Consider the following 55859-nt stretch of genomic DNA (forward strand, 5'->3'; position numbering starts at 1 on the left):
CGACGTCGAGGCCTGGATCGGCGCCTGGAACGACGACCCCAAACCCTTCGTCTGGACCAAAACCGCCGACCAGATCCTCGACACCCTCGCCGCATACTGCCAACGAATTAACGACTCAGGACACTAGAGGTCGAGCACCAGCCGCGGTGAGCACGAGCGGGAGACGCAGATCATCAGCACGTCTCCCGCACGCTGTTCCGCCTCGGTCAGCACCGAGTCGCGGTGGTCCGGTGTCCCGCCGAGGACGCCGGTCTCGCACGTGCCGCACGTGCCTTCCCGGCACGACGACAGCACGGGGAGCCCGGCTTCCTCGGCCACGTCGAGGATCGAGCGGTCCGCGGGCACCGGCAGCACGCGGCCAGAACCGGCCAGCTCGACCTCGAACGCGCTCTGCGGACTGCCGGCCGCCTTCGGGGCGAACCGTTCGACGTGCAGGGCGTCCGACGGCCACGAGGCGCAGTGCGCTTCCACCGCCGCCAGCAGCGGTTCCGGGCCGCAGCAGTAGACCGCGGTGTCCGGGCGCGGCTCGGCCAGCACCGACGGCAGGTCGAGCAGTCCGTGCTCGTCCTGCGGCCGGAGCGTCACCCGGTCGTCCTGGCTCAGGAGGTCGGTGAAGGCCATCGACGAGCGCGTCCGGCCGCCGTACACCAGCTGCCAGTCGCGGCCGGCCGCGGCGACGTGGCTGATCATCGGCAGGAGCGGCGTGATGCCGATGCCGCCGGCGAGGAACAGGTAGCGTTCGGCGTCCACCAGCGCGAAGTGGTTGCGTGGCCCGTCGACGCGGAGGCGTTGTCCCACCACGAGTTCGTGCACCCGGGCGGACCCGCCGCGGCCGCCGGGCTCGCGCAGCACCGCGACCTGGTACGCCGAGGTGTCCTCGGGGCGGCCGCACAGCGAGTACTGGCGGACGACGTCGCCGGGCAGCACGAGGTCGACGTGCGCGCCGGGCTCCCACGGCGGCAGCGGTGTTCCGTCCGGTGCGCGGAGGGTGAGCCGGACGACGTCGTCGGCGAGCTTTTCCTTGTGCGCCAGCACCAGTTCGAGTGTCATGCGTCGTGTCCTTCGGGGTGGGCCAGCAGCCATTCCCACAGCCGCACCGGATCCTCGAACTCGCGCTCGGCCGCGCAGTGGCAGACCGCGCGGAGCCGGTCGGTGCCGAGCACCCAGTGGATCCGGTAGACGCGGTCGCCGGCGAGCATCGGCCGGTTCACGACGTGACCAGGCGCTGCAACAGCCGGCGCGCGGCGAGCCCGCCGGTGTCGATGTTGATCGACAGCTCCTGGTAGCCGTCCGGTTCCGCGGCGAGCACCCGCTCGAGGACGTCGAGTGCTTCGACGTCCTGCAGCACGACGGTCCGGTTGTTCTCGGCGAGGAAGGCCGACACGCCGTCGTCGTCGAGGGCGAAGTCCCGGGCCACGGCCCAGAAGTCGTGCGTCGAGTGCTCGGTCTCGGGGGTGATCGCGTAGACGACCTCGACGTGGAAGGCGTCCGGGTCGCTGCCGTCGGGGTTCGGCGCCGACCCGACCGGCGCGATGCGGCTGTGCAGCTTGTACAGGCACGGCGGCGTGTACTCGATGTCCTGCCAGCGCGTGATGCGGCCCTGGAGGCCGGTGGACTTGGCGTAGAACGGCGGGCAGGCCGCGTCGGCCATGTGCCGGGACACGTAGACGACGCCGGCTTCGTCGTCGACCTCGGTCGTGATCGGCGTTTCGGCCACCTCCGGCGTGCCGATGTAGCCACCGTGCAGGTAGGTCTCGTGGGACAGGTCCAGCAGGTTGTCGACGAGCAGCGAATACCGGGCCCGCAGCGGTTCCATCCCGGCGACCGTCGTGTAGCCGGGGGAGTCGAGGTAGGGCGCGCGCGGAATGCTCGCGGTGTCGGCCTTTTCGGGGTCGCCGATGAACACCCAGACGAAGGAGTCCTGTTCCACCAAGGGGTACTGCCGCAGCCGCGCGGTCCGCGGCACCCGGGTCTGGCCGGGCACGGCGACGCACTTGCCGTCGACGCCGTAGGTGAACCCGTGGTAACCGCAGACGACCTGGTCGTCGACCAGCCGGGACGGCGCCTGCGAAAGCGGGAACCGCCGGTGCGCGCACCGGTCGGCCATGGCCGTGACGGTGCCTTCGCGCGTGCGCCAGAACAGGATCGGCTCACCGCAGATGGTGCGGCTGAACAGCTCCGTGCCGATTTCGGAGCCGTAGGCGGCGACGTACCACTGGTCGCGGGGGATCGCGCTCATCGTGTTCGTCCTTTCGTGGCGGGGTGCCCAGCGTGCGACAGCGTGACGGCCGCCACGAAGGGCGATTCCATAAGATGGAAAGCTCAGCCGAGCGCGCGCGAGATCGCCCGGGCGCTGGTCATCACCAGCGGGGCGAGTGCGTGCGGTGCGGCGCTGCCGTGCCGGACCACCAGTGACACGGCGGCGACGACCTGGCCGTGCGCGTCGTGGATCGGCGCCCCGACCGAAAGGCTGTCGAGTGTCACTTGGCGCTCGCTGATCGAGAAGCCGTGGGTGCGCACGTCGGCCAGCATGTGCCGCAGGCGGTCCGGGTCGGTGACCGTCTCCGGCGTGTACCGCTCGATCGGGTTGCGCAGGACGTCTTCCTGCACTTCGGCGGGGGCGTGCGCGAGCAGGACGAGCCCGACGCCGGTGGCCGTCAGCGCGAACCGGCCGCCGACGCGGGTCAGCACCGGCACCGCGCCGGTGCCGGCGATCCGCTCGATGTAGACCACTTCGGCGCCCTCGCGGACGGCGAGCTGGACGTTCTCGCGGGTGATCTGGGAGAGGTCTTCGAGGAACGGAAGGGCCCGCTCCCGCAGGCCCAGCCCGCGCGGGGCCAGCGAGCCGAGCTCCCACAGCCGCAACCCGACGCGGTAGACGCCCGACTCGTCGCGTTCGAGCGCGCCCCACTCGCAGAACTCGCGCAGCACCCGGTGCGCGGTGGCGGCGGGCATCCCGGCGCGGCGGGCGATCTCGCTCAGCCGCAGCGCCGGCCGGTCCGGGGAGAACGCCCCGAGCACCCGCAGCGCGCGGCCGAGGACCGGGCCGGTGGCCCCGGGAACCCGACCTCGATGCGGCACGGGCCCGAGCCTAAGGCACCTGGCCGAGCACGCAGGCCACCGGCGGGTCGAGGTTCAGCAGCTCGGTGCGCAGGGGCCCGAACCCGGCGGCGGTGAGGAGACCGGCCAGCTCCTCGGCGGCCGCGGCGGACGTCGCCGCCGAGGCGCCGGGGCAGCGGGGCTGGGAAACCAGGGCGATCCGGCCGCCGGGACGCAGCACCCCGGCGATCTCACGCAGCCGCTCGGCCGGCTCCGGCCACATCCCGACCGTGTTGACCGCCAGAGCGGCGTCGAAGGGACCGGCGGGCAGCCGCGAGACCGGCGCGTGGACCAGGCGCACCCGGCCGGCCCGGACGGCGGCCCGGTTGCGGCGGCGGGCCTGGCGGATCATCACCGGCGAGTGGTCCACGCCGACCACCAGCGCCGCCCGGCCGGCGAGGGCGGCGAGCGCCACGCCCGGGCCGCAGCCGAGCTCGAGGACGCGTTCGCCCGGCCGGACGTCGAGCAGCCCGGCCGCCCAGCGGTTGCGTGCGACGTTCGACCCTCGCCGGCCCATGATCCAGCCGGCGAGGTGGCCCGCCGGGCCGGTCGGGCGGTGGAACTGGGCGATCCCGCCGTGCCGGCCCCACCACTTCAGGATGCGCTCCGTGCTGTCCATGCGGCGAGCAAAGCACTTCGAGTAGCCTCGAAGTCAATGACCGCCACCGAGGCTTTGCTGTCGATCGGCGAGCTCGCCGGGCGCACCGGCGTGCCCGCGACGACGTTGCGGTACTACGACGAGCTCGGCTTGGTGCGCCCGGAAGCCCGCGAGGGCGGGCGAAGGCGCTATGCGGCTTCGGCGGTCCGGGACGTCGGGGTGGTCGTCTTCCTGCGGGAGATCGGCTTCTCCCTCACCGAGATCGGCCGGTTCGTCGCGGGCGAGCTCGACGGCCGCCACGAGCTGATCGACCGGAAGCTGGCGGAGCTGGCCGAGCGGCAGCACCGGATCGAGGTGGCCCGCCAGGCCCTCGAACACGGTCGCCGCTGCCCGGCCGAGGAACCGCTGAAGTGCGACCGCTTCTGGACGGTCATCGAGGGCCGGATCCAGGGGCTTTCCCTGGAAGAGAGTCACGAACGGGCGCATCGGCACTGACTGCGCGGGTGCGGCGCAGGCTGGCGACCACCGCCGTCGCCAGGATCAAGCCGACCACCGCCAGCGACAGCCCCGTCGGGATCTTGTAGACCTCCAGCAGCAGCATCTTCACCCCGACCCAGACGAGGACCAGCGCCAGGCCGATCTTCAGGTACACGAACCGGTGCATCAGGTCGGCCAGCAGGAAGTACAGCGCCCGCAGGCCGAGGATCGCGAACGCGTTGGAGGTGAAGACCAGGAACGGTTCCTGGGTCACCGCGAAGATCGCCGGGATCGAGTCGACCGCGAAGACGACGTCGGTGACCTCGATCAGCACCAGCACCGCCAGCAGCGGCGTCGCGACCCAGCGGCCGGCCTCGCGGACGAGGAACTTCTTGCCGTGGTGGACGTCGGTCGACGGCACCAGCCGGCGGAACGCGCGCAGGACGACGTTCCGTTCGTAGTCGACCGTCTCCGAGCGGTGCAGGGCCATCCGGATCCCGGTGAGGACGAGGAAAGCGCCGAACACGTAAAGGATCCAGGCGAAGCTGGCGAGCAGCGCCGAGCCGGCGGCGATGAACACCGCCCGGAACACCAGGGCGCCGAGCACGCCGTAGAAGAGGATCCGGTGCTGGTGTTCGCGTGGCACGGCGAAGTAACCGAAGATGATCGCGAACACGAAGACGTTGTCGACCGCGAGGGACTTCTCGATCACGTAACCGGCGAAGTACTGGCCGGCTAGCTCCGCGCCCCAGACCCACCAGACGACGGCGCCGAACGCGACGCCCAGCGTGACCCACACCCCCGACCACGCCAGCGCTTCGCGGACGCCGACGACGTGGGCCTTGCGGTGGGCGAACAGGTCGACCGCGAGCATCAGCAGGATGACGCCGAGCACGGCGGCCCACGCCCAGATCGGGACGGTCACAGCACACTCCTCCGGTTCGGTGGCGAACCGGAGGTCTCCCCAGCCACGAAAGACCGTGACGCCGGCACCGGGTCTGCTTCGAAGCAGCCGTAATGACGATGCCGGACCGGGTGGGTACTCCCCTCCGTCCCTTCCAGAATGACGAACTGCGCTTCGTCTGTCAAGTGTGGACGGCTAGGCTGACCCGATGCCTTCGTGGACGTTCTTGAGCAACCACGCGCACGTCCTGCTGTGCCTGGCCGCGGACCCGGACCACCGCCTGCACGACATCGCCGAGCGCGTCGGCATCACCGAACGCGGGGTGCAGCTCATTCTCGCCGACCTGATCGAGGGTGGGTACGTCGAGCGCGAGCGCGTCGGCCGGCGCAACCACTACACGGTCCACCCCGAGGGCCGGCTGCGGCACGCGCTGGAAGCGCACCACCGCGTGGCCGACCTGGTCGCCGCTTTCGGGCTGGAGAAGTGACTAGGCGAAGCGGTCGATCATCGCGCGCAGCTCGGCGGCGCTGACGTTCGCGCCGAACGTCTCCGCGCCGGGCTCGAGGCGGACGCCGTCGGCCAGGGAACCGGCGAGCACCGGGTCGAAACCGAGTTCGTCGACCAGGTTCGCGACGCTCGCGACGTCGGCCGGGTCGTCGCCGGCGACGGCGATCGCCTTGCGGCCCGGCGTGCCCGCGGGGCGGGCTTCGTCTTCGAGGTCGTGGTAACCCATGTGGTTGAAGGCTTTCACGACGCGGGCGTCGGGCAGGTGCGCCTGCACCGTCCGGCTGGTCGAGGAACGCAGGTCGTCGCGGTGGCCGTCGACCTCCCACCAGTAGTTCATCGCGTCGATGACGAGCTTGCCCGCCAGCGCCGGGATCGTGCGGTACTTGCCCAGCGGCAGAGCCAGGATGACGACGTCGGACTTGGCGGCCACCTCCTCGGCCGTCGCGGCGACCGCGCCCGGGGTGAGGACCCGCACGGTCAGCGCGATCTTCGCGGGCGCGCCCGAACCCGCGACGAGCACCTCGTGCCCGGCGGCCAGCGCGAGCCGGGCCAGCACGGTGCCGACCTTGCCCGCGCCGAGGATGCCGATGATCATTTCGTCTCCGAGAGGATGTCGCGGACCATGGGGATCACCTTGCTGCCGTAGAGCTCGACGGCGCGCAGGCGGGCACTCGCCGGTTGTGAGCCGCTCGAGTAGATCAGGTCGAAGCGCCCGACACCGAGGTCCCTGACGGCGCCGGCGATCTTGCGGGCGACGGTGTCGGGGGAGCCGATGTACAGCGAGCCGTGCTCGATGTCGTGGTCGTACTCCTCGCGGCGGATCGGCGGCCAGCCGCGCAGCTTGCCGATCCGGTCGCGGATCACGCGGTAGCGCGGCCAGAAGATCTCGCGGGCCTGCTCGTCGGTGTCGGCGACGAACCCCGGCGAGTGCATGCCGACCGGGTGCGCGGTCGTGCCGAACTGCGCGGCGGCCTCGCGGTAGAGGTCGAGGTAGGGCGCGAACCGCCGCGGGGGCCCGCCGATGATGGCGAGCATCAGCGGGAGGCCGTGGCGGGCGGTGCGGACGACCGACTGCGGCGAGCCGCCGACACCGACCCAGGTGCTCAGCCGGCCGGAGTCGGTCTTCGGGTAGACGTCGGCGTTGTCCAGCGGCGGTCGCAGCGTGCCCCGCCAGGTCACCGGTTTCTCGTCGAGCAGCCGGACGAACAGGTCGAGCTTCTCCTCGAACAGCGTGTCGTAGTCGCTCAGGTCGTAGCCGAACAGCGGGAACGACTCGGTGAACGAACCCCGGCCGAGGATGACTTCGGCGCGGCCGTTCGAAAGCGCGTCGACGGTCGCGAACCGCTGGAACACGCGGACGGGGTCGTCGGAGCTCAGCACGGTGACGCCGGAGGACAGCCGGATCCGCGAGGTGCGGGTGGCGATGCCGGCCAGCACCGTCTCGGGCGAGGAGACGGAGTACTCGGGGCGGTGGTGCTCGCCGAGGGCGATGACGTCGACGCCGAGCTCGTCGGCCAGGACGGCCTCGTCGAGCACCTGCCGGATGGCGGCGGCGTGCGACAGCTTGCGGCCTTCGTCGTCCTCGGGGACGTCGCCGAAGGTGTCGAGACCGAACTCCAGGTCGGACATGCGCTGGCTCCTTTGATTGACACGTCAATCATGCGCCCGATATGATTGACGTGTCAACTAGGAGGCACGGTGACCCGACCCGCGAAGCGGCGACTGCCGACCACCGAGGAACTGCGCGTTTGGCGCGGGTTCATCGAGACTGCCGAAGCGCTGCGTGCCGAGCTGGGCTCGCGGTTGCAGGCGGACTGTGGGCTGTCGCCGGGGGACTACTCGGTGCTGCTCGCGCTCAGCGAGGCTGACGGGCAACGGCTGCGTTCGTCGCAGCTCGCCGAGGGTGTCGGGTGGGAACGCAGCCGGCTCTCGCACCACCTCGGCCGGATGGAGCGGCGGGGTCTCGTCCGGCGGGAAGAGTGCCTGACGGACAACCGGGGCGCCGAGGTCGTGCTCACGGCCGAGGGGGCGACGGCGTTCCGTGGCGCCACGGTCCCGCACCTGACGGCGGTGCGTGAGCTGTTCGTCGACGCGTTGACCCCGGAGCAGCTCGCCGCGGCGGGTGAGATCGCGGCAGCGCTGCGCGCCCAGCTGAAATGAAACGTAACAACACGGTATTGACCGGCTGGTTAGCTGAGTAGTAGCGTCACCGCACTGGGTTTTGAAACCTTTTAACGCGCGGAGGGCGTGCATGAAAGTCGCCGTGCTCGTCACCTGCGTCAACGACTCGCTCTTCCCCGACACCGGCAAGGCGGTCTTCCGGCTGCTGCGCCGCCTCGGCGTCGACGCGGACTTCCCGCAGGCCCAGACCTGCTGCGGCCAGCCGATGGTGAACACCGGCTACCTCGACGAAGCCGTCCCGGTGGTGCGCGCGTTCGCCGACGCGTTCGCGGGCTACGACCACGTCGTCACGCCGTCCGGCTCGTGCGCGGGTTCGGCCCGCCACCAGCACGGCATCGTCGCGCGCCGGGCCGGTGAGCCGCGGCTGGCCGAGACCGGGCCCAAGGTCCACGAGCTGAGCGAGTTCCTCGTCGACGTGCTCGGCGTGACCGACGTCGGCGCCTACTTCCCGCACCGCGTCACCTACCACCCGACCTGCCATTCGCTGCGCATGCTCGGCGTCGCCGACAAGCCGCTGCGGCTGCTGCGCGCGGTCCGCGGGCTCGACCTCGTCGAGCTGCCCGCCGCCGAGGAGTGCTGCGGCTTCGGCGGCACCTTCGCGGTGAAGAACGCCGAGACGTCGACCGCGATGGGCGCGGACAAGGCGCGGCACGTCCGGGAAACCGGCGCGGAGGTGCTGGTCGCGGGCGACAACTCGTGCCTGCTGCACGTCGGCGGCCTGTTGTCGCGGCAGCGGGCCGGCGTCCGCGTGCTGCACCTGGCCGACGTGCTGGCCTCGACCGAGGAGGACGCGTGAGCGCGACGTTCGTCGGCATGCCGGCGTTTCCGGCCGCGGCGCGGGAAGCGCTCGCCGACACCCAGCTGCGCCGCAACCTCGCCCACGCCACCGGCACGATCCGCGCCAAGCGCGCGGCCGTCGTCGGGGAAGTGGCCGAGTGGGAGGAGCTGAGGCTCGCCGGCGCCGCCATCAAGGACAACGCGCTGCGGCGCCTCGACGAGCACCTGCTGACGCTGGAAGCCGCGCTCGAGGCGCGGGGGGCGACCGTGCACTGGGCGCGGGACGCGCGCGAGGCCTGCGAGATCGTCGCCAGGATCGCGAAGGACCACGACGTCGACGAGGTCGTCAAGGTCAAGTCGATGGTGACGCAGGAGATCGGCCTCAACGAGGCGCTCGCCGAACACGGCGTCACGGCCTGGGAAACCGACCTCGCCGAGCTCATCGTGCAGCTCGGCGACGACCTGCCGAGCCACATCCTGGTGCCGGCGATCCACCGCAACCGCGCGGAGATCCGGGAGCTCTTCCGCCGGGCGATGAGCGGGGCGCCCGCGGACCTGACCGACGACCCGGCCGAGCTCGCCTCCGCCGCCCGCGAGCACCTGCGGGAGAAGTTCCTGCGCGCGAAGATGGCCGTCTCGGGCGCGAACTTCGCCGTCGCCGAGAGCGGCACCCTCGTGGTCGTCGAGTCCGAGGGCAACGGCCGCATGTGCCTGACCCTGCCCGAGGTGCTCGTTTCCGTGGTGGGCATCGAAAAGGTCGTGCCGGCCTGGGCCGACCTCGACGTCTTCCTGCAGCTCCTGCCGCGCTCCAGCACGGGGGAGCGGATGAACCCGTACACCTCGACGTGGTCGGGTGTCACCCCCGGCGACGGGCCTCAGGAGATGCACGTCGTCCTGCTCGACAACGGCCGCACCCGCGCGCTCGCCGACGAGGTCGGCCGCCAGGCGCTGCGCTGCATCCGCTGCTCGGCGTGCCTCAACGTCTGCCCGGTCTACGAGCGGACCGGCGGCCACGCCTACGGTTCCGTGTACCCGGGACCGATCGGCGCGATCCTCAACCCGCTGCTCAAGGGCGTCGGCGTCGACGAGCAGACCGACTCGCTGCCCTACGCCTCGAGCCTGTGCGGCGCCTGCTTCGAGGCGTGCCCGGTGCGCATCGACATCCCCGACGTGCTGGTGCACCTGCGTGCCCAGGTGGTCGACGCGCACCGCGGCGGCCCGCCGAAACCCGAGGCGGTGGCGATGAAAACGGCGTCCTGGGTGCTGTCGGACGCCCGTCGGCTCGGCCTCGCCGAACGCGGCCTGGGCCTCGCGCACCGGCTCGGCCGCCGCGTGCTGCCCGGCGGCCGGCGCGGGCTGTCCCGGCTGCCGTGGCCCGGTTCACTGTGGACGAACGCGCGAGACCTGCCGGCCCCGCCACGCGAGTCGTTCCGCGCCTGGTGGCGGCGGCGATGACGGCCCGCGAGGAGATCCTGGCGGCGGTCCGCGGCGCACTGCGGGACGCGGACCGCGCGGAGGCGGAGGTCGCCCGTGGGTACCGCGCCGCCGCGGTGGGCGACGTCGAGCTGTTCGCCGAGCGCGTGGTCGACTACCGCGCCTCGCTCACCCGCTGCACGGCCGCCGAGACGCCGGCGGCGATCCGGTCGGCACTGGGCCCGGCCCGGAACGTCCTGGTGCCCGAAGGGTTCCCGTACGACATCGGCGTGGCTCCCTCGCCGGCCGACCCGACGGAGTTCGACGCGGTCGTCACCACGGCCGCGCTGGGCATCGCGACGACCGGCACCCTGGTCCTCGACCACGGCCCCGGCCAGGGACGGCGCGCGCTGAGCCTGGTCCCGGACGTGCACGTGTGCGTGCTGCGCGAAGACCGCGTCGTGGCCGGTGTGCCGGAGGCGGTGGCCGCGCTCGACCCGGCGCGGCCGCAGACATGGATCAGCGGGCCGAGCGCCACCAGCGACATCGAGCTGACCCGGGTGGAAGGCGTGCACGGGCCGCGGACCCTGCACGTCGTGGTGGTCGCGGACTCACCCGATGTGAAGGTGGGCTAGGCCGCTCAGCCGGCCGCGGGCCCGCTCGGCGTCGGCGGCGCGGTGCTGGGCCAGGTACAGCGCGAGCGCCTGGCGCCACATCGCGCGGGCCTGCCGGTGGTGGCCGAAAGCCACGTATGAGGACGCGAGGTCGTCCAGGGTGGTGGCTTCCTCGTCGGCGTTGCCGATGGCGCGGAACAGGGTGAGGGCGAGCTGGTAGAAGGTGATCGCGTCGGCGGGCCGGCCGCTCTGGTGGGCGACGTGGCCCAGGCTGTGCAGGGCGACCGCCTCGCCTTCGCGGTCGTGGTGCTCCCGGTGCAGGGCGAGCGCGGCCTCGCAGTGGGTCCGGCCCGCGTCGTGGTCGCCGAGCAGTGACGAGTACCAGCCCACCTGGTTGTGCGCGTCGGCCGCGCCCGCCGGGTTTCCCAGGCCCTTCAACAGGTTCAGCGCGTGGACGGCGTGGTAACGCGCCCGCCGGAGGTCGCCGGTCTTCGCCCACACCTGGGCCAGGTTGCGGTGGGTGTGGGCCTGCTCGTGGCCGTCGCGGGTGCGTTCGGTCAGCGCCAGCGCCTGGTGCAGGTGGCCGAGCGCCTCGGCGGGCCGGTCCAGCCAGATGCAGGTGCGCCCGGCGTTGCGGTAGGCCTGGGCCTGGGCGGCGGTGTCCCCGAGCCGGTCGGCCGCGGTCTTCGCCAGCTGCCAGGCTTCGAAGTCGTCGTCGAAGAGGCCGCGCCGGGTGTGGAACGTCGTCAGCGTCCAGGCCAGCTGCCAGGTCGCCGCGTGCCACCCCCGCGCGCTCGCGGCCCGCTGGATCGCCAGCAGACAGCGGTGTTCGCCGTCGAACCAGGCCAGCGCGTCCGGGTACCCGGTGAGCGGGCGGAGCGCGTGCCCGGGCGCCGGGGCGGTGAGCTCGATCGGCGGGCGCTGCGGGTACAGCAGCCGCTCGGCGGCGTAGGCGGTGTGCAGTGCGAAGCCGACGAGCCGGCGCAGCGCGGCCACCCGCTCGGCGTCGGCCAGGTCTGCCTCGGCGCACGCGGCGGCGTACCGGCGGACGAGGTCGTGCATGCGGTAGCGGCCGTGCTGGTCGCGGGTCACGAGCGACGCCTGTTCGAGGCTCCGCAGCACGGCGCGCGCCTGCCGCGGCGGCAATCCGGTGAGGCCGGCCGCGGCCTCGGCGCCGATGTCCGGGCCGGGTGCGATGCCCAGCAGGGCGAACACCCGCGCCTCCTCCTTGTCGAGGCCGCGGTAGGACCACGACAGGACCGCGGACAGGTCCGCCGCCGGGTCGCCGTCGGTCAGCGCGGCCAGCCCCGCCTCGCGCAGCTCGGCGGCCGGCCGGGCCAGCGGGAGGTCCGGGTCGGCGAGCGCGCGCCCGGCGACGATGCTCAGCGCCAGCGGGAACCCACCGCAGCGGGCCAGCAGTTCCGCCACCGCCTCGGGCTCGGCCGCGACGCGCTCGGCGCCGAGCCGGGCGACGAGCAGCGCGCGGGCTTCGGCGTCGGTGATCACGCCGAGCGCCAGCGGGTGCGCGCCGTGCCCGGCGATCAGGCCGGTCAGCCGCCGTCGGCTGGTCACCAGCACGGTGCAGCCGGGGCTGCCCGGCAGCAGCGGCGCGACCTGCTCGGTGTCGGCGGCGTTGTCGAGCACGATCAGCAAGCGCTTTCCCGCGGCCAGGCTGCGCAGCAGGGCGCTCTGGGCGTGCGGCTCGACCGGGATGTCCGGCGGCGCGACGCCGAACGCGTCGATCAGGCCGCGGACGGCGGCGCCGGCGGGCAGCGGCCGACCGGCCGGGCTGAAGCCGCGCAGGTCCACGAACAGCTGCCCGTCGGGGAAGCGGTCGAGGTGCTCGTGCGCCCAGTGCAGGGCGAGCCAGGTCTTGCCGATGCCGCCCGGTCCGGCCAGCGCCGCGATGGCCACCCCGGCGCCCGCGTCGAGGACGTCGGTGAGGGTTTCGAGGTCGCGTGCCCGGCCGGTGAACAGCGGTGGCGGCGCCGGCAGCTGCCGGGGCCGGGGCGCCACCCGGGCGGCCGGACGGGCCGGACCCGGTTCCGCGCCGAGGATCCGCTGGTGCACCTCCCGCAGCTGCGGGCCGGGTTCCGCGCCGAGCTCCTCGACCAGCCGGGTGCGGACGCGCCGGTAGTGCTCGAGGGCGTCGGCGGGGCGCCCGGCCGCGGCCAGGCTCAGCAGGTACTGGCCGGCGACCCGCTCGTCGAGCGGGTGTTCGGCGACCCGCGCGGCGAGGTCGGCCACCAGGCTTTCGCCGCGGCCGAGCCGCAGCAGGACCTCGGTGAGGTCGCAGTCCGCGCTCAGCCGGTCCAGGCGCAGGCGGTCGCGTTCGGCCGTGGCCCAAGGGCCGTCGACGCCGGTCAGCGCGTCGCCGCGCCACAACCCGAGCGCCTGCTCGAGGAGCTCGGTCGCCTGGCGGTCGCCGGTGGCCGGGAGCCGGGCCCGCTCGCGCAGGTCGTGGAAGCGGTGGAGGTCGATCGCGTCGCCGGGCGCGGTCAGGCAGTAGCCGCCCGGACGGCGGTCGATGCCCGCGGATTCCGTGGCCGGCAGCACCTTGCGCAGCCGCGAAAGGTAGTTCAGCAGGGTCTGGCGGGCGCGAAGCGGAAACCGGTCGCCCCAGACCCGTTCGGTCAGCCGGTCGATCGAGACGACGCGGTTGGCGTCGAGGGCCAGCGCGGCCAGCACGCACCGCTGCCGGGCCGGGCCCAGCTCGACCGCCCGCCCGTCGACGAGCACGGAAACTTCCCCCAGCAAACGGATTTCCAGCACTTCGCCACCCCCTGTGACGTCCCCTGGTGAGCATCAATACCCCGGACGAACGGGTGGTGGGGCGATTTGTGCGGATTTCACACGATCGGCGGCGCGCGACCGTCCCCTGTGGACACGGCCGGGCGCGGGCTACAGATGTCGTCCCGGCCGGCCCGGATCCGCGACGCCGGTCGGCTGCGCCCGCCCGGGCGTCGCGCCGACACTGGAGCCCGCGCAAGGTTCGCTCGAGGAAGGGCACAGCATGGGTACGGACGTGGTCGTGATCGGCGCCGGGGTGATCGGGGCGTCGATCGCGCTCGAGCTCGCGCGGGCGGGGCGCCGGGTGGTCGTGCTCGAGCGCGCGCCCGGGGCCGGGCAGGGGTCGACGTCGGCGTCGAGCGCGGTGGTGCGGTTCAACTTCTCGACCACCGCCGGGGTGGCGACGGCCTGGGAGGCGCACTTCGGCTGGCTCGACTGGGCCGGCCACCTCGGCCACGACGTCGGCGACCTCGCCGTGTTCCGCAAGAGCGGCCTGGTCATGCTCGACGTCGACGCGGCGCCGCGGGCGTCGTGGCTGCCGCTGTTCGACGAAATCGGCGTCCCGTACGAGGAATGGGACGCCACGACGCTGGCGGAGCGCGTGCCGGGCATCGACGTCGGCCGCTACTGGCCGCCGAAGCGGCTCGACGACGAGGAGTTCTGGGCGGACGCCCGCCGCCGGCTCGGCGGGGTGTACACGCCGGACGCGGGGTACGTGTCGGATCCGGGCCTCGCGGCGGTGAACCTGGCGGCCGCCGCGGCCGCGCACGGGGCGGAGCTCCGGTTCCGCAGCACGGTGACGGCGGTGGAGAAGTCCGGCGGCCACGTGACGGTGGTGCGCCTGGCCGACGGCTCGCGGATCCCGTGCGGCGCGGTCGTGAACGCGGCGGGCCCGTGGTCGGGCGCGCTGAACCGGCTGGCGGGGGTGGGGTCGGACTTCACGGTGGGCGTCCGCCCGATGCGGCAGGAGGTCGCGCACGTGCCGGTGCGCGGCGGTTATGCGGGACCGGCGGTGGCGGACATGGACCTCGGCACGTACTTCCGCGGCGAAGTCGGCGGCGACCTGCTGGTGGGCGGCACGGAACCGGCGTGCGACCCCGTGGAGTGGACGGAGGACCCGGACACGGTGGACATCCACCCGACGGCGGCGGTCTTCGAAGCCCAGGTGACGCGCGCGGCCCGGCGCCTCCCGGACCTCGAGGTGCCGAACCGAGCCCGCGGGGTGGTGGGGGTGTACGACGTGGCCGACGACTGGACCCCGATCTACGACCGGACGGATCTGGGCGGTTTCTACGTGGCGATCGGCACGAGCGGCAACCAGTTCAAGAACGCCCCGGTGGTGGGCCGGCTGATGGCGGAACTGATCGCCCGGGTGGAGAGCGGGGTGGATCATGACGCTTCGCCGGTGCGGTTCCGGGCGCCGCGGACGGGGTTGGAGATCGATCTGGGCGCGTTTTCCCGGAAGCGGCCGCGGAATGCGGCCAGCTCGGGGACGGTGATGGGCTGAGCGGTCCGTCAGCGGGCCAGGTGCTTCCGGACATCGTCGGCGACGGTGGTGCGGCTGCTCATCTCGTACTTCGCCAGGATGTTGCGGACGTGCGTTTTCACCGTGTGCAGGCTGATGCCCAGCTCGCGGCCGATCCGCTCGTTCGGCAAGTTGCTGCTCAGCAGCACCGCGACCCCCTGCTCGGCCGCCGTCAGGGAACGGAAGCGTTCCTCCGGTCCGTTGTCGATGTTCAGCGTCAGCTCCACCAGGTCCGACTGGAGCTGCTGGCAGTCGGTGACGATGCGCTGCAGTGCCTCGCGCAGGGCGGGTGCGTCCGGCAGCTCGAGCGCCGCCTGGGCGCGCTGGCGGACGTCGGCCACCCGGGACGACAGGAGCTCGACGATGTGGTCCGCCGTGACCAGCTGGGGTGCGTCCTCGACGTCGGCCGGGAGGCGGCGCAGGGCGTCGACGTCGTCCGCTTCCGTCGTGAGCACGCGGGACACCAGGTCGGCCAGCCATTCGAACGCGCGCACCGAATTGTCGTCGAACGTGTCCGGGCGGTAGCTCTGCATGGACATCATCCCGAACACGCGGCCGCGGCGGAACAGCGGCGTGGTGACCGCGTCCGCCGACGCGCGGCTCGTGTCGCCCGAGGCCACGCCCGCGTTGAGGGCCGCGCCGTTGTCGTACTGCATGCGGTACGTCTGGCGGTGCTTCAGCAGCCACGCCGCCTGGCCGTGCGGCCCGTAGATGTGGGACGCCGGGTCGGTGTACATGCCGCCGTCGTAGCCGTACGGGTAGCGGACCCGGTTCGCGCCGTGGAAGAAGCCGATGTAGAAGTGGTCCAGCGGCACGATCTTGCTCATCACCGCGCGGGCGTAGTCGTAGAGGCCGTAGTGGTCGCCGCGGTAGTTGGCGTCGATCTTGTGGAACGCCTCGCGCAGGATCAGCGTCGTCTCGGCGTCGACCCGAAGCCGGGCCGGCTTGTCCGTCTCTTCCGCGGCCACGCGGCCATCATCCGGGGCTGAGGCCGCTGGGGCAATCGGGTCGCTCCGGGAGCGATGGAGCCGCCGCCACCGTGCTGCCACGGTGGACGGCGGAGGGAGGCGTTCCGATGGAAACCCACGCCTAAACCAGCTGCTTGACCGGTTCCCGGGCCCCGGTGCGTTCCGCGCCGACCCCGGCGGCGACGACGAACAGCACGCCCGCCACCGCGCCGGGGTTCGGGACCTGGTGCAGCACCAGGAACCCGATCGTCAGGGCGATCGCCGGCTCCAGGCTCATCAGCGTGCCGAACGCCGAGGTGTTCAGCCGCCGCAGTGCGAGCATCTCCAGGCTGAACGGGATCACCGGCAGCAGCACCGCCAGCCCGAGCCCGGCGAGCAGCAGCTCCCACGTCAGGTGCCCGAACACCGCCGGCCCGGAGACGAGCGTCGCCACGATGCCCGCCACCGGCATCGACACCGCGAGCCCGCGCACGCCCGCCACCTCGTCGCCGACCCGCTGGGTCAGCAGGATGTAGCACGCCCAGCACACCGCGGACGCCAGCGCGTAGCCGACGCCCACCAGGTCGGCGCCGCCGCGCCACGGCTCGGTCAGCAGCACCACGCCGACCGCGGCCAGCACGGGCCACAGCCGCTTGCCGCCGCGCCCGCGGGTGACCGCCACGGTCAGCGGCCCGAGGAACTCCAACGCGCTCGCCGTGCCGAGCGGCAGGCGCTCGACCGCCGCCATGAACAGCATGGTCATCCCCGCGGTGACCACGCCGAGCCCGCAGCAGGCGAGGAACGTGGCCCGCCGGAACGACGACGGCCGCGGCCGGACCAGGACCAGCAGCAGCACCCCGGCCCACGCCAGGCGCAGCCAGGCCGCGCCTTCGGGACCGACGCGGTCGAACAGGCCAACGGACACGGCGAGGCCGAGCTGGACGCAGAGCATGGCGGCGACCGCGAAGGCCGCTCCGGTACGGGTCGAGGAGAGCACGACGCCAGGAAAACCCATCGAGACCGTTCGTGTCCACGTGCTGATCGTGGATGTACCGTTCGGGATTTATGGACACTCGCCGGCTTCGGTTCCTTCTCGAGCTGTCCCGCCACGGCTCGATGCGGGCCGTCGCGGACGTGCTCGGCACCACGACTTCGACGGTGTCGCAGCAGATGGCGGTGCTGGCGAGGGAGGCGGGCGCGCCGCTGCTCGAACCGGACGGCCGCCGCGTGCGGCTCACCCCCGCGGGCCGCCGCCTGGCCGAGCACGCTGTGACGATTCTCGCGGCCGTGGAGGCCGCTCGCGCCGACCTCGACCCGCACGCCGAGCCGGCCGGCACCGTGCGCGTCGCCGGGTTCGCCACGGCCGTGCGGCGCTCGGTGCTCCCGGCGGCGGCCCGGCTCGCCGTGGAGCACCCGCAGGTCGAACTGCGGATCAGCGAGTACGAGCCGCACGAGGCGTTCGCGGCGCTGCTGGCCGACGACGTCGACCTGGCCCTCACCTACGACTACGACTTCGCGCCGGCCAACGCCGACCCGGCGGTCACCATGAGTCCATTGTGGACATCCCGGTGGAGCCTCGCCGTCCCGGCGGCCGACGCCGCCGCCGAGCGCGGTGAGGACACCTTGGCCGTGTTCGCGGCCTTCCACGACCACGGCTGGATCGTCAACTCCCGCAACAGCGCCGACGAGGACGTGGTCCGCCGGCTGGCATCGATGGCGGGGTTCACGCCGCGGGTGACCCACCGCGCAGACAGCTTGGAGCTGGTGGAAGACCTGATCGCGACGGGCCCGGCGCCCGCCGTCGGCCTGCTGCCGGCCGACCGTCAAACGAAACCCGGGGTGGCGCTACTCCCGCTCGCGGCGCCGGAGGTGCGGCAGCGGGCGTTCGCCTGCACCCGTCGCGGCCGGGAAGTGTGGCCACCACTCGCTTTGGTGCTGGGGCTACTGGTGCGTTAAGCGCTTTCTGCGTCTATTGGCGGTACGGGGCGCCGGGAGATCGTCCTTACAGTGGAAACCCGATCCGACGCAGTGACGAGGTGGTCGCCCACCATGCTCGATGCCCAGCGGACCGCGACGAGCCCGGGTGGCGCCGCCGTGTTCGAGGCGTGGGAACGGTTCGTGCGGGGCGAGGACCAGGTGCCCGGCGTCCGGCCCGTGGTGGCGATCTCCTGGCACCGCTGCCGGGAGCAGTACCGCGTCGACCCCCACCTGACGGAGGCGCCGGTGGCGGCCGGTGGGCGCGACCACGGCCCGGAACACGACGTCGTCTTCGCCGAGCTGGGGTTCCGCGCCGCGTCCGTCGCGCACGAAATGGGCAACCTGCGCGGAGTCGTCAGCGTCACCGACGCCGCCGGCCGGATCCTCGGCGAGTGGGGCGACCCGGCCACGCTCACCCGGGCCACCGACTTCAACCTGGCGCCCTGGTTCTGCTGGTCGGAGTGCGCGGCGGGGACGAACGGCATGGGCACGGCGCTCGAGGCGCACGGGCCGGTGCTGATCAGCGGCGCCGAGCACTGGTGCCAGGCCTTCCACAGCTGGGTCAGCGCGGGCATCGCGGTGCGGGACGTGGTGACCGGGGAGCCGATCGCGGGGCTGAACCTGTCCTGCTGGCGCAACCGGCTGCCGCCGTCGGCGGGCGGGTGGCTGGCGAACGCGGTCGCCAAGACCCAGCGTGCGCTGAAGCGCCGCGCCCGCGACAGCGGCGCCGAGCTGGTCGCGGCCTACACCCAGGCCGGCGCCCGCTCCGCCGCGCCGCTGGCGGCGGTCGATACCGCGGGCAAGGCGGTGATCGCGGACGACACCGCGAGCGTGCTCATGGGCGTCCCGGCGGCCACGCCGGCCATCGACGCCACCCTGCGCTGGACCCCCGGCCTGCCCGAGCTGATCACCGCCGCGCGGCACGCCAGCGAGCAGGCCACGCGCAACCCCGGCTGGGTCGGCTCGACGCGGATCTTCACCCACCTCGCCGACGAGCCGACCGCGATCAGCTTCCGGCCCGTGTTCTCCTCCGCGCACCTGATCGGGCACCTGGTCTCGTTCGGCGTCGCGGAGGGCGCGCAGCTGCCGCCGTCGGACGCGCCCCGCGCGCGGCCGCGGCGGCTGGTCGGGCTGCGGGACAACCGGATGGTGCTGCTGGGCCTGCCCGAGGTGTCCCTCGCCGAGTCCGACGGCAACGACGTCTGGCTGTCCACCGCGCGCGGGCGGCTGCGGGCCGCGTCGCCGAGCCTGGACAAGCTCGACGCCGAGCTGGCGGACGCCGGATTCCTGCGGGTGCACCGCCGGTACGTGGTGAACCTCGGCCGCGTCCAGGAGATCGAGCGCGGGCCCAAGGGCGAGCTGTCGCTCGTCATGGCGGACGGGCCGGGCGAGCCGGTGCCGGTCTCCCGGCGCAACGCGCCCGCCGTGCGTCGCGCGCTGAACATCTGAGCGGGAGGGAACCCCGTGCCCGACAGCAATCGCGAATGGTGGCCGGACCGGCTCGACCTCCGGGTCCTGCGCAAGCACGCGGGCGTCGCCGACCCGATGGGGGCGGGCTTCGACTACGCCGCCGAGTTCCGCGCGCTCGACCTCGACGCGCTGGCCACCGACGTCGACGAGCTGCTGACGACCTCCCAGGCCTGGTGGCCGGCCGACTTCGGTCACTACGGGCCGCTCGTGGTCCGGATGGTCTGGCACGCGGCCGGGACCTACCGCGTCGCCGACGGCCGCGGCGGCATCGCCGCGGGGCTGCAGCGGTTCGCCCCGCAGAACAGCTGGCCGGACAACCGGAACCTCGACAAGGCCCGCCGGCTGCTCTGGCCGGTGAAGCAGAAGTACGGCCGCAAGATCTCCTGGGCCGACCTGATGGTCTTCGCCGGCAACAGAGCCTTGGAATCGATGGGCTTGCGGACCTTCGGCTTCGCGGGCGGGCGTGAAGACGGCTGGGAGTCCGACGACGACGTCTACTGGGGGCCCGAGCGCGTCTGGCTGGGCGACGAGCGGCACAGCGGCGTCCGGCAGCTGGAGCAGCCGCTGGCCGCCGACCAGATGGGGCTGATCTACGTCAACCCGGAGGGGCCGCGGACCGTCCCGGACCCGCTCACCTCGGCCCGGGACATCCGCGAGACGTTCCGCCGGATGGGCCTGGCCGACGAGGAGACCGTCGCGCTGATCGCGGGCGGGCACACGTTCGGCAAGACCCACGGCGCCGCCGAGGAGACCCACCTCGGCCCGGGACCCGAAGGCGCCGCCCTCGAGGCGCAGGGCCTGGGCTGGCGCAGCGGTTACGGCGCCGGCAAGGGCGCGGACGCGATCTCCAGCGGGCTGGAGGGCACCTGGACCCCCACCCCGACGAGCTGGGACAACAGTTTCTTCGAGACGTTGTTCGGCTACGAGTGGGACCTGGAGCTGAGCCCGGCCGGGCTGTGGCAGTGGATCCCGCGCGACGGCGGTGGCGCCGGCACCGTCCCGGACGCCCACGACCCGGCGAAAACGCACGCGCCGACGGTCCTGACGACGGATCTCGCGCTGCGCGTGGACCCGGGCTACGAGCCGATCGCGCGGCGCTTCCTGGCGCACCCCGAGCAGCTGGCTGACGCGTTCGCCCGGGCGTGGTTCAAGCTGACGCACGTCGACCTGGGCCCGATCCAGCGCTACCTCGGCCCGCTCGTGCCGGCGGAACGGCTGCCCTGGCAGGACCCGGTGCCCGCGGTGGACCACGAACTCGTGTCCCCGGCGGACATCGCGTTGCTCAAACGGGCGATCTTCGCGTCCGGGCTGTCGGTCGCCGAGCTGGTCGCCACGGCGTGGGCGTCGGCCTCGACGTTCCGCACCAGCGACAAACGCGGTGGCGCCAACGGCGCGCGCATCCGGCTCGAGCCGCAGCGCGGCTGGGCGGTCAACGAACCCGGCCGGCTCGCGCGGGTCCTCCGCACATTGGAAGCGGTCCGGGAAACCGTCGGTGTGCGGGTGTCGCTGGCCGACCTGATCGTCCTCGGCGGCGCGGCCGCCATCGAACAAGCTGCCGGCCACACCGTGGAAGTCCCGTTCACACCGGGACGCACGGATGCGTCGCAGGAGCAGACCGACCCGGAGTGGTTCGCGGCACTCGAGCCCGCCGCCGACGGATTCCGCAACTACGAAGGGATCCGCGGCCGGTGGACGCCGGAGGAGCAGCTGGTCGACCGGGCGAACCTGCTGGGCCTGCGCGCACCGGAGATGACGGTGCTCGTGGGCGGCCTGCGGGTGCTGGGCGCCAACCACGGCGGGTCGCCGCTCGGGGTGTTCACGACCCGGCCCGGGGTGCTGAGCAACGACTTCTTCGGGCACCTGCTGGACATGCGCGTCGAATGGCAGCCGGCCGGGGAGGTCTTCGAAGGCCGCGACCGGGACACCGGCGCGCTCGTCTGGACCGGCAGCCGCGTCGACCTGCTCTTCGGGGCGAACTCCGAACTGCGGGCGGTGGCGGAAGTCTACGCGAGCGACGACGCGGCGGAGAAGTTCGTGCGTGACTTCGTAGCCGCGTGGGCCAAGGTCATGGACCTCGACCGGTACGACGTCACGGGTGAACGGTAGCCGTCGGCTGGTGAACGGCGGGGACCCGCCGGGCCGCCTCGCCCGGCGTAGCGTCCTTGGTTCCCCCACGGAGATCGCGGTGAGGAGGACAACGGGTGCGATGACGAGCATTCAGGAGCGAACCGACCTGCTGAACAAGATCGGGCTGGACGCGCAGAACAAGGCGGCGCTCGGCAGTGTGCTGGGCACCGGGAACATCGGGCAGGCCAGTGAGGGCGCGGGTGGGCGGATGCAGGCCACCATCCGCATCAACCCGGACGAGCTGACCTGGGATCCGTCCATTTTGGTCCTGCCGCACGGCGGCGAGATCGACCTCGAGCTGATCAACGACGACCGCAACACGCACTGCGCCCTGCTGCCGAGCAACGGCGACCGGAAGTTCATCTGGCTGGTGAACCACTCCCGGGGCCGCGCGACGCTCGACCTCGACGGACCGGGCTACTACTGGTTCAGCTCGCCCACCGGCAACGACGAGGGCCGGGGACTGACCGGCGCGATCGTCGTGCTGGGCGACGCGCCGCCGGAGGCCCGGCTCGACCGACCCCAGCAGCCGCGGCCGTGAGGAGGACGAGATGACCGTCGAGTACGTGGACGCGGGCGAGGCCATCGACCAGGGCAAGCTGAGCGGCAAGGTGGCCGGCGGCGAGATCGCCCCACCGGTGGTCGCCGAGCTCGGGTACGAGCGGATCCTCAACGCCCGCCAGGAACCCCACAACTGGATCACCTACTACGGCGCCTACGACGGGCAGCGGTACAGCCCGCTGGACCAGATCACCCGCGAGAACGTCAAGCGGCTCGTCCCCGCGTGGATCTTCCAGGCAGGCACGACCGGGCTGATCGCGGGCGCGTCGACCTACTCCTTCGAAGCCGCCCCGATCGTCGTCGACGGGATCATGTTCCTCTCCGGCTGGGACGGCTGGGTGTGGGCGCTCGACGCGAAGACGGGCGTGGAGATCTGGCGGTACAAGCACGCCGTGCCCTTCGACGTGTCGCTGTGCTGCGGCAACGTCAACCGCGGGGTCGCGGTGGCCGCGGGCAAGGTCTACTTCGTCGCGGCGAACGCGCGGCTGATCGCCCTCGACGCCACGACCGGCAAGCGCGTCTGGGCCAAGACCTACGGCGACGTCCGCGCCGGCGAAAGCGCCACGGTCGCGCCGCTGATCGTGAAGAACCTGGTCATCGTCGGCAGCTCCGGCGGCGAGTTCGGCGTGCGCGGGCACCTCGACGCGTTCGACCTCGAGACCGGCGAGCACCAGTGGCGCTGCTACATGGTGCCGAAGCCGGGCGAGCCCGGCTCGGAAACCTGGCCCGCCGACGGCGAAGCGTGGGCGCGGGGCGGCGCGAACTGCTGGCTCACCGGCACGTTCGACCCGGAGACGAACCTGCTCTACGTCGGCACCGGCAACCCGGCGCCCGACTTCGACGGCGAGGTCCGGGAAGGCGACAACCTCCACACCGACAGCATCGTCGCCGTGGACGTCGACAGCGGCCGGATCCGCTGGCACTACCAGTGCACGCCGCACGACCTGTGGGACTACGACAGCATCGCCGAGTGCATCCTGTTCGAGCAGGACGACCGCAAGCTGCTCGGGCACTTCGACAAGAACGGCTACTTCTTCGTCCTCGACCGCACCGACGGGTCGCTGGTGCGGATCACGCCGTTCGTCGACCGGATCACCTGGGGCGCGATCACGCGCGACGGCAAGGTCACGGCCAAGGTGTACCCGGACAAGGAGGGCGAGCCCGTCCACTTCTACCCGGGACCGGCCGGCGCCAAGGAGTGGACGCACGCGTCCTACAGCCCGAAGACGGGGTTGTTCTACGTCCCGGTGCAGGACACCGGCGCCACGGCCACCCGCCGCCGCCGGGAGTTCCGGGAAGGCATCCCGTACTGGGGCGCGGGGGTCGCCGTCGACATCGACGACATGGCCGGCTCGGTGAGCGCGTTCGACGCGAGCGGCGAGGAGAAGTGGCGCTGGCGCAACGAACTCCCGATGTGCGCCTCGACGCTCGCCACCGGCGGTGACCTGGTGTTCGCCGGGGAGCCCTCCGGCGAGTTCAACGCCCTCGACGCGCACACCGGCGAGCTGCTGTGGCAGTTCCAGTGCGGCAGCGGCCACCACAGCAGCCCGACCACGTACTCGGTCGACGGACGGCAGTACGTCGCCGTGCCGGTCGGCTGGGGTGGCTGGGCCGAAGGGTTCCTGCCCGGCATGCTCGGCGCGGGCCACGGCAGCGCCCTGATCGTCTTCGCCCTGCCGGAAACTTCGTGACCGGCCGGGAAACCCGGCGGAGGAGGTGAAGCCATGGAGCCCGTTGCCTGGGAGACGCCCGAGTTCGACGAGATCGCCGTCGCCCCCGAGGTGACGATGTACGTCGCCCAGCTGGCCGACTGACACACGCAGGCGGCGCCGGGCCCCGGGTCCGGCGCCGCCCCACCGGGAGGGGCACCGCCGTGACGACCACCGCCGAGACCGCCTTCGTCGACACCTTGCGCGCCCACGCGCGCCGGTACCACGACCAGCACCCGTTCCACGTGCGGATGAACGCGGGCCTGCTGAGCCGCGCGCAGCTGCGGGGCTGGGTGGCCAACCGCTTCTACTACCAGGAGAACATCCCCCGCAAGGACGCGGCGATCCTCGCGAACTGTCCGGACGTCGAGGTCCGCCGCCGCTGGATCCGCCGGATCACCGACCACGACGGCCGGCACGCCGGGGAGGGTGGCATCGAGGCGTGGCTGCGGCTCGGCGAAGCCGCCGGGCTGACCCGCGAAGAGGTCCAGGACCACCGGCACCTGGTGCCCGGCGTGAGGTTCGCCGTCGACGCCTACGTGAGCTTCACCCGGACCCGGCCGTGGGTAGAGGCGGTCGCGTCGTCGCTGACCGAGCTGTTCGCGCCCGACCTGATGGGGCGGCGGCTGGCCGCGTTCGAAACCTGGTACCCGTGGATCGACCCGGCGGGGCTCGCGTACTTCCGCAACCGCCTCGAACAGGCCCCGCGCGACTGCGAGCACGCCCTCGAGGTGGTCACCGAGCACTGCCGCACGGCCGAGGCGCAGGCCCTCGCCGCCGACGCGCTGTCGTTCAAGTGCGACGTCCTGTGGAGCCAGCTGGACGCCATCGACCGGGCGTACCCGGAGTGATCGCGGTGTCCGCAACGGACCGGCCACGGCTGGCGCGCCACGTCCGGTTGAGCTTCGACCGGGCCCGGCAGCGGCCCGTCCTGCTGCTGCCGGAGACGGTCGTGGTGCTCAACGGCAGCGGCGCGGACATCCTCGCGCTGTGCGACGGGCAGCGCACGGTGGCCGAGGTCGTGGCCGAGCTCGGCGCGCGCTACGGGAGTGTCCCGGACGACGAGGTCCGGACGTTCCTGACCCGGCTCGTCGCCCGGCACTGCGTGGAGTTCTCCGATGCCTAGCCCGTTCGGGCTGCTGGCCGAGCTCACCTACCGCTGCCCGCTGGCCTGCGCGTACTGCTCGAACCCCGTGAACCTGACCGAATACTCCGACGAACTCACGACCGAGGAGTGGCAGCGAGTCCTGAGCGAAGCCGCCGACCTCGGGGTGCTGCAGTGCCACCTCTCCGGCGGCGAACCCCTGGTGCGCCGCGATCTCGTCGAAATCGTGGCCACCGCACACGATCTCGGGCTCTACACCAACCTGGTGACCAGCGGCCTCGGGTTCTCGCGGCGCCGGGCCGAGCGGTTGTTCGACGCCGGCCTGGACCACGTGCAGGTCAGCGTCCAGGCCGACGAGCCCGTCCTGGCCGACCGCATCGCCGGGCTCCCGGCGTTCCGGCGCAAGCTCGACGCCATGCGGCTGGTCAAGGAGTTCGGCCGGCCGCTGACGGTGAACGTGGTGCTGCACCGGGGAAACATCGACCGCGTCGCCGAGCTGCTCGAGCTGGCCGAGGCGGCCGGCGCCGACCGGGTGGAGCTGGCCAACACCCAGTACTACGGCTGGGCCTGGCGCAACCGGGCGGCGCTGCTGCCGAGCCGGGCCCAGCTCGACGCCGCCGAGGCCGTCGTCCGGGCCGCTCGAGAGCGGCTGCGCATGGAAGTGATCTACGTGCTTCCCGACTACTACAGCCGCTATCCGAAGCCCTGCATGGGCGGCTGGGCGGCCCGTCAGCTGACCGTGACGCCGACCGGCGACGTCCTGCCGTGCCCGGCCGCGCACACCCTGCCGCTGCCACGCGCCAGTGTGCGGGCGGACTCGCTCGCGCGGATCTGGGCCGAAGCGCCGGTGATGACGGCGTTCCGCGGGACGGACTGGCTGCCGGAACCGTGCCGCGGCTGCGACCGGCGCGAGGTCGACTTCGGCGGCTGCCGCTGCCAGGCGTTCCAGCTCACCGGCGACGCCGCGCGCACCGACCCGGTCTGCCACCTCTCGCCCGACCACGACCTCGTCGTGCGGGCGGTCGAAGCGGCGAACGACGACGCTGTCAGTCCGCCTCCACCGGTGCCCCGCCGAAGAGTGCGAAGCTGAGGGCCCAGTAGGCGATGTAGAGCGCGAGCAACAGGAACCCGTGCCAGCGCCGCAATTTCTTCGTGTAGAGGAAGTACGCGGCGAGGGCGGTCATGCCGACGAGCACCGGGAGGTGCCAGGTCAGGACGTCGTCGCCGATGACGATGCCGCCGCCGGCGAGCAGGATGATGCCGAGCTTCGCCGTCACGCCGAAGACGACGCTGCCGATGACGTTGCCCACGCCGAGTTCCGGGGCGCCTTTGCGGGTGGGTTCGACGGTGAGGAACACGTCTTCGAGGGTGAGCACGAGCGTGGCGATGGTGGCGCCGAAGAGCGCGCCCTGCAGGTGGTAGTCGGCCAGGATGCCTTCGGTGCCGTAGCTCGTGACGGCGGCACCGGCGACGAGACCGGCCAGCGCGACGAGCGCGAGCCCGAGCGCGGCCCAGCCGGGCACCGGGCGGTCCTTGGTGAACGGCATCGAAACGGGGAACGGCGGTTCGGCGGTCTCGCGTGGACCGCCGACTCTTTCGAGGATTTCCGCGTTGCGGAAGACGGGTGTGGTGCGTTTGAGCTCCCGCGAAGCGACATAGCCGATGAAGAGCACGAACAGCAGCACGAGCACTCCGCCGTAAAGCGGGGTGAGCTGCCCGAAAAGCACGAACGGAACCAGCACGAGCGGCGCGACGGCGAACAACGCGAGGTACGGCCGCGGAATGTCGACCCGCGTCGGCGAAACGATCGCGGCGAGCGCGAGCACGATTCCGATCATCGAGATCGCCGTGCCGAACACGGTCCCGAGCGCGACGTCGCCGAGGTCTTCGACGTTCAGCGTGACCCCGAGGGCGACGTCGTCGAATTCGATTCCGGTGAAGACGATGGCGAGCAGGAAGAGGGAGACACGCAACCCGGCCGCGGCGCCGACGAGGTAGGCGATCAGCTTCTCCGCGCTGAAGATCAGCAGCGCGGCACCGGCGACGAAGAGCACGATGGACATGGTTTCGGCGTTTCCCTTCCGCCGATCATCGACCCGATCTCCGATCGTGGCAGGTCACCGAAGATTCGGCTACGCCCGTTCGGCGGCAAGGAACTCCTACGATTTCCGCAGGCTCGCACCGATGCCGTCGAGGAGGAAGCCGAGGCCGATGTGGAACGTTTCGTCGGCGTCCAGGTGGGCCGCGTCGCGGATGACCTTTTCCAGTGCGGGCAGCTTGCCGGTCGCGAACGTTCGCTCCAGGTACGGCCCGAAAGCCTTCTGCCACTGCAGCTTGTCCAGCCCGGTGGTGCGTTCGGCGCGCCGCTCGGCGATCTCGCGGCGGACCGCGCCGATCGCGTACGCGTCGACCGCGGAGACCACCGGCATGACGAGGTCGAGGTCGACGCCGTCCAGTGCGGCCACCACGGCTTCGCCGCGGGCCAATGCGTGCGGGCCGAGCTGGGGGCGGCCGCCGATCAGATCGGCCAGCCACTCGTGCCGGTGCACCGCGCGGCGAGTCGCTTCGGCCAGTGACCGCAGCACTTCCCGCCAGTCGTCGCCGGCCGGGCGGATCTCCGCGTACACCGCGTCGAGCATCAGGTCGAGCAGCTCGTCCTTGGTGGCGATGTAGCCGTACAGCCGCATCGGGCCGACGTCCAGCGCCGCGGCGACCTTGCGCAGCGACACCGCGTCCAGGCCGGCCGCGTCGGCCAGCCGGGTCGCCGCGCCGACGATCAGCTCCCGGCTCAGCGGGGCCGGGGTCGGCCGGTCCGGCGGCTCCGGCCGCTCCCACACCACCATGGCGGTGACGATACAACGCACCGTGCGATACAGTGTATCTGTCAATACGGTGTATCGAAGGGGGATCCATGACCATCGCCATCGTCGGGGCCGGGCTGGGTGGCCTGGCGCTCGCGCGGGTGCTGCACGTCCATGGCATCGAAGCCGTCGTGTACGAACGGGAGGCGTCGCGCGAAGCCCGCGGCCAGGGCGGCATGCTCGACATCCACTCCGGTCAGCGGGCGCTGCGCGAGGCCGGCCTGATCGACGAGTTCTTCGCGATCGCCCGGGGCGAGGGCCAGGACATGCGGCTGCTGGAGCCGGACGGCACCCTGCTGCTGCAGGAGGACACCCCGGACGACGCCCCCATGCTGCGGCCCGAGGTCGACCGCGCCGACCTGCGTGACCTGCTGCTCGACGCCCTCCCCGAAGGCACGGTGCGCTGGGGGCACGCGTACGAGTCCGCCGAGGACGGCGTGCTGCGCTTCGCCGGTGGCGGCAGCGCCGGCTACGACCTGCTGGTCGGCGCGGACGGCGCGAACTCCCGGGTCCGCGCGCTGCTCACCGACGCCCGCCCGGCGCACCTCGGCCAGAACGCCGTCGAGATCGGCATCCCCGACATCGACCGCACGCACCCGGACCTGGCGGCGATGGTCGGCCGCGGCAACTACTGGGTGCTGGGCGACGGGAAGTCCCTGGCGGCCCAGCGCAACGGCGACGGCCGCGTCCGCATCGGCCTGAGCTTCTACAACACGGGCGAGGACTGGTTCGCCACGGCCGGCATCCCGTTCGACGACCCGGCCGCCACCCGGGCGCGGCTGATCGACCTGTTCGCGGGCTGGGACACCCGGTTCACGGCGTTGATCGCCGCCTGCGACGACCTGGTCCAGCCCCGCTCGCTCACGACGCTCCCCATCGGCCTGACCTGGCCGTCGCGCCCGGACGTGACCCTGCTCGGCGACGCGGCGCACCTGATGCCCCCGGTGGGGGAGGGCGCGAACATGGCCCTGCTCGACGGGGCGCTGCTGGCCCTCGCGCTGGCGGCTCACCCCGGCGACCACGCGGCCGCGATCGAGGAGTACGAGCGCGAGATGTTCGAACGCACCGGCGCGGCGGCCCGGATGTCGGCGAAGATGCAGGAGCTGCTGATGTCCCCGGACGCGAGCCGGCGGCTGCTGGAGTTCTTCCAGCCGGGCTGAGGTGGTGTGGCCGGGCTGGTTCTTCGGGTCGGGTTGGGGTAGAGCGCCGCCGACGGTCGGGCTGGTTCTTCCGGCCGGGCTGACCTCAGCGCGGCCGGGTGTCTCGGTGGTGGCGCTGTCGGCGGGGGCGTGGGCGAGGTTGCTGGTGTTGCCGGGTGTTGGCCGCCGCCCGGGCCGGCTCTCCCCGCCGGCGCCGGCCTCAGCGCAGCCGGACGTCCCGGCGGTGGCACTGCCGCCGGGACGCCGGCATCGGTGGCGAAGTCCGCGCCGCCGAAAGCCAGATGTCCTGCACCACTGCGCGGCCGTGGGCCGGCACCGTCGAGGCGGCCGGGCCGTGGCGGTCCGCCGCGGTGATCAGCACGTACGAGCCCGCGTGCGGGGCCTCCAGCGCGAAGAACCCGTCCGCGGCCGAAGTCGCGCGGGACGTCTGCCTGCCGTGGGTGTCCACCAACGTCAGGGTCGCGCCGGGCAGTGGTGCGCCGAGTGCGTTGTGGACCCGGCCGCGGATCTCCGTCACGCACGGCGTGACCGGCTCGGCGAGCACGCCGGTCACGAGCTCGTGCAGCAGCCGGCGCAGGTGGATCAGCTCGAGCAGCACCGGCTCGTCCGCGTGGGCGCAGTGCCGGCCCAGCGTGGCCTCCGCCGACCCGAGCAGGGCGACGACGTCCCCGTCGTCGGCGGCCTCCGTCGCCACTTCGGCCAGCGCCCGCGCGGCCGCCGCCGGGACCACCTCGGCCGGCCGGCGCAGGCGGGCGACCAGCCGGTGCGTGTGCTGCACCAGCGTCGCCGCCAGCGTCAGGCGGTGGCGGGTGGTGCGCGAACCGCCGCCCCACGGCACGGCCGCCACCAGCGGCGCCGCCACCAGGCGGAGCTGGCGCAGGTCGTTGTCCAGGACGCGGACCCGCGCGTCGAGGTCGGGCACGCCGCCCTCGAGCCGCTCGGCGACGTCGGCCAGCAGCTCGCCGAACGTGCGCAGCAGGGTGCGTTCGGCCGTGCGGACGGTGTCGCGGGTGCTCAGTGGCGTCAGCACCAGGCCGACCGCGATGCCGACGGCCGCGCCGATCGCCGTCTCCTCCAGCCGCAGCACCAGCAGGCCGGGGGAGAACTCGTTGAGCACGCTGTAGAGCTGGCTCACCATGATCGTGACGAAGAAGATCATGTAGGCGTACGACAGCCGCTGCAGGTAGAAGCCGCAGAACATGCTGCCGACGATCACCGCGAGCACCGCCGCGGTGTTCCCGGCGGTGAGGTGCGCGAGCGCGATGCCGGCGCCGAGCCCGACCAGGGTGCCCAGCACGCGGTTGACCGACTTGAGGAACACCTCCGAGCGGGTCGCCGTGCCGGTGAAGGCGACGAACGCGGCGATCACCGCCCAGTAGTAGCGCTGCTCGGACAGCAGCCGCCCGAGCACGATCGCGAGCCCGCCCGCCACGGCCACCTGCACGGCCTGCCGGGTGGTGAGATCCAGGCGCCGCAACGGGTTCCACGCGCCGCCGCGGGGTTCGACGTCGCCGGCCGCGGCGGCCGACCCGGGCAGCGCGCCCATCGCGATCGTCACCGCGGGCTCGAAGTCGCCGGTGAGGCCGTCCCGGTCCGCGCGGCGCACGACGTCGAGGTAGTCGGTGACCGCCACGGCCACCAGCCGCGCCGGGGACGTGCCCGCCCGCGCCAGCAGCGCCTCGGCCGCCCGGCCGGCGGCCGCGTAGTCGTTGCGGGCGAACAGGTCCAGCACGCCCACCGCGCCGGCGACGAGGTCGGCGTCCGGTTCGGCGGCCAGCTGCGTGCAGGCCGAGACGAGCAGGTCGATCGCGAGCTGCGCGTCCATCGTCGTGCGCCGGATCGCCGCCGCCGGGACGGCGTCCGGGAGCACCGGCACCTCCGCCGACCACGCCTCGATCATCAACGCGGATTCGGCGAGCCGGGCCTGCGCCGCGTGCACCCGCCGCAGCGACCGGTCGTCCTCCAGCAGGTGCGCGCAACGCCGGACGACGGCGCGGGCCCGCGCGCCGAACGCGCGTCGCGTGCGGGCGAGGGTGCGCGCGGGGCTGCCGCGCAGCACGGTGAGCGAGAGCAGCAGCACCCAGGCGCTCGCGATGGCGACGGCGACGAGCATCGCGGGCAGCCCGCCGAGCGTCGCGTGCAGGAACGCGGCGAAGAAGTAGCCCATCCAGACCATGAAGCCGTAGAAGAAGAACGGGACGCCGAACCGCCGGACGAACACCGCGGCGAACATCACGACGACGAACACCGCCAGCATCAGGTCGGTGTGCGGCGAGACGAGCACGCCGACCACCATCCCGAGCCCCATCGCGACGGGGAACAACGCGGCGGTGCGCACCTTCGGCCACACGCCGGTGCCGCTCAGGGCCATCGAGCCCATCATCGCGGTGATCGCGCCGAGCAGGACGGCGACCAGGGTGGCCTGCGCGCCGGCGCCGGTCAGCCGCGCGTAGAGGTAGTTGACGGCCAGCCCGGTCGTCATGGCGACGGCCGCCGAGACCGCGCTCCACAACCGGGTCAGCCCCGGGTCCGAGCCGATCGCCTTGTCCCTGATCCGGTGCACCGTCGCCGACGCGCGTCCCATCCGAGTGACTTCTCCTACCTCCGGCCGAAGATGTCGGTATCATGCCGACAATTACCGGTATGGTACCGATATGTCGGCTGGGCGGGCAATCGGCCGGAAGGTAGGTTCTCGGCATGGACGCGCTCGACCTCATCGAGGCCCACACCGCGGTCATGGTGCGCAACTTCGAGCTGCTCAGCCGCCGCACCGACGTCTACGACGAGCTGGACCGCGCCGGCTACCTGCTGCTGCGCACGCTGGAGGTGACCGGCCCGGCGGACATCACGACCCTGGCGGCGAAGCTGGGCCTCGATCCGTCGACGGTGGGCCGCCAGGTGTCGGCGATGACGTCGGCGGGCCTGGTCGACCGGACGCCGGCGGCCGAGGACCGCCGGCGGAGCATCATCGTGGCGACGCCGGAGGGCCGCACCCGCGCCCGTCGCGTCCACGCGCGCCGGCGCGCGAACCTGACGGCGATGTTCGAGGGCGTGCCGGAGGACGAGCTGCGTGTGATCGGCGAGTCGTTCGCCCGCTACAACCAGGCCGTCGCGCGCGAGTTCGACGTCAGCCTGCTGCCTGGCTGAAGCTCAGGGCACCACCAGCACCGGCCAGTGCCCGGCCCGGATGAGCTTCGTCGCCACCGAGCCCGCGAACCGGTGTCCCGCCTTCTGCGACGCGCCGACCACCACCGTGTCGGCGTGGCAGCGGTCGGCGGTGTCGCGCAGGGTGGTGTACGGGTCGCCGAACGCCCGCACCACCGTGACCGGCACGGCCAGCTCCTCGGCCGCCGTGCGCATCTGGTCGCTCAGCTCGGCGTACATCTGGGTCGCGGTGTCGTGCTCGATCAGCGTCGCCACCGCCGGCCGGAGCGGGACCAGCGGCGCCGGGCAGGCGACGAAGACGACGATGAGCCGGCTGTCCTGGCGCCGGGCCAGGCCGAAGGCGAAGGACGCCGCCCGCATCGCGGTGTCGGTGCCGTCGACCCCGGCCAGGATGGCCCGCGCGGCGGGGTCCCGGCGCGGGCCGAACCGTTCCACTGTGGACTGAAAGGCGGTGGGGTCGGCCGCGCTGCCGGTCATCGTCGCCCGCTCCTACCGCACGCTGGTTTCCGGGGTGGCCGGTTCGTCCGCGCGCGCCCCGAGGTCGATGGTCGTGCGCAGGGTGATCGGCTTGAGCAGGAGCGCCGCGATCACGCCGACCACGGCCACGGCCGCGGAGATCAGGAAGATGTGCGCGGTCGCGTCGCCGTACACGGTGTGCACCACCGACTGGATCTGCGGCGGCAGCGCCTTCAGGTTCAACGCGCTGACCCCGCCGGTCGACGCCTGGCCTTCGGGCACGTGCAGTGCGGTGGTCAGGTCGGCGGTCACCCGGTTGGCGAGGACGGCGCCGAGCACCGAGACGCCGATGGTGCCGCCGAGGGACCGGAAGAACGTGACCGTCGCGCTCGCCGCGCCGAGGTCCCGCAGCGGGACGTCGTTCTGCACGGCCAGCACCAGGTTCTGCATGGTCATGCCGACCCCGATGCCGACGACCGCCATCGCGACGCCGACCAGCCACAGCGACGTCGCGTGGTCGACTGTGCCGAGCCCGAGGAACCCGACGACGAGGATGATGGTGCCGGCCACGATGTAGGGCTTGATCTTGCCGGTCTTGCTGATCAGCCGGCCCGAGACGGTGGACGACACGAGCACGCCGGCCATCAGCGGCATGGTCAGCAGGCCCGCTTCGGTCGGGGTGAACCCGCGGCCGATCTGGAAGTACTGGCCCAGGAACACCGCGCCGCCGAACATCGCCATGCCCACCGCGAGGCTCGCCACGATCGCCAGCGCCGGCGTGCGCTGCACGACGATCTTCAGCGGCACGACGGGTTCGCGGACCTTCGTCTCCACCAGCACGGCGACCGCGAGCAGCACGACCCCGCCCGCCACCATGACGGCGGTCTGCCAGGAGAGCCAGTCGAAGGAGTTGCCGACGAAGGAGACCCAGATCAGCAGGACGCTCACGCCGGCGGCGATGAGCCCGGCGCCGACGTAGTCGACCTGGACGTCGTCGCGGCGCACGGTCTCCAGCTTCAGCGTGCGCTGCAGCACCACGAACGCGAGCACCGCGATCGGCACGCCGACGAAGAAGCACCAGCGCCAGCCCAGCCACGGTACGTCGACGATCAGGCCGCCGAGCAGCGGGCCGCCGACCGTCGCGACGGCCATCACGGCGCCGAGGTAGCCGTTGTAGCGGCCGCGTTCCCGCGGCGGGATGATCGCCGCGATCACGACCTGGACCAGCGCCTGCAGGCCGCCGACACCGATGCCCTGGAACGCCCGCGCGGCGATCAGCTGCCCGGTGTCCTGGCTGAACCCGCTGATCATCGACCCGAGCACGAAGATCACGATCGCGACCTGGACCAGCGTCTTCTTGTTGAACAGGTCGGCGAGCTTGCCCCAGATCGGGGTGGTCGCGGTCGCGGCCAGCAGGGTGGCGGTGACCACCCACGTGTACTGCGTCTGGGTCCCGTTCAGTGAGCCGATGATCAGCGGCAGCGAGGTCGAGACGACCGTCGAGCTGATCATGGCCACGAAGAGCGCGAGCAGCAGCCCGGAGAGGGACTCGAGCACCTCGCGGTGCCGCATCGCCCCGTCGGCGTTTCTTTCGGTTTTCACAGCACCCCTTCACGTTCGGGTAAATTATTGCCCACTGTGCAAACTTGCGCAATGGGAAGTTTATTCCCGCTGGTTACGCTGACCGCATGGACGCCGTCGACACCCTGCGCACCCGCAAGAAGGCGGCGACCCGCCAGTCGCTGCACGAGGCGGCGCTGCGCCTGGCGATGGAGCGCGGCCTGGACGACGTGACGGTCGAAGACATCGCCGACGAGGTGGGCGTGTCCCGCCGGACGTTCTCGAACTACTTCGCGAACAAGGAAGACGCGATCCTGCACGCGGACCGCGAGCGCACCCGGATGCTGGTGTCCCTGGTCGAGAACCGCCCGTCGGCCGAGAAGCCGTGGCAGGCGCTGCGGAGCGCGAGCGGCGAGCTGTTCCGGGCCGGGGCGGTCCCGGACCGCGTGTGGGTGGCCCAGCTGCGCCTGCTGCGACGGCACCCGTCCCTGCTGGCTCGGCAGGCCGGGGACCAGATAGCGCTGGAGCGAGACTTGGCGGCGGTGCTGACGGCGCGCAGCCGGGACGTGCCGGAGGAGTCGGCCCGCTTCATGGCGGCGACGTTCTTGGCCGCGCTGCGGACCGGGAGCGTGCTGTGGCTGGAGGCGCCGGGGGAGCAGCCGCTGCCGGAGCTGGTGGACCGGCTGCTCGGCAGCGTCAGCTTCCGGTAGTCGCGCCGGCGGTGACACGTGCCTCTCGGGCCGGGGCGAGACGGGGGTGCAGCTGGGTCCACGCGAGCAACGCGAGCAGCCCGGTCAGCCCGAACACCGCGCCCAGCCCCAGGACCGACGCCGCCGCGCCGGCCAGCGGTGAGGCCACCGTCTGGCCGATGCCCAGCCCGGCGAACGACCACGTCACGCCGCGGGCCGGGTGGGTGGGGAACACCCTGGTGGCCCACAGGATGCAGAGTCCCGTCAGCGCCATGTACGTGATGCCGAACAGCGCGCTCGAAACCAGCGCGACCGGCAGTCCGGGAGCGGGTAAGGCGAGCAGGGCGATGCCGATCGCGGCGAGCGTCCACGTGGCCAGGTTCGCCGTCCGCAGCCCGCGACGTTCCGCGCCCCGGCCGGCCAGGCCGCCCAGCAGGCCGACGACGCCGATCGTGGCCCAGCAGCACGTCGTCGCGACCGGACCCAGGCCCGCTTCGGTCAGCCGGGAGCTGGAGAACGTCCAGTACGGCGCGCTCGTCACGCCGATGAGGACGGAGTTGACCACCAGCGGCGTCACTCCGCGGGCGGGGCCCGAGGCCACCTCGGCGGGCTCGGTGCGAGGCAGGGTTCGCCACGCGACCAGCGTCATCGCCGCGCCGAGGGCCGCGAACGCCGCCCAGATCGTGGGCCAGCCGAACGCGAGCAACGGCGTGAACGCCGACGCCGCGAGCCCGAGGCCCGTGCCCGTGTTCGCCCACGTCTGCGCCCGCGCGCGGAGGCGCACCCCGACGCTCTCGCCGATGACCTGGGCGACCCCGGGCGACACGAGTCCCGCACTCGCGCCCGCGACGAAGATCCCGGCGCCGAACACCACCACGTTGCCGGCCGCGGCCATCACCGCGAGACCGGCTGTCGCCGCGGCCCCGGCCAGTGCCACCGTGCCGCGCGCGGACCGCGCCGCCGTCTTCGGGGACACCAGCAGGCCCAGTCCGTAACCGGCGGTCGAGACGCCGCCGAGGATCCCGACGGCCACGCTCGTCAGCCCGAACGTCTCGCCGAACCGCGGCACGAAGAGCCCGTAGGCGTAGCGCGCGAACCCGTAGCAGAGGGCGATCACCCCCGCCCCGGCCGCGGCGGCCGGCCACCACCGATGCGTCGTCTCCATGACTCCACCAAACAGACAGGTCTGTCTGGTGTCAAGAAATGCTACGATCGATGCAGGTAGAGACCAGAACCGAGCGGTATGGAGGCGACGTGGCGAGGACGCGTCCGGGCGACGCCGGAGCGAAGGTGCTCAAGGCGGCGTCGACGTTGTTCTACCGGGACGGCATCCACGCGGTCGGCGTCGACACGGTAGCGGCCGAGGCGGGCGTGACCAAGGCGGCGCTGTACGGCAACTTCGGCTCCAAGAGCCGCCTGGTCGTCGCGTACCTGCGTGAGCGCGACCGGCGCTGGCAGGAGCAGGTCGACGCGATCACGGCCGGCGGCGAAGACCCGCGCGTGCGGCTGCTGGCGGTGTTCGACGCCTACGAGACCTGGCTGTCGGCCGAGAGTTACCGCGGCTGCGCGTTCCTCAACGCGGCCTCGGAGTTCCCCGACCCCGCGGACCCGGTCCGGGAAGTGGTCCGCCACCACAAGACCGCCCTGCGCGGCTACCTGGCCGCGCAGCTCAAGCGGCTCGGCGCAGGGCACGCGGACCACGAAGACCTCGCAGACGAGCTGATGCTCCTGCTGGAGGGCGCGGCCGTCCAGTCGGTGGTCGCCCAGGACGCCCGGCCCTTCCGCGTGGCGAAGCGCCTCGCCGGGACGCTGCTCGCCTGAGCGTCAGTGCACCCGCGTGCTCTCCGCGTACTCCTCGTCGGGCAGGTGCAGGTCGGAGACGGTGATGTTGACCTCGACGACGTCGAGGCCGGTCATCCGCTCGATGCCGGTGATCACCGTGCGGCGGATGGACCGGCCGACGTCGGCGATCGGCACGCCGTACTCCACCACGATCTCCAGGTCGACCGCCGCCTGCTTTTCGCCCACCTCGACGGAAACGCCTTGCCCCGCCGAGGCGGTCGCGCCGGGGATGCGCTCGCGCAGCGCCGAAAACGCGCGGGCCGCGCCGCCACCCAGCGCGTGCACGCCTGCCACTTCGCGGGTGGCCAGGCCGGCGATCTTCTGCACGACGACGTCGGCGATGGTCGTCGCGCCCTGATCGGTGCGGGGCGCGACGGCGGCCGCCGCGGTCTTGCCGGTCGTGGTCATGTCAGCTCCTGGGAGTCGCGGGAATGCTTGTGCGGTAAGGACCCCGGCCGCCGCGGAACGTCACGCCCCGATCGGGTGATCGGTGGTGTGCCGCCGGTCGCGCCGCAGCGCCAGCAGCACCGGAGCCAGGCCGAGCAGCGCCACCACACCGTTGGCCGTGTGCAGGAAGACCGTCATCCCCGTGGTCGGCGGTTCCGTGTGGAGCAGGTGGTAGCAGAAGTGCGGCACCTGCCAGACCGAGAACGCCAGGGCGGCCGGCACGACGAAGTGCGTCTTCGGCTTCACCAGGGCGATGGCCAGCAGCAGCGCGATCCCCAGGGTCGCGCCGCCGAAGTCGTGCGCGTAGTGCTCGCTGAACGGCGGGTTCAGGTCCACCGTCGGGAAGTGTTCGTAGAAGCTCTCCGGGGCGAAGGCGTTCCAGGCGCCGACGACCAGCTGCTCGAGGAACGGGAGCACCAGCGTCAGCCGGATGGCGAGGGTGTTCATCAGTGACCTTTCAGGACGTTTCGGTGGTGCGCTCGACCTGGCGCACGTAGTCGGCGAAGGTGCGGACGCCTTCGCGGTGCGGGCCGGCGGGCAGCAGGCCGCCGTCGGTCATGGCCTTGCCCGCGGCCCCCGGCAGCCGGACGGGCACGACGACCTTCCGGACGCGGCGCGCCTTGACCAGCCGGCGCGCCATGTCCACCATCTGCAGCCGTTCGGGCCCGGCGAGCGGGGGCAGGTAGCCGGCCGGGGGCCGGCCGACCTGCTCGCCCAGCGCCCGTGCCACCTCGACGGCGGCCACCGGCTGGCAAAGCTGGCGCGGCACCGGCACGAACGGGCCGAAGGCGTCGTCGATGAGCGGTTCGGGGAACTCCTGGAACTGGGTGGCGCGCAGGATCGTCCACGGCACCGGCCCGGTTTTGACGTGCTCTTCCTGCGCCCGCTTGCCCGCGTAGTAGCCGAGGTCGACGTCGTCGATCCCGACGATGGACAGCGTGACGATCTGGCCGACACCCGCTCGCGCGCCCGCGGCGACCAGGTTGCGCGCGGCGCCGCCGAAGAACTCGACCGCCGGTTTCCGCCGCACCGTGACGATGTTGCTCACGTCGACGATCTCCGCGCACCCGGTCAGCGCGTCGGCCAGCCCGGCGCCCGTGGTGAGGTCGACGCCGCTCGACCGCGCGAGCACGACGGGCTCGTGCCCGGCCTCGGTCAGCTCACGCACGACGAGCTTGCCCATCAGGCCGGTTCCGCCGGCCACTGCCACCCGCATCGATGTCCTCCTCGCTTCGGCTTCCCCCACCAGACTGAGTAGCCCGCCGGAACGTGACAGCGTGCGGCCGCCGTCACACCGGCGGGTGAACTCGATGTTCGATGTCCAGGTTTTGCTACTATCGCGGCGTGCGGATGAACCAGGGTGTCGAGTGGGCGATGCACGTGCTGCTGTCCCTCGCCTGGGCGGGTGACGAGCGCCCGGTGCCCACCGCGCGGCTCGCCGCCAGCTACGACCTTCCCCAGGCGTACCTGCACAAACAGCTGCAGGCGCTCGCCCGGGCCGGGATCATCGAGTCGCTGCCCGGCGCGAAGGGCGGATTCCTGCTCGCGCGGCCGCCGGAGAAGATCACCCTGATGGATGTGGTCACCGCGATCGAAGGCACCGAGCCCGCGTTCGCCTGCACCGAAATCCGCAAGCAGGGCATGGGGGAAAACGCGCCCAAGAGCGCGTTCCGCCAGACCTGCGCGGTGAACGCGGCGATGCAGCGGGCCGAGCTGGAGTGGCGGCGGTCCCTGGCTGCCCAGACCATCGCCGACGTCAAAGCGGCGGCCGAGGCCCACGCGCCGTCCGCCCCGCGGCTCGCCCGGCAGGCCTACGGCCGGGGGTGAACGCCGGCCCCGGGAGCCGATCCCGCCGGGCTCGACGTCGAGGACCTGCCGGTGCCGGTTTCCGGGCGTCTCCGTCCCGCCGAAACCTTGACATTGAATATCCAGGTTTCTAAGGTCCAGCTTGCCGGCCGCGGAAAGCCGGCGCGGAAGGAGAACCTGGATGTCAAATATCCTGATTGTCGGTGGCGGGTTCGCCGGGGTGTGGAGCGCGGCGAGCGCGGCGAAACTGCGTCGAGCCCACGGACTGTCCGAACCGGACCTGCGGATCACGGTGGTCACCGCGGGCGACGACCTCGTCATCCGGCCGCGGCTCTACGAAGCCGACGCCGACCGGATGCGGGTGCCCCTCGACCGCGTGCTGGGCCCGATCGGCGTGCGCCGGGTGGCCGGGACGGTGACCGGCATCGACACCGCGACCCGCGCGGTGACCGCGATCCGCCGGGACGGCACCACCGCCGAGCTCCCGTACGACCGGCTGGTGCTGGCTTCGGGCAGCCAGGTCGTCCGGCCGAAGGTGCCCGGCGCGGAGCACCTGTTCGACATCGACACGCTGGCCGGCGCGGCCACACTGGAAGCACACCTGCGGCGGCTCCCCGAGCGGCCGGCCGAAGCGGGCCGGTACACCGCGGTCGTCGTCGGCGCGGGCTTCACCGGCCTCGAGATCGCGACCGAGCTGATCGGCCGGCTCGGCGACATCGCGCCGGCCGACCGGATCCGGGTCGTGCTCGTCGAGCGGCTCGAGGAGGTCGGCCCCGAGCTCGGCCCGGGCCCGCGCCCGGCAATCGAAAAGGCGCTCGCCGACCTCGGCGTCGAAGTGCGGCTCGGGGTCAGTGTCGCGGAAGTGACCCGCGACGAGGTGCGGCTGTCCGACGGCTCGGTCATCCCGGCGGCGACGGTGGTGTGGACGGCGGGCATGACCGCCAGCCCGCTCACGGCCGCGATCCCGGGCGCGAAGGACCGCTTGGGCCGCCTCGACGTCGACGAGCACCTGCGCGTGCGCGGGCTCCCGGAGGTGTTCGCGGCGGGCGACACCGCCGCGGCCGTGTCGCCCGCGGAAGGGCGCGTCGTCATGCAGAGCTGCCAGCACGCGGTGCCGCAGGGCAAGTTCGCCGGGCACAACGTGGCCGCGGACCTGCTCGGCGAAGCGCTGGTCACGTTCCAGCCCATGCCGTACGTGACGTGCCTCGCGCTCGGCCCGGCGGGCGCGGTGGTGACCGCGGGCTGGGACCGCGAGGTGCAGATGACCGAGCAGCAGGCCAAGTACCTGAAGACCACGATCAACACGGAATGGATCTACCCGCCGGTCGACGACCCGGCCGCGTTGCTGGAGCAGGCGGGCCCGAAGGCGGAGTTCCCCGAATACCGGCCCGAGGAGCGGCGGGCGAGCTGACCGATCCCGGGTCCCGCACGCTTTCGAAAGTTTCGCCACTCATTGCCAACACCGCGCATCGCCGGTTACGGTCGTCTGGGAGCGCTCTCAGTCCGGATCACCATCAGCACGCCGACGAAGCCGAGGAGATGGCGAATGCGGGCAAGAAAGCTGCGGGCCGGGCCGGTCCTGCTCATCGTGGTGGCCCTCGGGCTGACCGGGACCACCGCGGCGGCCGCGGACTACGAACGGCTGCTCAACGGCACCTTCTCCGGCGGCACCCTCGACCCCTGGTGGGCCGGGGCGGGCACGACCGGGCACGTCACCGCCGGGGAGTTCTGCACCGACGTGCCCGGCGGCACCGCCAACGGGTACGACGCGCTCGCCGGCCAGAACGGCGTGCCGTTCGAAGCGGGGCAGCCGTACACCCTGTCCTTCGACGCGCACGCGACGACCGCCCAGCAGATCTCCGCCGTCGCGGGCGAAGCCGTGTCGCCCTACCGGCAGATCTCACGCACCGAGCTGACCGTCACTCCCGCGAAACAGCACTTCACCGTCACCTTCACGTCCACTTTGGACTTCCCGGCCGCCGGCAACGGGCAGCTGGCGTTCTGGTTCGGCGGCCAGGCCGCCGCCAACACCGTCTGCCTGGACGACATCTCCCTCGTCGGCGGAATCGTGCCGCCCGGGGGACTGCCGCCGACCAGCGGCATCCGGGTGAACCAGGAAAGCTACGTCCCGGGCCTGCCCAAGCGGGCCACGCTGGTCAGCGACTCGGCCACCGCGCAGACCTGGACGCTGAAGAACTCCGCCGGCGCCGCCATGGCCACCGGGCAGACCCGGCCGCGGGGCGCGGACGCCGCGTCCGGTGAGAACGTGCACGAGATCGACTTCTCCGCCTACGACACCGCGGGCACCGGATACACGCTGAGCGTCGGGGGCGAGACCAGCTTCCCGTTCGACATCTCGGCCGCCGGACCGCAGCGGCTTCGGTACGACTCGCTGGCGTTCTTCTACCACCAGCGCAGCGGAATCGCGATCGACGCCGCGTACGTCGGCGCCGCCTACGCACGCCCGGCCGGTCACGTGAACGTCGCGCCGAACCAGGGCGACGACAACGTTCCGTGCCGGTCGGACCTGAACTGCGGGTACACCCTCGACGTGCGCGGTGGCTGGTACGACGCCGGCGACCACGGCAAGTACGTCGTCAACGGCGGCATCGCCGCGTGGGAGCTGCTCGACGAGTACGAACGCGCGCTGCGGCTGGGTGACGCGAGCGCGTTCGGCGACGGCACGCTGGCCATCCCCGAGCGCGCCAACGGCGTGCCGGATCTGCTCGACGAAGCCCGCTGGGAAGTCGACTTCCTGCTCTCCATGCAGGTGCCCGACGGCAAGCCGAACGCGGGCATGGTGCACCACAAGATCCACGACGCGCAGTGGACGTCGCTGCCGACCCGGCCCGACCAGGACAGCCAGCCGCGCCGGCTGTCACCGCCCAGCACCGCCGCGACGCTGAACACGGCCGCGGTCGCGGCGCAGGCGTCGCGGCTGTGGCGGACCATCGACGCCGCGTACTCGGCGAAGCTGCTCGCCGCGGCGGAAAAGGCTTACGCGGCCGCGAAAGCCAACCCGGACGTCCTCGCCGATCCGAACGACGGCACCGGCGGCGGCACCTACAGCGACTCCACCGTCACCGACGAGTTCTACTGGGCCGCCGCGGAGCTGTTCGCCACCACCGGGAAGAGCGCGTACCGCGCCGACGTCACCGGATCCGCGCTCTACCGCGGGAAGAGCTTCACCACGCACGGCTTCGACTGGGCGGCCACCGGCGCGCTCGGGGATATCACGCTCGCGATCGTGCCCACCGACCTCCCCGCCGCGGACGTCGCCGCGACCCGGGCGGCGATCACCACGACCGCCGACGCCCACCTGACCCGGATGGCGGCCATGGGTTACCCGGCGCCGTACCGGACCGCCGACGGCTCCTACGAATGGGGCTCGAACGGGCTGGTCGCCAACAACGGCGTCGTGCTCGCCCTGGCCTACGACTTCACCCGGCAGGACAAGTACCGCGCCGGCGCGTTCGCGGCGCTCGACTACCTGCTCGGCCGCAACCCGGCGAACTACTCGTACGTCTCCGGCCACGGCGACCAGCCGGTGCGCAACGTCCACCACCGGTTCTGGGCGCACGAGCTGGACGCGTCGCTGCCGACCGCGCCACCCGGCGCGCTATCCGGCGGCCCGAACAGCGGCCTGCAGGACCCGACCGCGGCCCGGTTGCTCGCCGGCTGCGCGCCGCAGCGTTGTTTCGTCGACGACATCCAGGCGTACTCGGTGAACGAAGTCGCGATCAACTGGAACTCGGCGCTGGCCTGGCTGGCCGGGTGGACCGCAGAGCAGTCGTCGTCCACAGTGGACACCACGCCGCCCGGCGCGCCCGGCGCCCCGGTCGTGTCCGCGGTGTCGAGCGGTGGAGCCACGGTGACCTGGCCGGCGGCTTCGGACCCGGAAAGCGGCGTCAAGGACTACGACGTCGTCCGCGTGGACGGCTCGGCGCGCACGGTCCTCACCACCGTCACCGGCACGACCGCGACGCTGACGGGCCTCACACCGTCGACCGCATACACGCTGGTCGTGGTGGCCCGCAACGGCGTCGGCCTAGCGGGCCCGGACTCGTCGTCCGCGCGGTTCACCACCCAGCCGGCGACCCCGGCCGGTGGCTGCGCGGTGACGTACACGGCGAACACCTGGAACGGCGGCTTCACGGCTGCCGTCACCGTGAAGAACACCGGCACCACGGCCTGGACGAGCTGGCGGCTCGGCTTCACCTTCCCGGGCACCCAGAAGGTGACGCAGGGCTGGTCGGCGACCTGGACGCAGTCCGGCGCGGACGTCACGGCCACGGCCCTGCCGTGGAACGGCGCGCTCGCCCCGGGGCAGGCGGCATCGGTCGGCTTCAACGGCAGCCACACCGGGGCCAACCCGAACCCGGCCGCGTTCACGGTGGACGGGAAGACCTGTGGCTGAGTGGAGGTAGTCGCCACCGAAGAGGGCGGATCAGTGGGATGTTCCGCCCTCTTCTCCGTCCCGTGAGCGCGCTTAAGGTCGCCGGGAAACCCGACGACCGACGGAGACGATCATGGACGGGCTGATGCAGCCGCGGCCGCTCACCATCGCCCACATCCTGGACCGGGCCGAGCGGCTCTTCGCGCACAAGGAAGTCGTGACGGCCGGCGAACGGCGCACGTACGCCGAGGTCATGGGCACCGTGCGCCGCCTCGCCACCGCGCTGGCCTCCCTCGGCGTCCCGGCCGGGGCCCGGGTCGGCACGTTCGCGAGCAACACGCGGCGCCACTTGGAGCTCTACCTCGGCGTGCCGGCCACCAAGCGGGTGCTGCACTCGATCAACATCCGGCTTTCCGCCGAGCACCTCGAATACATCGTCGACCACGCCGAGGACGACGTCGTGTTCGTCGACCGCGGGCTGCTCCCGCGGATCTGGCCGAGCGCCGACCGGCTGCCGAAGGTGCGGCACTGGGTGGTGCTGCCCGACGGCACGGACACCGGGATCCCCGCGGACCCCCGGATCCTGGACTACGACACGCTGATCTCGGCGGCCGAGCCGTTCGCGGGGTCGTTCGAGGCCGCCTTCACGCTCGCGGAGGAGAACCTGGCCGCCGGCCTGTGCTACACCTCCGGCACGACCGGGCCGCCCAAAGGCGTGCTCTACAGCCACCGGTCCACGGTCCTGCACTGCCTGGGCACCCTCGCCGCCGGCCTGATCGGCCTCCGCGAAAGCGACGTCGTGCTGCCGATCGTCCCCATGTTCCACGCGAACGCCTGGGGCCTGCCCTACGGCGCGATGATGGCGGGCGCCGCACTGGTTCTGCCCGGTGCGTCGGCGGATCCGGCACATCTGCTGCGGTTGATGGCGGCCGAGCGGGTGACCGTCGCCGGCGCCGTCCCCACGGTCTGGACCAGTCTCGCGCCCGAATTGGGCGGGCACGACCTGAGCGCGACGCGCTTCCTGCTCGGCGGTGGTTCCGCCGTCCCGCCGGCGCTGTCGGAGACCTACCGGGCCGCGATCGGCGTCCCCATCACCCATTCCTGGGGGATGACGGAGGTGAGCCCGGTCGGGGTCATCGGCGGCACGCGGTCCCAGCACCGGGACGCCACCGAAGCGGAGCAGGTGGCCGTGCGGGGTGCGCAAGGCCAGCCGCTGCCGCTGGTGAACGTCCGGATCGTCGACGTCGAGACCGGCGCCGAGCTGCCGTGTGACGGGCGGGCCGTCGGCGAGCTGCAGGTCGCGGGCCCGTGGGTGGCCGGCGGCTACTTCCGGGTGGACGCCGCCGGCAGCTTCACCGGCGACGGCTGGCTGCGCACCGGCGACCTGGCCACCCTCGACGCGCAGGGCTACCTGCGGCTGGTGGACCGGATCAAGGACCTGATCAAGTCCGGCGGCGAGTGGATCTCCTCGGTCGAGCTGGAGGCCGCCATCGCCGCCCACCCCGACGTCGTGGAGGTGGCGGTGATCGCCCGCCCGGACCCGCGGTGGATGGAACGGCCCGTCGCCTACGTCGCGTTGCGCGAAGGCAGCGCCACCACGGCCGACGACCTGCTGGCGCATTTGACGCCGTTGGTGGCGAAGTGGTGGCTGCCCGACGAGTTCGTGTTCCTGGCCGCGTTGCCGAAGACGGGCACCGGCAAGCTTTCGAAGCTCGACCTCCGGGAGCGGATCGCTTAGGAGCCACGAGGCCCTGGCATGCCGATGCGGTTTCTGCTCACCGCCGGCCAAGCCGGCGACAACCCAGAACTGCTGCCGCTACTGGACGGCATCAGCGTCGCCCGCCTCGGGCCCGGGCGCGGGACCGCGGGATCACCTTCGTCAGCCCCGAGCGGGACGATCAGACCGCCCGCCGCGCCGCCAAGGGTTCTCGCGGCGGGCGACCATCGGTCTTCGATGCCGAGGTCTGCAAGCAGCGCAACGTGGTCGAACGGTGCTTCAACCGGCTACGCCAAACGCGCTGCCTACTGCCAGGCCGGACTCACCATCGCCGCCATCGTGCTCTGGCTCCGATGACCTGTAGGACAGCTCCTAGCCGATCGTCGCGCGGAGCCGGTGCAGGCGGAGGCCGAGCTGCAGCTCCAGGTCGTTGCCCTGGCGCCAGTCGAAGCCGAGGACCGTGCCGGCGCGGTCCAGCCGCTTGAGCAGCGTGTTGACGTGCACGTGCAACGCCCGGGCCGTCGCCGCGACGTTCGCGCGGTGGTCGTAGTAGGCGGCCAGGGTGTCCACCAGCTCGGTGCCGCGCTGGTCGTCGTAGTCGAGCAACGCGCCGAGCGTGCCGGCGAGGAAGTGGTCGAGCTCGCCGGCCCGCTCGGCGTCGAACACCATGGCGTACAACGCGTATTGGCGCGTGGTCGCTCCGGTGTCCGTGTGCCCGAGGGCACGCAGCACCGCGCCGCAGCGGCCGGCGAGCGAGAACGCGCGGGACCAGTCGTGGCCCGCCGCCCGTTCGCCGACGACCAGGACCGGGGCGCCGAGCGTCCGGCGGAGTCTGGTGTGGACTTCCGGCACCGTGGTGTCGTCGCCCGGCAGCAACAGCGTTGCGCGGCCCAGGTGTTCGCCGGCCAGCCCGCCCAAGTCCCGGGCGATGTCGTGCAGGTGGCGGGCGAGGTCGGGCGAAGCCACCGCGGGGGAGTCCGCGACCAGCACCAGGTCCAGGCGGTCGGGGTCGATGCCGCGGGCCCGGGCGCGGGTGCGCTGGGCCGGGCTGATCCCCGGGCCGCCGAGCAGGAGCTCGGTCAGCAGCTCGCCGCTCACCCGTTCGCCGGCCTCGGCCACCGCCCGCTCCTTGAGGATCAGCAGCCCGAGGATGTGCGTGGCCCGTTCGAGGGTGCGCACGTCCGTGTCGTCCGGAACGCCGTCGCGGCGCCACACCAGGGCGCCCAGATAGCTGTCGCCGGCCTGGATCGCCGCCACGCTCAGGCCGGCGGCCACCGTGCAGCGGCCTGAGCGCCGGGCGGCTTCGACGGCGTCGGCCAGCTCGATCTCGCCCGCCCGGTCCAGGAGCGCGACGCTGCCGCCGAGCTGGTCGGCGAGCAGGTGCGCGACGTCGTCGGGCGACCCGCCGGCCAGCACGACCCCGGTCAGCGCTTCGTGGATCGCCTGCGCCCGCTCGATCTTCCGGTACGCGCTTTGCAGCTCCTGCAACGCGGTCCGGCTCGCTTCGTAGAGGCGGGCGTTGTCGAGCGCGACCGCGGCGTGGTCGGCGAACGCGTTCAGCAACGCGATTTCGTCGGCCTGGAACGACCTTTCCGAGCGGTACGCGGCGAACAGGGCCCCCACCGCCTCACCCCGGATGACCAGCGGCACCCCGAGCAGCGCGACCAGGTCCTCGGTCCCGACCAGCCGGTCGAAGTCCGGGTCGTGCTGGATGCGGGTCGAGGACGCGTAGTCGCGCACCCAATGCGGGCTCCGCGAAGCCAGCACCTTGCCGCCGAGCCCCACCGTGGCCGGGATGGCCGCCGCGAGGAACTCGGCGGAGATCGTGCCGTCCGACGCGCGGGCCGACAGCCTGCCGTCCGCGCCGACCAGCGAGAGGTAGGTGAAGTCGGTGCCGATCAGGTCGTGGGCGTGGTGGACGATGGACTGCAGGACCTCGTCCAGCCCGCCGAGCGCGGTGAGGGACTTGACGGTCGCGTACAACGACGCCAGCTCCCGCTGCCGGCGCGCGAGCGGTGCTTCCTCGGTCACCACGCCTCCTTCTGCGCGACCGGGTGGACGAAAGGCCCACCGCCGCGGGGTGAGGAGTGGGTGGTCCACACCTCCGGCCGCAGCGTAACCGCGACCTACCATGACCGCCATCACCTGGCTCGCTCACCAACGAAGGCGGCGTCCATGGCACTCCCGCTCACCCAACCCGAAGGACAGCCCGGCCAGGTCGGCGCCGGCTCGTCCCCGACCCGCCGCCGCGCGTTCCGCAAGCTGCTGGCCGCCGGGCTGATCGGCAGCTCGATCGAGTGGTACGACTTCTTCCTCTACGGCACCGCGGCCGCGCTGGTGTTCCCCAAGGTGTTCTTCCCGCACTCGTCCGCGCTCACCGGGACCCTGCTGGCGTTCAGCACGTTCTGGGCCGGGTTCGTGGCGCGCCCGATCGGCGGCGTGCTCGCCGGGCACCTCGGCGACAAGTACGGCCGCAAGCCGGTCGTCGTCGCCTGCCTGGCGGTGATGGGAGCGGCGACCTTCCTGATCGGCTGCCTGCCCACGGCGTCGGCCGTCGGCTCGCTGGCGCCGATCCTGCTGGTCACGCTGCGGTTCGTGCAGGGTCTCGCGGCCGGCGGCCAATGGGGTGGCATCGTCCTGCTGCTGACCGAATCCGCCAGCCCCAAGCGGCGCGGCTTCGCCGGCACGTTCGGGCAGACCAGCGTCCCGGTCGCGGTGATCCTGTCGAACCTGATCTTCGTGGCCGCCAGCGGGTTGATGCCGGACGCGGACTTCCTCGGCTGGGGCTGGCGGATCCCGTTCCTGCTCAGCGTCGTGATGTTCGGGGTGGTGCTCTACATCCAGGCCAAGGTGGAGGACACGCCGGAGTTCCGGCGGCTGCGGGAAGAGGTGGCGGGCCGGGAAGGCCCGGTCGTGCGGGCGCCGCTCGCCCAGGTGTTGCGCCGCAAGTGGGTGACCATCCTGCTCGGCTGCGGGCTCCTGTCGGCCACCAACAGTCTTTTCTACGTCAGCATTTCCGGTCTCCTGAGCTACGGCACCGGCACGCTGAAGCTCCAGCGGGACGCGCTGCTCGCGGTGGTGCTGATCAGCTCCGTGGCGATGCTCCTGGCCATCCCGTGGTCCGGGCACTTCTCGGACCGGATCGGCCGCCGGCCGCTGATCCTGATCGGCGGCCTGGGCGTCGCGGTCTGGGCGTTCCCGTACTTCGGGCTCGTCGACACCGCTTCGCTGCCGCTGATCTTCGTCGCGGTGGCCGTGGGGTTCGCGTTCCAGTGCATCACCTACGGCCCGATCGCGAGCTTCCTCGGCGAGCTCTTCGCCCCCGAAGTCCGCTACTCGGGCGCGTCGCTGGCCTACCAGCTCTCGGCGATCATCGTCAGCGGCGGCACGCCGTTCCTCATGACGGCGCTGATCGCGAAGACCGGCAGCACCGTGCCGGTCGCCGTCTACATCACCGTGATGGGCCTGATCACCTTCGCCAGCGCGTGGTTCCTGCCCGAGACGAACCCCGCCGAGGTCCGCGAAGACCCGCACGCCATCCCGGGCGCGCACCTCTACCGCGCAGAGGCGAGGCCCGAATGATCCGCCGGCTGGCCCTGCCAGGGGCCGTGGTCGTCCTGGCCGCCACGATGGCCGGCCCCGCGGCCGGCGCGACGACGACGAGCTGTGCCGGCCTGGCCGGGCTGGCGATCCCGGCGTCGGTGATGAGCCTGCCGACGAACGGCGGCCAGGTCACCGCGGCCGCCCTGCTGACCAGCGTGGTCAGCGGCAAGACCGTGCAGTACTGCCAGGTCGACGCCGACCTCCGGCCGGTCGACCCGGCCGCGCCCGCGATCAAGATGCGCGTCGCCCTGCCCGAAGACTGGAACCGCAAGGCATTGATGTTCGGCGGGGGCGGCTTCGACGGCACCATCCCCGACCTGACGGCGAACGTGCCCTTCGGCCCGGCCGGCCGGCCGGTGCCGCTCGCCCGCGGGTACGCGACGTTCGCGAGCGACTCCGGCCACCAGCAGAACCCGGCGGCCCCGCCGTCGTTGGACGGCTCCTTCGGCGTGCACGACGAAGCGCTGACCAACTTCGCCGCCGGGGACGCCCTCAAGAAGACCCTCGACGCGAGCTTGTTCCTGATCCGGCACCGGTACGCGGCGAAGCCCGCGGACGTCTTCTTCGCCGGTGGGTCGACGGGCGGCCGCGAAGCCCTCGTCGTGGCCCAGCGGTGGCCGACGGCGTTCGACGGCGTGATTTCGGCCTACCCGGCGTGGAACAACATGGCCGAGATCCTGGATCTGGGTCACCTGGCGCAGGTCTTGTCCCGGCCCGGCGCGTTTCCCGGCGTCGAGAAGCAGACGTTGCTCTACACCAGCGTCATCAAGGTGTGCGACGGTGGGGACGGGCTCGCGGACGGCGTCGTCTCGAACCCGGCCGGCTGTCACTTCGACCCGCGCGCGCTCCGCTGCCCGGGTGGCGCCGACACCGGCCCGGCCTGCCTGTCGGATCCGCAGATCGGGGCGGTGACCGCCGTGGCGTCGCCGTTCCGGTGGCCGTACCGGATCGCCAGCGGGGAGACCGCGTACCCGGGCTTCCCGGTCCTGTCCGGAGCGGACATGCGGACGCCGTTCCTCGGGTTCGGCACCACCCCGCCGGCCCGGCCGATGCCGGCGACGAGCGGCTACGGGATGCAGTACTGGGACCAGTGGGTCAAGTACTTCCTGACCCGGGACCCGGACCACGACTCCCTCTCGCTCGACCCGCGCCGGCCCGGCAAGTGGCTCGGCCGGATCAGCGCGCTGTCCACGATCGAGGACCGCAACAACGCGGACCTGCGCTCGTTCGCCCGCGCCGGTGGCAAGCTCCTCCTGCTGCACGGGGCGGCCGACGAACTGGTTTCCCCGTACTCCACGAGCGACTACTACGAGCGGGTGCGGGCCGTGGCCGGACCCCGGCTGACCGACGCGTTCCTGCGGTACTACGTAGTGCCGGGGGCGAACCACGCCAACTTCGGCACCCCGGCGTTCGCCGCCGGCTGGGACTCGCTTTCGGCGCTGGAGCGCTGGGTGGCGCAGGGGCGGCCGCCGGCGGCCCCGGTCGTGGCCGACCAGGCCCACGACCGCACCCGTCCGCTGTGCGCCTACCCGGCCTGGCCGCGCTACCGCGGCGGCGATCCGGGCCAGGCCTCGAGCTTCGCCTGCGTGCGGTGAGGGCTACCTGCGGCGGTCGGCGTCGGTGCTGCGCTACCTCGGTTCCTGACGCCCGCCCAGCACCCGCCTCTCCACCACCAGGAACAGCCAGTTCAGCAGGTTGCCGAGCAGGCCGACCAGTGCGATCCACGCCCACACCGCGGTCAGGTCGAAGCTCTGGCCGGCGAGCTGGAACTGGTAGCCGATCCCGTTGGTGGCGCCGACCAGCTCGGAGATCACCATCAGCACGAGGGACAGGCCGAGCGCGATCCGCAGGCCGGCGAAGATCTTGGGCAGCGCCGCCGGCAGGACGACGGTGACCAGCAGCCGTGTCCCACGGGCGCCGTACACGCGGGCGGTGTCGACCATGACCGGGTCCACCGACTGCGCGCCCTGCACGGTGTTCAGCAGCACCGGCCACACCACGCCGAACACGATCGTCGCCAGCTGGACCGGGGTGCCGAGCTTGAACAGCACCAGGAAGACCGGCAGCAGAGCGGGGGCCGGCAGCGCGCGGCCGAAGTTGACGATGGCGTCGGCGTAGTCGAGCGTGGCGCGGGAGCGGCCCAGCACCAGCCCGAACGCGACGCCGACCGCGCCGCCGATGAGCCAGCCGGCTAGCAGCCGCCCCAGGCTCGGGCCGATGTTCTCGATCGCCACCTTCGTCAGGAACAGGTGGCTCACCGGGCCGGCGAACCACAGTTCGCGCATCTTCCCGGCGATCTCGACCGGCGTCGGGAAGTACACGTCGTCGAAGTACGCGGTCAGTGCCTGCCAGACCAGCAGGCAGCCGGCGAACACCGCCCACCGCCGCAGCGCCCCGGTCACCAGCCGGGCGGGCACCTCGGTCATCGCGCCTCCCCGGGCGCCCACGCGACGAACTTCCGTTGCAGTGCCGCGAACGCGGTGTTGCTCAGGTACCCGAGGACCCCGGCGACCACGGCGCCCGCGAGCACGATGTCCAACCGGCCGCTCTCCTCGCCGTACCGGACGACGTAGATCCCGATGCCGCGTTCCCCGCCGAACACCAGCTCCGTCGACACCACCACCAGCAACGCGAACGTCGCCCCGATGCGCAGGCTGGTGATCGCGAACGGCACGACGTCGGGCAGCTTGACGCGCAGGAGGATCGCCACCGGGCCCAGCCCGAACGACCGCGCGGTTTCGACGTACCCGGGCTCGACTTCCCCGAGTGCGTAGACGATGTTGAACAGGATCGGCCAGATCGCGGCGTAGGCGGCGAGCGCGATCTTGGTGTTCGGACCGTCCACCAGGATGATGGAGAAGAGCGGGAACCACATGATCGCCGGGATCGGCCGCAGGAACTCGATCACCGCGCCGACCGCGGCGCGCACCGGTGGGATGCTGCCCAGCAGCAGCCCGCCGGGCACGGCGACGAGCACGGCGAGGCCCACCGCGAGCAGCCACGCGAGCAGCGTCGCGACCAGGTCGAGCAGGAACTCACGCTCGCCGAGCAGCCGGGCCAGCGCGACGGCGACCTCGGACGGCGGCGGGAAGTACTCCCGCTCGAGCACGCCGGAGCGGCTGAACCCCTCCCAGGCGAGGAGGAGCACAGCCACCCCGGTGAGGCGGCGGAGGAACCGGCGCATGACCTACGACGCCGGCGCCCGGTAGACCATCGGGCCGACGTCGAACTTCTGCTTGAGGTCGCCGTAGGTCAGCATCAGGTCGGCGACCTGCTGCAGCCGGGCCTGGTCGACCGCGGCGGGGAACACTCCGGTGGCGACCGCCTGCGCGACCGCGGGTTCGATCTTCGCGTAGTCCTGCAAGGTCTTGCGGACGGTCTGGTCGTCGGCCAGGTCGCCCTGACCCTTGGCCATCGCGCGGGCGAAGGCGGCGGTCGTCTTCGGGTCGTTCGCGACGAAGGCCGCCGGCGCGACGTAGCCGCTGATCGAGAAGTCCGCGACCGGCCCGGTCGCCCGGTCGGCCACGACCTTGACGCCGAGCTTCTGCTTGGCCATGGTCAGGTTCGGCTCCTGCAGCGACATGACGTCGATCTGCCCGGTCTGCAGGGCGTTCAGCGCGTTCGCGGTCGGGATGACCTTGAACCGGACCTGCCCCGGGTCGGCCCCGGCGGCCTTGATGACGGCCTTGCTGGTGAGCGTCACGTTGCCGACCAGCGCGTTGACGCCGACCGACTTGCCGGCCAGGTCCTTCGGCGAGGCGATCGGCGACTGCGGCATCGCGACCAGCGCGGTCATCCCCGGCTTGGCCCGCAGGCCGTCCGCGACCGCCCGCAGGTCGGCGGCCCCCTCGGCCTGGGCCGCGACGAACGACGTCCAGTTGCCGAAGGCGAAGTCCAGCTCGCCGGTCTTGAGCTTGGGCACCGCCTCGGTGGCGCTCTTGATGGTGACCAGCTCGACGTGGAGGCCTTCGGCGTCGAAGTAACCGGCGCTGCGGGCCCGTTCGAAGCCGGCGATGTCGATCAGCTGCGGGATGATGCCGACCTTGACGGTGGACTTTTCGACCTTGTCGTTGCCGCCCGCGGTGTCGTCCGACCCGCCGAGCAGGCCGCACCCGCCCACCGAGGCGACGGCGACAACGGTGACTGTGGCGGTGATCCACCGCCGGAATGCACGCATAAACCCCTCCCTGGCTCGGGGGAAGACTACCGGGTGGTTCTTGTCCGGCAGCGGGAAAATGTGAAAATATCCGACCGGACTGCTGGGGGGTCGGCAATGCCCGAAACGGACGAATTTCGCCCGGAGAACAGAATCGGCGCGGTCCTCGTCAGCTCGCGCTCGCTCGACGAGTACCGCCGGATGTTCGCCCTCACCGACACCGACCTCGCCGGCCGGATCCTCGACTGCCCCGGCGGCGCGGCGAGCCTGACCGCGGAGGTCAACGCGGCCGGCGGCACCGCGACGGCGTGCGACCCGGTGTACGAGCGCCCGGTCGAGCAGGTCCGCGAGACGGCGCTGGAGAGCCTGGGCCGCGGCTACGCCTACCACCAGGCCAACCCGGAAGAGTACGTGTGGACGTACTTCCGCGACCCGGACCACTACCTCGAGTCGCGGACCCGTTCGGTGGAGCTGTTCGCGGCCGACCGCGCCGCGCACCCGCGGAACTACGTGCCCGCGGCGTTGCCCACGCTGCCGTTCGAGGACGGGCGGTTCGACCTGGTGCTGTGTTCGCACCTGCTGTTCAGCTACGCCGACCGGTTCGACCGCGAGTTCCACGTGGCGAGCCTGCGCGAGCTCGCGCGGGTCGGCCGCGAGGTGCGCGTGTTCCCGTTGGTGCCGATGGGCATGACCGAGAACCCGGAGCTGGCGCCGGTCCGCGCCGAGCTGGCGGCCGCGGGCCTGCCCACGACGGTCCGGCGGGTCGGCTACGAGTTCCAGCGCGGCGGCGACGCCATGCTGACGATCGGCGTGTTGCCGCCTCCGATGTAACAGCCGTGGCGGCGCGCACGACCGGTTGGGGAGTGAACGCCGTGAGAAGACCGTCGAGAAGCCGACGTGCGTGGCGGGTGCCGCTGGCGTTGCTCGCCTCGATCACCTGCGGCGTGATCGTGTTCTCGCTGCTCAACGCGTCGTTGCAGACCAACGACTCGCTGAGCAGCGTGCTGTCGGCCGTGATCGCCGTGTTCGGGATTTCACGACGTTGCTGCGGTGGGTGCTCGAAGGTGAGAAAGCCATCGACCACGACCAGGAAGCCGCGTTGCTCGCCGGTGCGTTGCTGCGCCGGTGGAAACCCGAGCTCGAACACCGGGCCGGGCGTGGTGACGGCCGCATCATCCCGCTGACCTGGCGTCAGCGCAGCGACGCGGTGGCCGCGCCGGCCGCGGAGGTGGTGGGCACCGACCTGCCGGTCAACATCCGCCTCAACGGGGTGCTGGGCGGAAACGTCGACCAGGCCGCCACCAGCCTGGCCGAAGGCTTCGAAGGAGTGCCCAACCACCGGCTGGTGCTGCTGGGCGAACCGGGCTCGGGCAAGACCTTCCTGGCACTGGCGCTGGCGGTCGGCCTGCTGCGGTCCCGGGTGGCGGGCGGGCGGGTGCCGGTCCTGCTGTCGCTGGCGTCGTGGGATCCGGTGGCGCAGAGCTTGGACACGTGGCTGACGCGCAGTCTCGCCGAAGAGAACTTCACCGGCGACGAGCGGATTCCCCAGGCCCTGCTGGCGGCCGGCTTGATCCTGCCGGTCCTGGACGGTCTCGACGAACTCCCCGAGCACGTCCGCCGCCGCGCGGTCAGCCGGATCAACGACACCCTCCGCGGCCCTCGGCCCGTGGTGCTCACCTGCCGCTCGGCCGACTACACCGACGTGCTGGCCGCCGGGGCACCGGTGGTGTTGCGGGCACCGGTCGTCCAGGTGGAACCGCTGTCGCCCCGCGGAATCGCCCATCACCTGCGCACCACTGATCAGTGCCCGAGCGCGTGGTCCGCGGTGATCGACCACGTCCAGGCGAACGCGGCCGGCCCGCTGACCAGCGCCCTGTCTACGCCGTTGATGTTGTCGATCTTCGTCGCCGGCTTCCGGACGGCCGACCCGGGGCCCTTGCTGCACGACCCCGAGCTGGACAACCGGCTGTCGTTGGAAGACCGCCTGGTCGACGTGCTCGCGGACAGCCTGGGGGAGACCGAGCGGAAGCCGGCTCGCGAATGGCTGACTTTCATGGCGGAGCAGCTGCACGGGCGCGGCGAGCGCAACTTTTCGTGGTGGCACCTGGGTGGCTGGGCGCCCCCGATCTGCCAGTGGATACTCGCTCCGTTTCTGGCCTTGTGGTTCGGGGGCGGTGTTGCCATGGCGTCTGCCGGCCTGTCGAATGCCGACTCGGATTTCAGTTTCCTGAGCGATCTTCCGGGTTTCCCTGTTATTTTCGGGGTGTGGGCGGGTGTTCTTCTGCTCGGCACCTCAGTTTCGGAAAACAACCAGGAGGTTTCCGTCGCGCGAGACCCGGGTGTCGTTCGCAGGCGGTTGAAGCAAATCTTCTCCAGGGACAGCAGTGAGAACGTGTCCGCCGTGATCCTTCTCGCGGTGACGGTATCGCTGGTCCTGGATGCGAAGTCCCAGCTGCTGGTCGTCTGCGGTACGGCGGCGGGTGTCATCGTCGGCGTGGGTGTCGTCATCCGGATCGGCATGGAAATTCACCGGTATTGGACTGCGCGCGGGCATCGGATAGCGGTGACCACCCCTCGTGAGCTGCTTCGCCACGAGCGAACGTCGAGCCTGATCGCGGCCGCGATGGTGGCCGTGGTGGTGGCGCTGGGTGCGGTGCCCGCGGCGACGTGGGGTGGTGTGGTCGGTCGCCACGTGGGGCAGCAGCTGGCGCAATGGCGTGGCAAGCCGGTGGTGCTGGACCGGAGTTTCTTCGGGGGACCATCGCATCTGCCCTGGGTGGTCGATCGTGCGCACCTGCCGTCGCTCGCGTGGGTCAGTTTCGTGATCGGGCTGCTTGCCGGAGCGTGCGTCCTGTTCGCGCGGCCGTGGGCGCGGTTCGGGTTCGCCCGGGTGAACCTGGCGGTGAGCCGGCGGTTGCCGCTGAACCTGATGAGGTTTCTGGATCAAGCGCACGAGCACGGGTTGCTGCGGGTGTCCGGCGGCAGCTACCAGTTCCGGCACATCCGGATGCAGGAACGCCTGGTGATCACGGCCCGGCCCGCGGTTTCCCGGCGCGCGTGGCGGAAGAAGCTGTCAGCGGTGACGGCCGGGGTGTTGTTCGTGGGCGCAATCGCCGCGATAGTCGTGGTCGGAGCCGCCCAGCCGCCTTCGTGCCCGGACAGCGGAATCGCCGAACTGGACCGGGTGGCGGCCGGACCGGCGTCGGCCTGTCTGGGATTC

General features: G+C 72.3%; 52 protein-coding genes and 1 pseudogene (1 of these 53 running past the window's edge). 29 read left to right on the forward strand and 24 right to left on the reverse strand.

The genetic code is table 11. From position 1 onward, the window contains the following. Positions 1–127: pseudogene (locus tag M8542_RS42780) on the forward strand (IS630 family transposase); the annotation flags it as partial. Here the strand turns inward: M8542_RS42780 and M8542_RS42785 are convergent. The 5 genes from M8542_RS42785 to M8542_RS42805 form a co-directional block, all read right to left on the reverse strand. Continuing rightward, positions 124–1050: a PDR/VanB family oxidoreductase gene (locus tag M8542_RS42785; protein ID WP_257926121.1), complete on the reverse strand. Its 927-nt coding sequence runs from the start codon at positions 1048–1050 to the stop codon at positions 124–126. The pseudogene M8542_RS42780 and the gene M8542_RS42785 sit on opposite strands and share 4 nt — an antisense overlap. Next, positions 1047–1211: a hypothetical protein gene (locus M8542_RS42790; RefSeq protein ID WP_257926122.1), complete on the reverse strand. Its 165-nt coding sequence runs from the start codon at positions 1209–1211 to the stop codon at positions 1047–1049. Before M8542_RS42790 ends, M8542_RS42785 begins: the two co-directional genes overlap by 4 nt. Then, a complete protein-coding gene (locus M8542_RS42795) occupies positions 1208–2239 on the reverse strand; it encodes a Rieske 2Fe-2S domain-containing protein (RefSeq protein ID WP_257926123.1) in 1032 nt (343 codons plus the stop codon). The genes M8542_RS42790 and M8542_RS42795 overlap by 4 nt, the downstream gene beginning before the upstream one ends. 83 nt (positions 2240–2322) lie before the next feature. Further along, positions 2323–3081, reverse strand: a complete 759-nt coding sequence (locus tag M8542_RS42800; RefSeq protein ID WP_257926124.1) for an IclR family transcriptional regulator — start codon at positions 3079–3081, stop codon at positions 2323–2325. Positions 3082–3091: 10 nt separating this feature from the next. Further along, positions 3092–3718 carry a class I SAM-dependent methyltransferase gene (locus M8542_RS42805; protein ID WP_257926125.1) on the reverse strand — a complete coding sequence of 209 codons (627 nt, stop codon included), beginning with the start codon at positions 3716–3718 and terminating at the stop codon, positions 3092–3094. A gap of 36 nt (positions 3719–3754) precedes the next feature. Here M8542_RS42805 and M8542_RS42810 point away from each other — a divergent pair, with 36 nt between their 5' ends. Further along, positions 3755–4192 (forward strand): MerR family transcriptional regulator, encoded by a 438-nt coding sequence (locus M8542_RS42810; RefSeq protein ID WP_257926126.1) that lies wholly within the window; start codon positions 3755–3757, stop codon positions 4190–4192. Here M8542_RS42810 and M8542_RS42815 read toward each other — a convergent pair. After that, on the reverse strand, positions 4128–5099 hold the full coding sequence (locus M8542_RS42815; RefSeq protein WP_308210331.1) for a TerC family protein: 972 nt from the start codon (positions 5097–5099) through the stop codon (positions 4128–4130). The genes M8542_RS42810 and M8542_RS42815 overlap by 65 nt on opposite strands. A gap of 187 nt (positions 5100–5286) precedes the next feature. Here M8542_RS42815 and M8542_RS42820 point away from each other — a divergent pair, with 187 nt between their 5' ends. After that, the gene (locus M8542_RS42820) at positions 5287–5565 is read left to right on the forward strand and encodes a helix-turn-helix transcriptional regulator (protein ID WP_257926127.1); all 279 of its coding nucleotides are present in this window, start codon (positions 5287–5289) and stop codon (positions 5563–5565) included. Here M8542_RS42820 and M8542_RS42825 read toward each other — a convergent pair whose 3' ends face one another. Next, positions 5566–6180, reverse strand: coding sequence for an NADPH-dependent F420 reductase (locus M8542_RS42825; RefSeq protein WP_257926128.1), 615 nt, complete (start codon positions 6178–6180; stop codon positions 5566–5568). Further along, on the reverse strand, positions 6177–7214 hold the full coding sequence (locus M8542_RS42830) for an LLM class flavin-dependent oxidoreductase (RefSeq protein WP_257926129.1): 1038 nt from the start codon (positions 7212–7214) through the stop codon (positions 6177–6179). The genes M8542_RS42825 and M8542_RS42830 overlap by 4 nt, the downstream gene beginning before the upstream one ends. 69 nt (positions 7215–7283) lie before the next feature. On the opposite strand from M8542_RS42830, the gene M8542_RS42835 reads away from it, so the two are divergent. The 4 genes from M8542_RS42835 to M8542_RS42850 all read left to right on the forward strand — a co-directional run bounded on the left by M8542_RS42835 (position 7284) and on the right by M8542_RS42850 (position 10591). Beyond that, positions 7284–7745 carry a MarR family winged helix-turn-helix transcriptional regulator gene (locus M8542_RS42835; protein ID WP_257926130.1) on the forward strand — a complete coding sequence of 154 codons (462 nt, stop codon included), beginning with the start codon at positions 7284–7286 and terminating at the stop codon, positions 7743–7745. A 91-nt stretch (positions 7746–7836) separates the two neighbouring features. Further along, positions 7837–8562: a (Fe-S)-binding protein gene (locus M8542_RS42840; RefSeq protein ID WP_257926131.1), complete on the forward strand. Its 726-nt coding sequence runs from the start codon at positions 7837–7839 to the stop codon at positions 8560–8562. A gap of 17 nt (positions 8563–8579) precedes the next feature. Further along, the gene (locus M8542_RS42845) at positions 8580–9998 is read left to right on the forward strand and encodes a lactate utilization protein B (protein WP_257926210.1); all 1419 of its coding nucleotides are present in this window, start codon (positions 8580–8582) and stop codon (positions 9996–9998) included. Beyond that, positions 9995–10591 carry a LutC/YkgG family protein gene (locus tag M8542_RS42850; protein WP_257926132.1) on the forward strand — a complete coding sequence of 199 codons (597 nt, stop codon included), beginning with the start codon at positions 9995–9997 and terminating at the stop codon, positions 10589–10591. Before M8542_RS42845 ends, M8542_RS42850 begins: the two co-directional genes overlap by 4 nt. On the opposite strand, the gene M8542_RS42855 is transcribed toward M8542_RS42850, so the two are convergent. Next, entirely contained in the window at positions 10568–13342 is a 2775-nt protein-coding gene (locus M8542_RS42855) for an AfsR/SARP family transcriptional regulator (protein WP_308210332.1), read from the reverse strand. The genes M8542_RS42850 and M8542_RS42855 overlap by 24 nt on opposite strands. A 241-nt stretch (positions 13343–13583) precedes the next feature. Between M8542_RS42855 and M8542_RS42860 the strand changes: the two genes are divergently transcribed. Further along, on the forward strand, positions 13584–14867 hold the full coding sequence (locus tag M8542_RS42860; RefSeq protein ID WP_257926133.1) for an NAD(P)/FAD-dependent oxidoreductase: 1284 nt from the start codon (positions 13584–13586) through the stop codon (positions 14865–14867). Positions 14868–14875: 8 nt separating this feature from the next. On the opposite strand, the gene M8542_RS42865 is transcribed toward M8542_RS42860, so the two are convergent. Together M8542_RS42865 and M8542_RS42870 are read right to left on the reverse strand one after the other, a co-directional pair. Continuing rightward, a complete protein-coding gene (locus M8542_RS42865; RefSeq protein ID WP_257926134.1) occupies positions 14876–15853 on the reverse strand; it encodes a LuxR C-terminal-related transcriptional regulator in 978 nt (325 codons plus the stop codon). A 121-nt stretch (positions 15854–15974) separates the two neighbouring features. Then, positions 15975–16829, reverse strand: coding sequence for an EamA family transporter (locus M8542_RS42870; RefSeq protein WP_257926135.1), 855 nt, complete (start codon positions 16827–16829; stop codon positions 15975–15977). Positions 16830–16897: 68 nt separating this feature from the next. Between M8542_RS42870 and M8542_RS42875 the strand changes: the two genes are divergently transcribed. The 9 genes from M8542_RS42875 (at position 16898) to pqqE (ending at position 25871) form a co-directional block, all read left to right on the forward strand. Continuing rightward, the gene (locus tag M8542_RS42875; RefSeq protein ID WP_257926136.1) at positions 16898–17788 is read left to right on the forward strand and encodes a LysR family transcriptional regulator; all 891 of its coding nucleotides are present in this window, start codon (positions 16898–16900) and stop codon (positions 17786–17788) included. 93 nt (positions 17789–17881) lie between these two features. After that, positions 17882–19258, forward strand: coding sequence for a DNA-binding protein (locus tag M8542_RS42880; protein ID WP_257926137.1), 1377 nt, complete (start codon positions 17882–17884; stop codon positions 19256–19258). Between the two features lie 15 nt (positions 19259–19273). Continuing rightward, complete coding sequence (gene katG, locus M8542_RS42885) at positions 19274–21385, forward strand: catalase/peroxidase HPI (protein ID WP_257926138.1); 2112 nt, start codon at positions 19274–19276, stop codon at positions 21383–21385. A 100-nt stretch (positions 21386–21485) separates the two neighbouring features. Then, positions 21486–21947 carry an MSMEG_3727 family PQQ-associated protein gene (locus tag M8542_RS42890; RefSeq protein WP_257926139.1) on the forward strand — a complete coding sequence of 154 codons (462 nt, stop codon included), beginning with the start codon at positions 21486–21488 and terminating at the stop codon, positions 21945–21947. A 10-nt stretch (positions 21948–21957) separates the two neighbouring features. After that, positions 21958–23658 (forward strand): PQQ-dependent dehydrogenase, methanol/ethanol family, encoded by a 1701-nt coding sequence (locus tag M8542_RS42895; RefSeq protein ID WP_257926140.1) that lies wholly within the window; start codon positions 21958–21960, stop codon positions 23656–23658. Positions 23659–23691: 33 nt separating this feature from the next. After that, positions 23692–23781: a pyrroloquinoline quinone precursor peptide PqqA gene (gene pqqA, locus M8542_RS42900; protein WP_257926141.1), complete on the forward strand. Its 90-nt coding sequence runs from the start codon at positions 23692–23694 to the stop codon at positions 23779–23781. A 59-nt stretch (positions 23782–23840) separates the two neighbouring features. After that, positions 23841–24527 (forward strand): pyrroloquinoline-quinone synthase PqqC, encoded by a 687-nt coding sequence (pqqC, locus tag M8542_RS42905; RefSeq protein WP_257926142.1) that lies wholly within the window; start codon positions 23841–23843, stop codon positions 24525–24527. A gap of 5 nt (positions 24528–24532) precedes the next feature. After that, positions 24533–24802 (forward strand): pyrroloquinoline quinone biosynthesis peptide chaperone PqqD, encoded by a 270-nt coding sequence (gene pqqD / locus M8542_RS42910; protein ID WP_257926143.1) that lies wholly within the window; start codon positions 24533–24535, stop codon positions 24800–24802. Next, positions 24795–25871: a pyrroloquinoline quinone biosynthesis protein PqqE gene (gene pqqE / locus M8542_RS42915; RefSeq protein WP_257926144.1), complete on the forward strand. Its 1077-nt coding sequence runs from the start codon at positions 24795–24797 to the stop codon at positions 25869–25871. Before pqqD ends, pqqE begins: the two co-directional genes overlap by 8 nt. Here the strand turns inward: pqqE and M8542_RS42920 are convergent. Next, complete coding sequence (locus tag M8542_RS42920) at positions 25828–26844, reverse strand: sodium:calcium antiporter (protein ID WP_257926145.1); 1017 nt, start codon at positions 26842–26844, stop codon at positions 25828–25830. The genes pqqE and M8542_RS42920 overlap by 44 nt on opposite strands. A gap of 96 nt (positions 26845–26940) precedes the next feature. Further along, on the reverse strand, positions 26941–27624 hold the full coding sequence (locus M8542_RS42925; protein WP_257926146.1) for a TetR/AcrR family transcriptional regulator: 684 nt from the start codon (positions 27622–27624) through the stop codon (positions 26941–26943). A gap of 68 nt (positions 27625–27692) precedes the next feature. On the opposite strand from M8542_RS42925, the gene M8542_RS42930 reads away from it, so the two are divergent. Then, positions 27693–28802 carry an FAD-dependent oxidoreductase gene (locus tag M8542_RS42930; protein ID WP_257926147.1) on the forward strand — a complete coding sequence of 370 codons (1110 nt, stop codon included), beginning with the start codon at positions 27693–27695 and terminating at the stop codon, positions 28800–28802. A 199-nt stretch (positions 28803–29001) separates the two neighbouring features. Here M8542_RS42930 and M8542_RS50195 read toward each other — a convergent pair whose 3' ends face one another. Then, entirely contained in the window at positions 29002–31386 is a 2385-nt protein-coding gene (locus M8542_RS50195) for an FUSC family protein (RefSeq protein WP_276587899.1), read from the reverse strand. 113 nt (positions 31387–31499) lie between these two features. Here M8542_RS50195 and M8542_RS42945 point away from each other — a divergent pair, with 113 nt between their 5' ends. Further along, the gene (locus tag M8542_RS42945) at positions 31500–31949 is read left to right on the forward strand and encodes a MarR family winged helix-turn-helix transcriptional regulator (protein WP_257926148.1); all 450 of its coding nucleotides are present in this window, start codon (positions 31500–31502) and stop codon (positions 31947–31949) included. Positions 31950–31952: 3 nt separating this feature from the next. On the opposite strand, the gene M8542_RS42950 is transcribed toward M8542_RS42945, so the two are convergent. Then, positions 31953–32444, reverse strand: coding sequence for a universal stress protein (locus tag M8542_RS42950; RefSeq protein WP_257926149.1), 492 nt, complete (start codon positions 32442–32444; stop codon positions 31953–31955). A gap of 12 nt (positions 32445–32456) precedes the next feature. Beyond that, positions 32457–33995: an MDR family MFS transporter gene (locus tag M8542_RS42955; RefSeq protein ID WP_257926213.1), complete on the reverse strand. Its 1539-nt coding sequence runs from the start codon at positions 33993–33995 to the stop codon at positions 32457–32459. A 116-nt stretch (positions 33996–34111) separates the two neighbouring features. Here M8542_RS42955 and M8542_RS42960 point away from each other — a divergent pair, with 116 nt between their 5' ends. After that, positions 34112–34693, forward strand: a complete 582-nt coding sequence (locus tag M8542_RS42960; RefSeq protein WP_257926150.1) for a TetR/AcrR family transcriptional regulator — start codon at positions 34112–34114, stop codon at positions 34691–34693. Here M8542_RS42960 and M8542_RS42965 read toward each other — a convergent pair. Next, on the reverse strand, positions 34680–35837 hold the full coding sequence (locus M8542_RS42965; protein ID WP_257926151.1) for an MFS transporter: 1158 nt from the start codon (positions 35835–35837) through the stop codon (positions 34680–34682). The genes M8542_RS42960 and M8542_RS42965 overlap by 14 nt on opposite strands. An 89-nt stretch (positions 35838–35926) precedes the next feature. On the opposite strand from M8542_RS42965, the gene M8542_RS42970 reads away from it, so the two are divergent. Further along, entirely contained in the window at positions 35927–36493 is a 567-nt protein-coding gene (locus tag M8542_RS42970; RefSeq protein WP_257926152.1) for a TetR/AcrR family transcriptional regulator, read from the forward strand. A gap of 3 nt (positions 36494–36496) precedes the next feature. On the opposite strand, the gene M8542_RS42975 is transcribed toward M8542_RS42970, so the two are convergent. From M8542_RS42975 to M8542_RS42985, 3 genes are read right to left on the reverse strand one after another with little or no spacing between them, the layout of a single operon-like run. Continuing rightward, complete coding sequence (locus M8542_RS42975; protein WP_257926153.1) at positions 36497–36922, reverse strand: Asp23/Gls24 family envelope stress response protein; 426 nt, start codon at positions 36920–36922, stop codon at positions 36497–36499. Positions 36923–36982: 60 nt separating this feature from the next. Beyond that, positions 36983–37408 carry a hypothetical protein gene (locus M8542_RS42980; RefSeq protein WP_257926154.1) on the reverse strand — a complete coding sequence of 142 codons (426 nt, stop codon included), beginning with the start codon at positions 37406–37408 and terminating at the stop codon, positions 36983–36985. A gap of 10 nt (positions 37409–37418) precedes the next feature. Continuing rightward, positions 37419–38177, reverse strand: coding sequence for an SDR family oxidoreductase (locus tag M8542_RS42985; RefSeq protein WP_257926155.1), 759 nt, complete (start codon positions 38175–38177; stop codon positions 37419–37421). Positions 38178–38305: 128 nt separating this feature from the next. Between M8542_RS42985 and M8542_RS42990 the strand changes: the two genes are divergently transcribed. From M8542_RS42990 to M8542_RS43005, 4 genes are all read left to right on the forward strand, one after another. After that, entirely contained in the window at positions 38306–38788 is a 483-nt protein-coding gene (locus M8542_RS42990; RefSeq protein WP_504970538.1) for an RrF2 family transcriptional regulator, read from the forward strand. A gap of 160 nt (positions 38789–38948) precedes the next feature. Continuing rightward, complete coding sequence (locus M8542_RS42995) at positions 38949–40178, forward strand: NAD(P)/FAD-dependent oxidoreductase (protein ID WP_257926156.1); 1230 nt, start codon at positions 38949–38951, stop codon at positions 40176–40178. Between the two features lie 135 nt (positions 40179–40313). After that, positions 40314–43184 (forward strand): glycoside hydrolase family 9 protein, encoded by a 2871-nt coding sequence (locus tag M8542_RS43000; protein WP_257926157.1) that lies wholly within the window; start codon positions 40314–40316, stop codon positions 43182–43184. A gap of 112 nt (positions 43185–43296) precedes the next feature. After that, positions 43297–44901 carry a long-chain fatty acid--CoA ligase gene (locus M8542_RS43005; RefSeq protein ID WP_257926158.1) on the forward strand — a complete coding sequence of 535 codons (1605 nt, stop codon included), beginning with the start codon at positions 43297–43299 and terminating at the stop codon, positions 44899–44901. A 351-nt stretch (positions 44902–45252) separates the two neighbouring features. Here M8542_RS43005 and M8542_RS43010 read toward each other — a convergent pair whose 3' ends face one another. Next, positions 45253–46911 (reverse strand): helix-turn-helix domain-containing protein, encoded by a 1659-nt coding sequence (locus tag M8542_RS43010; RefSeq protein ID WP_257926159.1) that lies wholly within the window; start codon positions 46909–46911, stop codon positions 45253–45255. A gap of 144 nt (positions 46912–47055) precedes the next feature. Between M8542_RS43010 and M8542_RS43015 the strand changes: the two genes are divergently transcribed. Further along, a complete protein-coding gene (locus M8542_RS43015) occupies positions 47056–48462 on the forward strand; it encodes an MFS transporter (protein WP_257926160.1) in 1407 nt (468 codons plus the stop codon). Beyond that, on the forward strand, positions 48459–50078 hold the full coding sequence (locus M8542_RS43020) for a tannase/feruloyl esterase family alpha/beta hydrolase (RefSeq protein ID WP_257926161.1): 1620 nt from the start codon (positions 48459–48461) through the stop codon (positions 50076–50078). The genes M8542_RS43015 and M8542_RS43020 overlap by 4 nt, the downstream gene beginning before the upstream one ends. A 33-nt stretch (positions 50079–50111) precedes the next feature. Here the strand turns inward: M8542_RS43020 and M8542_RS43025 are convergent, their stop codons facing one another. Genes M8542_RS43025 through M8542_RS43035 form a run of 3 tightly spaced genes read right to left on the reverse strand, consistent with a single transcriptional unit; the run spans position 50112 to position 52660 of the window. Next, complete coding sequence (locus tag M8542_RS43025) at positions 50112–50909, reverse strand: ABC transporter permease (RefSeq protein ID WP_257926162.1); 798 nt, start codon at positions 50907–50909, stop codon at positions 50112–50114. Continuing rightward, positions 50906–51637, reverse strand: coding sequence for an ABC transporter permease (locus M8542_RS43030; RefSeq protein WP_257926163.1), 732 nt, complete (start codon positions 51635–51637; stop codon positions 50906–50908). Before M8542_RS43030 ends, M8542_RS43025 begins: the two co-directional genes overlap by 4 nt. A gap of 33 nt (positions 51638–51670) precedes the next feature. Continuing rightward, positions 51671–52660, reverse strand: a complete 990-nt coding sequence (locus M8542_RS43035; RefSeq protein ID WP_257926164.1) for an ABC transporter substrate-binding protein — start codon at positions 52658–52660, stop codon at positions 51671–51673. Positions 52661–52756: 96 nt separating this feature from the next. Here M8542_RS43035 and M8542_RS43040 point away from each other — a divergent pair, with 96 nt between their 5' ends. Both M8542_RS43040 and M8542_RS43045 read left to right on the forward strand, forming a co-directional pair. Continuing rightward, positions 52757–53470, forward strand: coding sequence for a methyltransferase domain-containing protein (locus M8542_RS43040; protein WP_257926165.1), 714 nt, complete (start codon positions 52757–52759; stop codon positions 53468–53470). A gap of 223 nt (positions 53471–53693) precedes the next feature. Further along, on the forward strand, positions 53694–55859 hold the 5' portion of the coding sequence (locus M8542_RS43045) for an NACHT domain-containing protein (RefSeq protein ID WP_257926166.1). Its footprint extends 291 nt past the window's final position; 2166 of the gene's 2457 nt are visible here — the first part of the coding sequence; the start codon lies at positions 53694–53696; the stop codon falls past the right edge of the window.

Source organism: Amycolatopsis iheyensis, assembly GCF_024703995.1.
GTDB lineage: Bacteria > Actinomycetota > Actinomycetes > Mycobacteriales > Pseudonocardiaceae > Amycolatopsis > Amycolatopsis iheyensis.

What these genes read in the sequence shown, in the direction of transcription:
- M8542_RS42785 (WP_257926121.1), bottom strand. Translation starts at nt 1,050, where the DNA reads ATGACACTCGAACTGGTGCTGGCGCACAAGGAAAAGCTCGCCGACGAC.
- M8542_RS42795 (WP_257926123.1), bottom strand. Translation starts at nt 2,239, where the DNA reads ATGAGCGCGATCCCCCGCGACCAGTGGTACGTCGCCGCCTACGGCTCC.
- M8542_RS42805 (WP_257926125.1), bottom strand. Translation starts at nt 3,718, where the DNA reads ATGGACAGCACGGAGCGCATCCTGAAGTGGTGGGGCCGGCACGGCGGG.
- M8542_RS42810 (WP_257926126.1), top strand. Translation starts at nt 3,755, where the DNA reads ATGACCGCCACCGAGGCTTTGCTGTCGATCGGCGAGCTCGCCGGGCGC.
- M8542_RS42820 (WP_257926127.1), top strand. Translation starts at nt 5,287, where the DNA reads ATGCCTTCGTGGACGTTCTTGAGCAACCACGCGCACGTCCTGCTGTGC.
- M8542_RS42825 (WP_257926128.1), bottom strand. Translation starts at nt 6,180, where the DNA reads ATGATCATCGGCATCCTCGGCGCGGGCAAGGTCGGCACCGTGCTGGCC.
- M8542_RS42830 (WP_257926129.1), bottom strand. Translation starts at nt 7,214, where the DNA reads ATGTCCGACCTGGAGTTCGGTCTCGACACCTTCGGCGACGTCCCCGAG.
- M8542_RS42840 (WP_257926131.1), top strand. Translation starts at nt 7,837, where the DNA reads ATGAAAGTCGCCGTGCTCGTCACCTGCGTCAACGACTCGCTCTTCCCC.
- M8542_RS42845 (WP_257926210.1), top strand. Translation starts at nt 8,580, where the DNA reads ATGCCGGCGTTTCCGGCCGCGGCGCGGGAAGCGCTCGCCGACACCCAG.
- M8542_RS42850 (WP_257926132.1), top strand. Translation starts at nt 9,995, where the DNA reads ATGACGGCCCGCGAGGAGATCCTGGCGGCGGTCCGCGGCGCACTGCGG.
- M8542_RS42860 (WP_257926133.1), top strand. Translation starts at nt 13,584, where the DNA reads ATGGGTACGGACGTGGTCGTGATCGGCGCCGGGGTGATCGGGGCGTCG.
- M8542_RS42875 (WP_257926136.1), top strand. Translation starts at nt 16,898, where the DNA reads ATGGACACTCGCCGGCTTCGGTTCCTTCTCGAGCTGTCCCGCCACGGC.
- M8542_RS42880 (WP_257926137.1), top strand. Translation starts at nt 17,882, where the DNA reads ATGCTCGATGCCCAGCGGACCGCGACGAGCCCGGGTGGCGCCGCCGTG.
- M8542_RS42890 (WP_257926139.1), top strand. Translation starts at nt 21,486, where the DNA reads ATGACGAGCATTCAGGAGCGAACCGACCTGCTGAACAAGATCGGGCTG.
- M8542_RS42895 (WP_257926140.1), top strand. Translation starts at nt 21,958, where the DNA reads ATGACCGTCGAGTACGTGGACGCGGGCGAGGCCATCGACCAGGGCAAG.
- pqqA (WP_257926141.1), top strand. Translation starts at nt 23,692, where the DNA reads ATGGAGCCCGTTGCCTGGGAGACGCCCGAGTTCGACGAGATCGCCGTC.
- pqqE (WP_257926144.1), top strand. Translation starts at nt 24,795, where the DNA reads ATGCCTAGCCCGTTCGGGCTGCTGGCCGAGCTCACCTACCGCTGCCCG.
- M8542_RS42920 (WP_257926145.1), bottom strand. Translation starts at nt 26,844, where the DNA reads ATGTCCATCGTGCTCTTCGTCGCCGGTGCCGCGCTGCTGATCTTCAGC.
- M8542_RS42925 (WP_257926146.1), bottom strand. Translation starts at nt 27,624, where the DNA reads ATGGTGGTGTGGGAGCGGCCGGAGCCGCCGGACCGGCCGACCCCGGCC.
- M8542_RS42930 (WP_257926147.1), top strand. Translation starts at nt 27,693, where the DNA reads ATGACCATCGCCATCGTCGGGGCCGGGCTGGGTGGCCTGGCGCTCGCG.
- M8542_RS50195 (WP_276587899.1), bottom strand. Translation starts at nt 31,386, where the DNA reads ATGGGACGCGCGTCGGCGACGGTGCACCGGATCAGGGACAAGGCGATC.
- M8542_RS42945 (WP_257926148.1), top strand. Translation starts at nt 31,500, where the DNA reads ATGGACGCGCTCGACCTCATCGAGGCCCACACCGCGGTCATGGTGCGC.
- M8542_RS42950 (WP_257926149.1), bottom strand. Translation starts at nt 32,444, where the DNA reads ATGACCGGCAGCGCGGCCGACCCCACCGCCTTTCAGTCCACAGTGGAA.
- M8542_RS42955 (WP_257926213.1), bottom strand. Translation starts at nt 33,995, where the DNA reads ATGCGGCACCGCGAGGTGCTCGAGTCCCTCTCCGGGCTGCTGCTCGCG.
- M8542_RS42960 (WP_257926150.1), top strand. Translation starts at nt 34,112, where the DNA reads ATGGACGCCGTCGACACCCTGCGCACCCGCAAGAAGGCGGCGACCCGC.
- M8542_RS42965 (WP_257926151.1), bottom strand. Translation starts at nt 35,837, where the DNA reads ATGGAGACGACGCATCGGTGGTGGCCGGCCGCCGCGGCCGGGGCGGGG.
- M8542_RS42975 (WP_257926153.1), bottom strand. Translation starts at nt 36,922, where the DNA reads ATGACCACGACCGGCAAGACCGCGGCGGCCGCCGTCGCGCCCCGCACC.
- M8542_RS42980 (WP_257926154.1), bottom strand. Translation starts at nt 37,408, where the DNA reads ATGAACACCCTCGCCATCCGGCTGACGCTGGTGCTCCCGTTCCTCGAG.
- M8542_RS42985 (WP_257926155.1), bottom strand. Translation starts at nt 38,177, where the DNA reads ATGCGGGTGGCAGTGGCCGGCGGAACCGGCCTGATGGGCAAGCTCGTC.
- M8542_RS42995 (WP_257926156.1), top strand. Translation starts at nt 38,949, where the DNA reads ATGTCAAATATCCTGATTGTCGGTGGCGGGTTCGCCGGGGTGTGGAGC.
- M8542_RS43000 (WP_257926157.1), top strand. Translation starts at nt 40,314, where the DNA reads ATGCGGGCAAGAAAGCTGCGGGCCGGGCCGGTCCTGCTCATCGTGGTG.
- M8542_RS43005 (WP_257926158.1), top strand. Translation starts at nt 43,297, where the DNA reads ATGGACGGGCTGATGCAGCCGCGGCCGCTCACCATCGCCCACATCCTG.
- M8542_RS43015 (WP_257926160.1), top strand. Translation starts at nt 47,056, where the DNA reads ATGGCACTCCCGCTCACCCAACCCGAAGGACAGCCCGGCCAGGTCGGC.
- M8542_RS43020 (WP_257926161.1), top strand. Translation starts at nt 48,459, where the DNA reads ATGATCCGCCGGCTGGCCCTGCCAGGGGCCGTGGTCGTCCTGGCCGCC.
- M8542_RS43025 (WP_257926162.1), bottom strand. Translation starts at nt 50,909, where the DNA reads ATGACCGAGGTGCCCGCCCGGCTGGTGACCGGGGCGCTGCGGCGGTGG.
- M8542_RS43035 (WP_257926164.1), bottom strand. Translation starts at nt 52,660, where the DNA reads ATGCGTGCATTCCGGCGGTGGATCACCGCCACAGTCACCGTTGTCGCC.
- M8542_RS43040 (WP_257926165.1), top strand. Translation starts at nt 52,757, where the DNA reads ATGCCCGAAACGGACGAATTTCGCCCGGAGAACAGAATCGGCGCGGTC.